A 57,671-nucleotide genomic window follows, 5' to 3' on the forward strand; every position below is an offset into this window, starting at 1 on the left:
ACGGTACGCCGCCAAGGGCTCAAGCCGCTCGCCCGCCTGGTGGGCTATGCCCATGCCGGGGTTGAGCCGGAGCTCATGGGCCTGGGGCCGATTCCGGCCAGCCGCAAGGTGCTGGAAAAGGCCGGGCTGACCGTCGCTGACCTGGATGTGATCGAGTCCAACGAAGCCTTCGCCGCCCAGGCTTGCGCCGTTGCCCGCGAACTGGGCTTGGACCCTGAGAAGGTCAACCCCAACGGCTCCGGTATCTCGCTCGGCCATCCAGTGGGTGCGACCGGCGCGATCATCGCGACCAAGGCCATTCATGAATTGCACCGCATCCAGGGCCGTTATGCCTTGGCGACCATGTGCATCGGCGGCGGCCAAGGTATCGCCGTACTGTTCGAACGCACTTGAGCCCAAAGGAGTTTTATACCGTGACAATCAACAACATCGCCGTGATCGGCGCCGGGACCATGGGCAACGGTATTGCTCAGGTCTGTGCCGTAGCCGGCTTCCAGGTCACCCTGATCGACATTTCCGACGCTGCCCTTGAGCGTGGCGTAGCCACCCTGCGCAAGAACCTCGAGCGTCAGGTCAACAAGCAAACGCTGGATGCTGCGCAGGCCGAGGCGGCGCTGCAACGAATCAGCACCAGCACCGACTACGCCCAGCTCAAGAGCGCGCAACTGGTCATCGAAGCGGCTACCGAGAACCTTGAGCTCAAGCAGCGCATTCTCGGCCAGGTCGCAGCCAGTGTCAGCGATACCTGCATCATCGCGACCAACACCTCGTCGCTGTCGATCACCCAGCTGGGCGCGACCATCAGCCTGCCAGAGCGCTTCATTGGGGTGCACTTCTTCAACCCGGTGCCCATGATGGCCCTGGTGGAGGTGATCCGTGGCCTGCAGACCAGCGACGCGACTCACGCAGCAGCGCTGGCCCTGACCGAAGCACTGGGCAAGACCGCCATCAGCGCCGGCAACCGTCCGGGCTTTGTGGTCAACCGGATTCTGGTTCCGATGATCAACGAAGCGATCATGGTGCTGCAGGAAGGCCTGGCCAGCCCGGAAGACATCGACACCGGCATGCGCCTGGGCTGCAACCAGCCGATCGGCCCGCTGGCCCTGGCTGACCTGATTGGCCTGGACACCTTGCTGGCGATCCTCGAAGCCTTCTACGACGGTTTCAACGACAGCAAATATCGCCCGGCCGCACTGCTCAAGGAAATGGTCGCCGCTGGCTACCTGGGCCGTAAGAGCGGTCGCGGTTTCTACACCTACTGAGGCTATCACCATGCCAATGACCTGTGCCGAACGCGGTGGCTACTATGAAGAGCGGCGCGACAAGGCGCTCGAACTCCTTGCAGTCAAGGGCTTCGGCCAGGTCAGCATGCGCGAACTGGCCAGCCACCTGGGCCTGACCGCAGGCTCGCTGTACCACCACTTCCCGAGCAAGCAGCACCTGCTGTTCGACCTGATCGAAGAGCTGTTCGAGGAGTTGCTGGCCACGCTGCAACCGCCACGGCGCAGCCGTGGCAGCAGCGAGGACTGGCTGACGAGCGTCATCGATGCGCACTGGCAGTTGCACCGCGAACGTCCGCTACAGTTTCGTCTGGCCGAGCGTGACCTGTGCTGCCTGACCGACGAGCAACAGGCCCGGATCAAGCACCTGCGCGATGACTACGAATGCCAGTTGCTGCGCCTGATCGCACCGACGGCGGCGCTGTCGAAGGCGGCACGGCAGGCGGCCGGCCATGCCATCGCGACACTGCTCAACAGTTTGCCGGGCTGGCTACAGTCGAGTGAATTGCCCGAAGCCCAGCGCCTGACGTTGATGCAGAACCTGCTGTTGGGCGCCATCGAGCGGACGCTGCACGATAGCGCTCAGGTGTGCGCTGCCTGAAGCACTCAGGCGAGCAACTGTTGAATGCGCTCGCCCAGCGTATCGAGGTCGAAGGGTTTGGTCAGGATCGGCGCCTTGCGCGCAATGGCACTGCCGGACTCCAGAATTTCTTCGGGGTAGCCACTGATGAAGATCACTTTCAGCTCGGGCCGCAACTTCACCGCGGGCTCGGCAATATCGACCCCCGAGATCCCGCCCGGCAGACGAAAATCCGTGACCATCAGGTCCAGGTGCGGTTTGCTGGCAAGCATTTCAAACGCCTGCGCACCATCTTCGGCCACCAGTACCCGGTAACCTTCCCTGGCCAGATAATCGTGCAGCACCCTGCGGATCGCCGGCTCATCCTCGACGATCAGCACGACATCTTGTGCATCTTCACTCATATCAACGCCTTGTTTTTCAATTCAATCGCTATCCGACCCCAGCGTCAGGCAGAGGTTGCCTGCAGCCGGTCAATTTCCTGCACGTGGCGTGCCACCTGCAAGCGTACCGCAAAGGGCAGCGCCTCGCCTGCACTACTCTACGGCGATAACCCTTGCCGCCACACGGTTCAGGACTTGCGGTAGATTCGTTCGGCTTTGACCAACGCCTCGAAACGCTCGCTATAACCCGAAAAGCTCAGGGTTTCCTTGCTGCCCAAGACCAGAAAACCACGGTGGCACAATGACTCGTGGAACAAACCCAGTGCCCGGTCCTGCAACGGCTTGTTGAAGTAGATCAACACATTCCGGCACGAGATCAAGTGGGTCTCGGAAAATACGCTGTCAGTCGCCAGGCTATGATCGGCGAAGGTCACCTTCTCACGCAGGCTACTGTCGAGTATCGCGCTGCCGTAGGCCGCCGTGTAGTAATCACTGAGCCTCTGCAGGCCTCCTGCCTTTTCATAGTTGCGCGCATACCGCTCCATCGCCTGCATCGAGTAGATACCCTGCCTGGCCCGCTCCAGTGAATACGGGTTGATGTCGGTTGCGTAGATGATCGAGCGTTCCAGCAGCCCCTCCTCACGCAACAAGATGGCCATGGAATACACCTCCTCACCCGTGCTGCAACCGGCGATCCAGAGTTTGATCGACGGCCAGGTACGCAACAACGGCACCACCTCCCGGCGCAATGCAAGGACGTGCTCGGGATCACGGAACATCTCGCTGACCGGAATGGTCAAGTATTGCAGTAACGCCATGAAGGCCGCGGGGTCCTGCAATACGCGCGCCTGCAAGGCCGCTACGGTCGCACAGCCGAGCTGACGCAACGCGTGCTGTATCCGACGCGTGATAGAGGCGCCAGAGTAGTTGCGAAAGTCATAGCTGTAGGTGAGGTAAATCGCCTCGATCAGCCCTTGAATCTCGATATCGGCACTGCACTCACTGGTCAAATGCGCTCCAGATGCGGCAACCACACGCGAATCAGCGAGAACAACCGCTCCAGTTCTATCGGCTTGGCCAGATAATCGTTGGCACCCGCCTGCAGGCAGCGTTGCTGATCATCCTTCATCGCCTTGGCCGTCACGGCGATGATCGGCAACTTGCGCCAGCGTGGGTCTTTGCGAATCAATCGGGTTGCCTCATAGCCATCCATTTCCGGCATCATCACGTCCATCAAGACCAGATCGATAGCCTCGTTCTGCTCAAGCCTGTCGATGGCCTCGCGGCCATTACGGCCGACCTCGATAATGGCCCCCTTCTGCTCCAATGCACTGGTCAAGGCGAAGATATTGCGAACGTCGTCGTCAACCAGAAGCACCGTGCGCCCCTCGAACACCCGGTCGCGGCTGCGCGCGGTCTTGAGCATGCGCTGGCGCTCGTGGGACAACTGCGATTCGACCTTGTGCAGAAACAGCGTTACTTCGTCGAGCAGGCGCTCTGGAGAACGTGCGCCCTTGATGATGATCGAGCGCGAGTACTTGAGCAGGTTGGCCTCTTCATCGCGGCTCAGGTTGCGCCCGGTATAGACGATCACCGGCGGGAAGGCCCGGATACTGTCCTCGGCCATGCGCTGAAGCAGCTCATTGCCCTGCATGTCAGGCAACTTGAGGTCGATGATCATGCAATCGTAGACCTGCTCGCGCAGCAATTCGAGGGCGTCCTGGGCCATGCCGACCGCCGTGATTTCGATATCCTCATCGCCGATCAGTCGGGCAATGCTGTCACGTTGCAGGTCGTCATCTTCGACCAGCAGGACGTGCTTGAGCTTCTGGGTCAGCGTGGCCTCCAGCCGGCCAAACACCGCCTTGAGCTGTTCTCGACTGGCCGGTTTCACCGCATAACCAATCGCCCCCATGTGCAGCGCCGCCTCGACGCGGTCCTCCACCGAGATCACATGAACCGGGATATGCCGGGTGAGCGCCTGTTCCTTGAGCCGTTGCAACACCGTCAACCCAGAGTGATCCGGCAGGCGCATGTCCAGCAATATGGCATCGGGCACATAACTGACGGCCAGGTCGAACCCTTCATCGGCCGCGTGCGCCACCAGGCAGCTGTAGCCCAGTTCATGGGCCAGATCGAAGAGGATGCGAGCGAAGTCCGGCTCGTCTTCAATCACCAGAATGCAACGTTTGCTGAACGGCGCTAGCTGGCGGTCATCAGCAAAACCTGGCGCGCGCGGCACTGCCTCTGGCGCCGCACAATCAGCCTGAACCGGCACAACGGATGAACGGATGATAACCGGCGAAACGGTTTGCTCGACAATCGGCTCGTAGCGCTCCGGAAGGATCAGGGCGAACTCACTGCCCTCCCCCAAACGGCTTTCGACGCTGATCTGGCCACCCAGCAACTGGGCCAGGTCGCGAGAAATCGAAAGCCCAAGGCCCGTGCCGCCATAGCGCCGGTTGGTGGTGCCATCGGCCTGGTGAAAGGCCTCAAAGATGGTCTGCTGCTGATGGGCCGCAATACCGATACCACTGTCGCGGACACGAAAAACAATCCCCTCGCCCGCCTGTCGAGCAATGCTCAGGTTGACCTCGCCATGTTCGGTGAACTTCACCGCATTGGACAGCAGGTTCTTGAGGATCTGCTCCAGGCGTTGGTGGTCGGTGTAAAGGGCTTTTGGGGCCGTGGCGTCGACGTTGATACTGAAGCCCAAGCCCTTGTGCTCAGCCAGCGGCTCGAACAGCTGGCGCAAGCGCTCGGTCAGGCCCTCGACCTGAGTGGTCTCCGGGCGCACCTCAAGCTTGCCGGCCTCGACCTTGGCAATGTCGAGGATGTCATTGATCAAATTGAGCAGATCATTACCGGCCGAATAGATCGACTCGGCAAACTTCACCTGTTCTTCGCTGAGGTTTCCCTGTTCGTTCTCAGCCAGCAACCGGGCCAGAATCAGCGAACTGTTCAATGGCGTGCGCAGCTCATGGGACATGTTGGCAAGAAACTCGGATTTGTACTGGCTTGAACGCTGCAGCGCTTCGGCGCGTTGCTCCAGTTCGGCCTGAGCCTCGTTCAGCTCAGCGTTCTTGCAGTCCAGCGTGTCGCGCTGCCGGGCAAGCGCTTCGGTGCGCTCCGCCAGTTGCTCATTGGTTTGCTCCAACTCTGCCTGCTGGGCCTCCAAATACGCCTGTGACTCCTTGAGCACACGTGACTGTTCTTCCAGTTCCTCGTTGGCGGATTTCAGTTCTTCCTGTTGAACCTGCAACTCCTCATTGAGCAACTGGGTTTCAGCCAGCACTTCCTGCAAACGCTGTCGATATCGGGCGCTCTCGATCGAAATGCCCAGGTTATTGGCCACCCGCTCCAGCAAGTCGACATCTCGCGGCTCCAGCGGACGCAGGAAGCCCAGTTCGACAACACCATTGATCTGCCCATCATTGCGGGTCGGGGCTACCAGAACGCTGTGTGGCGAACCTTCACCCAGCCCGGAGCTGACCCGCAGGTAGTCACCCGGCAAGTCGTCCAGACGCAACACGCGTTCCTGCAGCACCGCCTGGGCCACCATACCCTCATTGCTTCCGATCAGTTGCTCCTGCTGTTCTTGCTCTCGGGGCAGGCCATAGGACGCCACGCGACGCAAGTGGCCCTGTGCATCACGAACATACAGCGCCGCGACCACCGTCCCCAGATACTCGGCAAAAAACTGCAGGGCGTTGCGTCCCAGCAACGGCAGGCTCAACTGCCCCAGCAGTTGTTCGGCCAGGCGGGTCTGGCCCGTGCGTAGCCAGGCCTCTTGCTGCAGGCTCAATGCACTGCGTTGTTGAGCTTCGAGGTTACTGTTGTAACTGCTGGACAACCCCAACAGATCCCGCCGACCAAAATAGGCCAGCATGCCACTGAGCAACACAACAAAGCCCAGGTACAGCGAAATCGAGGCCACCGTCGTGCTCTGCACGCGATCACTGCGCGCTTGGCGCAGTTGCTGCTCGGTGGACACGAAAGCTTCATACTCCCTTCGGATCTGGTCGGTCAGGCGCTTTCCATGACCCGCCCGCATCGCCTCGACATAAGCACCTGCGCTGCGTCGCAAGTCGATCATATGCTCGGCAAAGCGATTCCACTCGGCTTGCAGGGACTTTATCCGAGCCACCCGTTCAACCTGTTGAGGGTTGTTCGACACCAGTGCCTGCAGCGAAGCCAGGTCGGCGTCTATCCTGGGCTTGGCCACGCTGTAGGGTTCGAGAAAATGCTCATCACCGGCAATCAGGAACCCACGCAGCCCGGTCTCCATGTCGATGGACAGCTTGATCGACTCATTGGCACTGTTGATCACCCGGTCGGTATGCTCCACCCACTGGATCACTGACAGCAAGTAGCTGATGACGGCAACAAACACCACCGCGCTGAGCAATCCAACGCCCAACGGCAAGCTGATATTACGACCCAGGAGCTTGCGAAAACTCCGTTGGTCGATTGCGGTTGGCTGAATCATCCTTAAAAAGCCCCCGTAACGGTGTATCAGGACAAGAGAGTCTGGCGTTCTCTCGAGTAATAGTTCCATTTTCGCAATCGTGCTGTAACGCAACGCACTCGCCAGGGCTGGAGTCTAACCGCTAGAACCCTTGAGCAGCATAGAAAGCGTGCCTTTCAGGCAGATTACCGACAATCGCTGCGTGCCCACGTCGGCAGGCTGCACTGTGGTTAAATACGCATTTTTCGCTGAAGGCCGATCGCTCATGCCCGCATCACCGCTCAAGGTTCTCGTTATTGGTTATGTCTGGCCGGAACCGCGCTCGTCAGCCGCTGGCGGGCACATGATGCAGATCCTCGAGAGTTTTCTTGAACGCGGCTGGCAAATCACCTTCAGCAGCCCGGCCACCGTTGGCGAGCACAAGGCGGACCTTGCCGCACTGGGCATTGCCGAACAGGCCATCGTGCTCAATTGCAGCAGTTTCGATCATTTTGTCGCGGAACTGGCACCCGATGTCGTGCTGTTCGACCGCTTCATGATGGAGGAGCAGTTTGGCTGGCGTGTCGAGAAACACTGCCCTGCGGCGCTGCGCGTGCTGGAAACCTCTGACCTGCAAAGCCTGCGCGATGCCCGTCAACAGCTGTTGCGCCGCCGCTTGATCGAGGGCCTGGACAGCAACGACTTCAGCGCGCTGTTTGCCACCCCGAGCGCAGCCCTTTACCGCCACATGGCCAACGCCGACCTGACCCAACGTGAAGTGGCCGCAATCTACCGCAGCGACCTGAGCCTGATGATCTCGGATGCAGAAATCGACCTGTTGACCGCGCATTTCGGTGTTCCACCCGCGCTGCTGCACTGGTGCCCGCTGATGCTTGACCAGCCGGCACCCCCTGCACGAGGTTTTGCCGAACGCGCGCACTTTCTCAGCATCGGCAACTTCCGCCACGCCCCGAACTGGGACGCCGTGCTCTGGATGAAGCACAGCCTGTGGCCGATGATCCGTCGACAACTGCCGCAGGCCCAACTGCATGTCTACGGCGCCTACACCCCGCCCAAGGCCACCGCATTGCACAACCCGGCGCAAGGCTTTCATGTACTGAACTGGGCCGAAGATGCCCTGGAGGTCATGAGCGCCGCACGCCTGTGCCTGGCGCCTCTGCGCTTCGGCGCCGGGATCAAAGGCAAACTGACCGACGCCATGCTCTGCGGCACCCCCAGCGTCACCACCCCGATAGGGGCCGAAGCCATGCACGGTGCCCTGCCCTGGCCTGGCGCTGTTGAAGTCACCGCCGAAGCGCTGGCCGAAGCGGCTGTGCAGCTGTACCAGGACGAAGCCCGCTGGAACGCGGCACAACAGGCATGCACGCCGCTCATCGCGACACGCTTCAACCGGCGCATCCACGCGACCGCGCTGGTCGAACGTATCGAACAAACCCTGGCCGACCTGCCACAACAACGCCTGAACAACTTCACCGGCGCCATGCTTCGTCATCACCAGCACAAAAGCACCCAGTACATGGCCCAGTGGATCGAAGCGAAAAACCGCTTACCGACACAGGCCTCATAACCGTCGCGCAGCGACAGGCCCCGAGGTGATCACTGAGCCCCTTCACAGCGATCGCCTTTTCGGAAAGGTCCTACAACAAGTCGTCGGTCCAATCTGCTAGCGTCCAAACCTCTGGCCTTGAGGCCCTTGGGGATGCTGCCGTGTTCTGCCTGCCAACGACTCAAATGCTGTTTCCAGTTGCGGTCCTGCTGTTACTGACCGGCTGTCAGGCCCAATCCCTGCCGTTGCCCAAAAGCGAAAAACTCTCCTCGGAAAAAGTCGCGCAGATCGCGACGACCATCGACCAGACCTACCCGAAGCTGTCCATCGACATACGCACCCAACTGCTCAACACCGTGGTGCAGTCGCTGGACAATATGGTGTTTGTCGAAGGCGGCGAGTTTCAGATGGGGGATTTCGGCTGGAAGTGTAACTACGACCCCAGCAATATGTGTGAATGGCCGTGTGGGGTTGAACCCGAGCGGTTGTGCAACATCAGCATGGATGGGGATGATGATTTTGTTCATCCGGTAAAGCTGAGCAGCTACTACCTTTCAAAATTTCAGACCACGATACGCGATTTCGATCTGTTTTTTATTGCCCAAGGCAAACCGCTGTATGACGCAGAAGATCGTAAGCGTGAGGACATACAGTTCCTGTACACACCCAATAATCCTGCACCGCCCAAAAGCTGGGATGAAGCCAAGGATTACTGCAATTGGCTGGGTACGCTGAGTGGTTACCCAGTCGATTTACCCAGCGAAGCACAGTGGGAATATGCTGCTCGCAACCGTGGTCAGTATGTTTTTTTTGCTACCGATAACGGTGGTTTGGACTATGGGCGAAATTTTCCTCACCCCGACGAAACGCGCACCTGTGCTGTAGACCGTTTTGTACCCAACCCCCTGGGTATTTATAACCTCTCTGGCAACGCCGTTGACTGGGTTAATGACTGGTATGGTGCGGATTACTACCATCACTCCCCCATAGACAACCCAACCGGCCCAGAAACGGGAACACTGCGTGTACACAGAGGCTCAACCTATGCCGAAGGGCCGCTAATTTCCGCGAGTACGGTTCGGCGCTGGGCTGATGAACCAGTCAAAAGTGGATACTTTCCAGGATTCGGTTTCCGCTGTTCAGTGCAGTCCGATCAGGCCCTCTAAAACCCTGTACCAAAGCAGCCCTATAGTTCCTGCCCCATGTATGCGCATTCGCTGACAATGGAGTTTGGGAAAGGTCCTACACCCCGCCAGCGACTGGATCTGCTAGCGTCCAAGCTTTTCTGACACTTGGCCCACAGGGATGCTGCCATGTTCTACCTGCCCGCTGTTCGCGTACTTCTGCCCGCCTGCGCACTGCTGTTACTGACCGGCTGCCAGGCTCAATCCCTGCCATTGCCCAAGAGCGAAAAGCTCTCCGCGGAAAAAGTCGCGCAGATCGCGACGACCATCGACCAGACCTACCCGAAGCTGTCCACCGATGTACGTACCCAACTGCTCAACACCGTGGTGCAGTCACTGGACAACATGGTGTTTGTTGAAGGCGGCGAGTTTCAGATGGGGGATTTTGGCTGGAAGTGTGACTATGACCCCAGCAATATGTGCGAGTGGCCGTGCGGGGTTGAGCCAGAGCGATTGTGCCCGATCAGCTTTCGTAACAATGATGATTTTGTTCATCCGATAAAGCTGAGCGGTTACTATTTTTCGAAATTCCAGACCATGCTAAAAGACTTTGATCTGTTTTTTATTGCCCAAGGCAAACCACTTTTTGATAAAGAGCTACGAAAGCGAGAGGACTTGCAGTTCCGGTACCAGCCTAAAAATCCCGCCTTCCCTCAAGCGTGGCAAGAGGCCAAAGATTACTGTGGATGGCTAGGCCGGTTGAGTGGCTACCCTGTAGATTTACCTACTGAAGCTCAATGGGAATATGCCGCTCGCAACCGTGGCCAGTATGTTTTTTTTGCTACCGATAATGGTGGTTTGGACTATGGGCGAAACTTTCCTCACCCCGATGAAACTCACACCTTTGCTGTAGACCGCTTCGTACCCAACCCCCTGGGCATTTACAACCTGTCTGGCAACGCCGTTGACTGGGTCAATGACTGGTATGGTGCGGATTACTACCGTCACTCCCCCGTAGAAAATCCAACCGGCCCAGAAACCGGAACGCTGCGCGTGCACAGAGGCTCAACCTATGCCGAAGGGCCGCTACTTTCTGCGAGTACGGTTCGGCGCTGGGCTGATGAGCCTGTAAAAAGCCGATACTTGCCCGGTTTTGGCTTCCGCTGCTCCATACAGTCCGATCAGCCACTCTAAAACTCTGCACCAAAGCAGCCCTACAGCGCCTACCTCATGTATGCGCATTCGCTGGTCATTGAGTTTGGGAAAGGTCCTACATCCAGCCACTGACTGGATCTGCTAGCGTCCTAGCTTCTCTGACGCTTGGCCCACAGGGATGCTGCCATGTTCTACCTGCCCGCTGTTCGCGTACTTCTGCCCGCCTGCGCACTGCTGTTACTGACCGGCTGCCAGGCCCAATCCCTGCCATTGCCCAAAAGCGAAAAGCTCTCCGCAGAAAAAGTCGCGCAGATCGCGACGACCATCGACCAGACCTACCCGAAGCTGTCCACCGAAATACGCACCCAACTGCTCAACACCGTGGTGCAGTCGCTGGACAATATGGTGTTTGTCGAAGGCGGCGAGTTTCAGATGGGGGATTTTGGGTGGAAGTGTGACTACGACCCGAGCAATATGTGTGAATGGCCGTGTGGGGTTGAGCCAGAGCGGTTGTGCCCGATAAGCTTTCGTAACAATGATGATTTTGTTCATCCGGTAAAGCTGACCAGTTACTACCTTTCAAAGTTTCAGACCACGATACGCGATTTTGATCTGTTTTTTATTGCCCAAGGCAAACCGCTGTATGACGCGGAAAACCGCAAGCGTGAGGATATACAGTTCCTGTACAAACCCGACTTGCCTGCACCCACTCAACGCTGGCAGGAGGCCAAAGACTATTGTGGTTGGCTCGCGACGCTCAGTGGATACCCGGTAGATTTACCCACCGAAGCTCAGTGGGAATACGCTGCACGTAGTCGTGGCCAGTACGTGTTTTTTCCTACTGACAATGGCGGCTTGGACTATGGGCGTAACTTCCCAGCACCACGCGAGCGCCATACGTTTGCCGTGGACAGTTATGCCCCCAACCCGCTCGGGCTCTATAACATGTCAGGAAACGCTACTGACTGGGTCAATGACTGGTTCGATGAGGACTATTACCGAAATTCGCCCCTGGAAGACCCTAAAGGACCTAATGTTGGAATCCAAAAAATCCTTAGAGGCAGCGATGTAGGCGAAAGCCCATTGCTGACCGCCAGCACTGTACGACGCTTCCCTTATGATCCTGTCAGAAGAGGCTACTTTCCAGGAACTGGTTTCCGCTGCTCCGTACAGTCCCATCAGCCTCTCTAAAACCATGCGCCTATAGTTACCTTCGCTATCCATGCATGCACATTCGCTGGTAATGCAGTTTGGGAAAGGTCCTACATCCAACCAGTAGCCGGATCTGCTAGCGTCCAAGCTTTTCTGACGCTTGGCCCACAGGGATGCTGCCATGTTCTACCTGCCCACTGTTCGCGTACTTCTGCCCGCCTGCGCACTGCTGCTACTGACCGGTTGCCAGGCCCAATCCCTGCCGTTGCCCAAAAGCGAAAAGCTCTCCGCGGAAAAAGTCGCGCAGATCGCGACGACCATCGACCAGACCTACCCGAAGCTGCCCACCGACATACGCACCCAACTGCTCAATACCGTGGTGCAGTCGCTGGACAATATGGTGTTTGTCGAAGGTGGCGAGTTTCAAATGGGGGATTTTGGCTGGAAGTGTGACTATGACCCCAGCAATATGTGCGAGTGGCCGTGTGGGGTTGAGCCAGAGCGGTTGTGCAATATCAGCATGGATGGGGATGATGATTTTGTTCATCCGGTAAAGCTAAGCAGCTACTACCTTTCAAAATTTCAGACCACGATTCGCGATTTCGATCTGTTTTTTATTGCCCAAGGCAAACCGCTGTATGACGCGAAAAATCGCAAGCGTGAGGATATACAGTTCCTGTACAAACCCGACTTGCCTGCACCCACTCAACGCTGGCAGGAGGCCAAAGACTATTGTAGCTGGCTTGCAACGCTCAGTGGATACCCGGTAGATCTACCAACCGAGGCTCAGTGGGAATATGCTGCACGCAGTCGTGGTCAGTACGTGCTCTTTCCTACTGACAATGGCGGTTTGGACTATGGGCGCAACTTCCCAGCACCACGCGAGCGCCATACGTTTGCCGTGGATAGTTATGCACCCAACCCGCTCGGGCTCTACAACATGTCAGGAAACGCTACTGACTGGGTCAATGACTGGTTCGATGAGGACTATTACCGAAACTCGCCCCTAGAAGATCCCAAAGGACCTGATTCAGGGACGCAAAAAATTCGCCGAGGCACTGACGTTGGTGATGACCCTTTAATTACGGGAAACACCGTACGAAGATTTCCTTATGATCCGGTCAGAAGAGGTTATTTTCCAGGCGCCAGTTTTCGTTGCGCCGTTAACTTCGGCAAAGTCTTATAAACCAAAGGGGCGATAACAATCACCCCTATTGATCAGCACCCTAGGCTAACCCTATAAACCTCCCACTGCGCTGTGCTGCCAGCAGAACTTCCGTTTTGTAGCGGTGCGGTCCGGGAGTCCAAGCCACTGTTTTTTCATCTTTCTGAGCACCCTGATTTACCGTCAAAGCATCGATGAAATTGTTGAATTCATCCTGCTGGTGCCAATCAAGTAATGCATTGATTCGCGCCAGACTTTCCATCGCGTTGACCTTTCGGGCTTGAGGATCGCAGTGTTCCAACACCTCAATAAACTGCCGCCAGCTTCTCAGCGCCGAAAGCAGCATGACCAATGCCTTCTCTTGTGTGTCCTCGAAGCTCTCAACATAACTTTCGGTCAGCAAGTGAACCATCGGCCCCATAGTTTCCGGCGGTAACAAGTTCAATGGAATAGGCTGCGCCTTCAACGACACTGCCCGATACTGCATCAGATGGTCTGCCAAAGCGTAAGCCTCTGCTTTGGTGCCTTGCCTTGTACGCCACCAAATGGACATTTCATCGCGCTCGCCCCCAAAGGCATCCATCGCTTTAGATATTGAAGCGGTTGCCGCCTTGAACAGTCCTGTGGTAAGGAAGTCAAAAGCATCTTCTGTAACATCCAACAGATACCGGTAATCCACTTCGGCCAATGCCTTGCAAAATAGTAGTACCAGCTTTCCGACCAGCTCTATATCGACCATCGAGGTAAAACCACCGCCGGCACCAGGTCCTAGAGCAATAGAGCCCTTGCATTTAAGTGCTAACCGTCCTTTCGAAATACTGATCCCAAACTCACCGCTGAGCCCAGCCCCCAGCGCAACATTCCCCTCCGCCTTGATCTGCGCCAAATCCACCCAGTTGCTGCTGGCATTCGCCTGCCCGGGCTCGATGTTGCCTGTGCCTTGCAGGTCGGGTTCGATCCACTGAAAGCTGCCGGTCAGGGCGCCACCGGTTTGGGCGCCGGCAAACGCAGTGGCTTTGACCCCGATATAGCCACTTTTACCGACGTCCAGGGTTGGCGTGCCGAGCAAGGCCGTTGCGCCCGCGGGCTGTTCGCGGGGTTTGTACTGTGTCTTTGTTGCCGCTTCCCCCTGTAATTGGGTGCCCACGAAGCAACTCAGTTCCAGCCGGCCACTCAGGCGGAACACGCCCAGGGGGTGACGCACGGTCTTACCCTCGCCGTTGCGGTAGGTGATGCTGGTCAGGTAGCCGCCTTGGCTTGGGAAGTAGCTGTTGAAGGACACCGCGGCGTCGGCCAGGGAAAATTCGGCCATGCCCTTGACCCCGACGTCGATCAACCCCTGCGCCGGGTTCCAGCTATTGATGCCGGCACTGGCGCTGGCGGCGAAACGCAAGGCCTGGGCGTCGGCCGAGACGGCGTAGCGGGCCGCATCGGCGGCGTTGGAGGTCCAGGAGACTTCCTGGTGCAGGGTGTTGAGCAGGTTGTCCTTGTCACTGCTCCACGAAGCCAGCTTGGCCTCCAGGCTACCCAGTGGCCCTGATTTACGGCTGGTGCTGATCGCCGACTGAATGTCCTTGATCAGCTCACCGGCCAGCTGCTTGTTGAAGGGTTTACCAGCCAGAATCCGTGTACTGACACGCCCGTTCCAGTCGACACGCTCATGAAACGCTGTGCGGATGTAATAGCGTCGGCTCGGGTCACTGAACAGGATCACTTCCACCACATGAATACCGGTGCGCTGCTGATGCCCTTGTTCTGTTCTGCGCTCACGGCCTTTACCGTGTTTGAGGTCGGGCATGGCCGCCGTGGAGCGGGTGCTGCTGGCTTCGGCTTCGCCCTTGCGCTGGGCAGCCAACTGCGTGCGCAGTTCGGTGATTTGCGCGTCGATATCCTGCACTTTCCGTTGCTGCAGTTGTTCCCAGTTGCTTTCGCTGCGGCTGCCCGAGAACAGGCTGGGCTCATAGCGTTGGTACCAGTCGCGGGCTTCCTGCAGGGTATGGAGTTGCCCGGACAGATCTTCCTCGGTCGTCGGCGTTGGTGTGCTCGGCTCAGCAGGTTCGACCGGCGCCTCACGGGTGAGCACGCCTGCGGCTTCGGCCTTGAGCGTCCAGTCCTCTTTGACGCAACGGGTGCAACTGCACGCGGCATAAGGCACTTCGATGCGGGCGCAGTGGCTGACAGGCTGGGCGGCTGCCAGCGTTTCGTGCAGTTCGTCCATCAGTTCGCGAACGAAGGCGACTTCCTGTTTCAGGGCCTTGGCCTGCGGGGCGGTCAACACGCACAGGTGCGGCGAGCCTGTCACATGGACCACATCGACCAGTTCTTCCTGGCATTCGGTTCGGCCTTTAATGGAAAGGCAGGTCTGGTCATTGGCAAAGCTGAGGGGCGGCAACGGTATCTGTGACGGTGTAGCGGGCAGGTTCAGTTGCCAGCCCACCTTGATCACATCGGGATCCTTGATGATCGGGTTGAGCGCCAGTACCTCTGGCACGCTAGACCCATTCTGCTGGGCGATGAGCACCAGCGTGTCTCCGGCTTTGACGGTGTAGGTGTTAACCAACATCTGTTTGTCGTCCTTGTACGTTATTCCAATTAGAGGCGTTCAAGCGCGCTGAGTTTGTCCGCACCGGCAAGGTCATTACGCACCAGATATTCAGCGTGTGGCGTGTTACGCCAGAAGTGGTCGCCCTTGACCAGCGCTATCCGTAACCAGCGCTCCATATCAAGCCTGTGCGAGTACCCCGCCTGCCGGGCACCCAGCAGTTGTCGAAGCACAAACTCGACCGGTTCACGCATGGGTAACGCCCGCTGATAGTCCTGGGCCAGGCGTTGCGCCAGCACCTCAAGTTGTCGCTGCTCCAGCCCTGCCTGATGCGCCTGGCTCAGGTACAGCCAACCCGGCGCACGCAGTTCGCCGTCCCACTCGGGGTAAGGGTTCGTGCAGTGACGCCAGCCAAGTTCGTTGCGCCAGGCCAGGTCAGTGCAGGGGCCGATGAAATGCGCCCGCTCACGGTCGTCGAAGCTGGTGAGCAACGGTTCGAGCCAGCGTGGATCGAAAAAACGCAGCATCCGCAGGGAAGTATTGGTGCGCATCGTCAGCAGGCTGCGCCAATGCTCCACGGCCTGCGCAAGGGTGGCGTCGTCTGCCAGGTACGCCACATAACCGGCATCGGCCCGCTCCAGCAGGCCACGGGCGTAGTCGGCAAGTTCGCCATGGGCCGGGCAGCGCAGCACATAGGGGCCCGCGGCTTGCAGCCCGGCGTAGGGCGTGCCCTCGAACAATGGCGCGCAACAAGCGGCGGTGTAGCCATAGGCATGCTGGAGGGTGGTCGGCAGGTTCATGTCGAAACAGGCGTCGAGGATGACGCACAGGGTTCCCGACGCAACAGGCGCCTCGAACGGCGAAGTAATGGATGTGATCATGCTGGCTTCCCTGATTGATGAACTGGGCACTCGCATAAACCACCGCAGTCACAGGTTGTTTCTGGCGACAGTGAGCCCGCCTGCACTTGCGGTAGGTAGGTCGGCAGGCTGAGAAGCGGCAGCCCAGGCAACACCGAGGCTGCAGCCGTGCCGGTCATGGGTGCACCGCCCAGTTGAATTTCCGTACTGCTGAATATCCCTCCGGCGCTGATGACGAGGTGGTGGCCTCCCGCCCTCAAGGTGAGGCTGGCCCCGGCCTCAAGCACTACCTTCAACCCGGAGCTCAGGTGTATCTGTTGCCCCGCCTCCACCACCAGCGTCTGCCCGATCCGGGTGTGGCTGCTGGCCCCCACGTCCAGGTACTCACTGGCCTTGAGCTGAACCTTGCGATCCGCCTTGACCGTGTGGTGCTCCTCCGCCTCCAGTACCGTGATGCTGTTGCCCGCGACCCGGGCCGTGTACTCACCGCCCACCTCCAGCCGGCTGTCACGCTCGACCTTCTGCTCCAGGTCTCGCTGGGCGCGCAGGTAGATCAGTTCGTGGCCTTTGCGGTCCTCCACATGCAGTTCGTTGTAGCCACCACCACCCGGTGTGCTGCGGCTGCGAAACACGCTGCGGGTCTTGTTCGCCGGTAAGGCATGGGGCACCGGGTTGAGGCTATTGGGTAGGCAACCGCTGACCAGCGGACGGTCCGGGTCGCCCTCCAAAAAGACCACCAATACCTCCATGCCCACCCGTGGAATGCTGACGCTGCCGTGGCCATTGCCGGCCCAGCCCGAGGCGACCCGCAGCCAGCAACTGCTCTGGTCGTTGTGCTGGCCCTCGCGGTCCCAGTGGAACTGCACCTTGACCCGGCCATAGGCGTCGCAATAGACCTCTTCGCCTTTCGGGCCGGTAACCCGGGCCGTCTGGCTGCCCAGCACACGGGGCTTGTGGTACGCCTGCTGCGGACGGTAGAACACGTCCCAGGGGGTGGCGGTAAAGTGGTTGCGATAGCCCTGCGAGAAGCCATCATCCGCCGCCGCGCAGTCGGCAGTCATGCTCTCCTCCAGCACTTGCGGTTGCTTGCCTTGATGCTGAATTTCAGTCAGCAGCCACAGGTCGTTCCAGGCTTGGCACGGGTGGCCGGACAGCTCCAGCAGATGGCCCGTCACCAGGCTCGGCTGGTCGCTTCGGCCCTGCGCTACCCGGTGCTCGGCCCGGTGGCGTTCCAGGGCACGCTGGCTGAGTCGCTTGCCCTCCTCGCCCTGCAGAAAACCACCGGGGTAGGTGTAATCCTCCGGGTTCGGCTCCAGGTAGGCCGTATCAGCCTGACGCTCGGCCTCGAGCACGAAGCTGGATTTCTCGAAGTCGTAGTCGCGCCAGAGCGTGCGCCGGGTGCGCGCTTCCACGCACACGTTGAAACGGCTGATTACCGGCTCGTCGGCCACCAGGCCACTGTCCTGTTGGTAGGGGGTGGGCTGGCCGAGTTTGGGGAAAAAGGTCTGGTGGTCACTGAACACCATCGTGTGCCCGGCGCGGCTGTGCCGGAAGGTATAACTGACGCCCTCCTCGAAACACAGGCGCTGCAGAAAGTGCAGGTCGGACTCGCCGTACTGCACGCAGTACTCCCGTGGGGTACTGGTCTTTTCCAGGTGCAGTTGGTAGGCATCGCTGAGGATGCCGTGTTCCTCAAGCACCTGAGCGATGATCTGCGCCAGCGTGCGCTGCTGGAAAATCCGGTGGTTGCGGCGCAGCCCGAGGTAGGCCAGTTGCGGCACCAGCCTCAGGTTGTAGCGGGTCAGGCGCTTGCCTGCATCGCCCTGCGAAACGCGGTAAACCTGCCCGTGAATGCCGGCGCCCTGCGCGTTGAACGCCAGGAAAGCCTGCTTGTGCAGCAAGGTTTCAAGCTCAAGGTCTGCGCGCTCGCTGACCAAGGCCACGTCAAAAGCAAAGAGTGTGCTGATGGCTTCCGTGCCGGTGAATGACAGCACCTGAAGGTCGTACTGAAGGTCATCGATCGTCAGGCTGAAGTGCGCGTGATTGGCGGCTGAGAACATCCCTTGTCCCTATCGCGACGGTGATGGGCGAGGCGCTCGTGCAAGCATGAGCACCCCACATACGAAGGGATTTGACGCTAGCAGGGGTGTTTTCAGAAGGATGTAGGATGCGTCTGAACTCTGCGACAGACGCGTCGCTAAACAGAATTGCGTGGCCTGTTTTAGTACAGCCGTCGCAGCAAATAGGTGTCCATGATCCAGCCTTTGCTGGCCCTGGCCTGCTCGCGCCGGGAAAGGATCTGTGCCTTGACCTCCAGCAACGGCCCCTGGATCAGGATTTCATCATCCGTTCCCAGATAAGCGCCCCAATAGATGTGCAACTGCGGATCGTCCAGCGTGGCAAAGACCGAGTGGGCGTCGAGCATCACCACCACGTTTTCAATTGGCGACACATCAGCCAAACGCCGACCGGGCAGTATCTGCAAGGGCTCGCCAATGCGGTTCAAGGGGATGCAATGACGCGCAGCCAGCGCCTGGACACTGCTGATGCCGGGAATGACCTCAAGGGAAAAGTGCCGCGCTTCGATCAGATCGAGAATGCGCAATGTACTGTCATACAGCCCAGGGTCGCCCCATAGCAGGAAAGCGCCGCATTCCCCCTGCTGCAGTTCATCTGCCAGCAGTCGCGCATACAAGCACGCGCGCAGGCGGTGCCAGCCCTGTACCGCCTCGACATAATCCGGTGCCCCGGCGTCACGCAGCGGGTCATCAACCACAACCACCCGGTAAGGCCGATGCACATGCTGCTCAAGCAGCTCCATGCGCGAACGCAGCAAGTCATCCTTGCCCGCCCCCTTGTCCAGCAGGAAAAAGACGTCGGCGCGGTTCAGTGCATCAATGGCTTCCAGCGTGATCTGTCGGGGATTGCCCGGGCCGATGCCGATCAGCAGCAGGTGTTTCATCACTGTCGCTCCCAGGAATACACGGCCATTGTCGAACGGCCGCGTATTCCTGGCAAAGCCGTTTACAGCAACGAGAAGTTGTAGCTGACAATCACCCGGGTTTCGTCCATGTCGCGGGCAAATTTTTCGTAGTTGCTGCGGTAGGTAGCGTTACGCAGGCGCACACTGACATCCTTGAACGTACCGCTCTGTACCTGGTACTTGAACTCGGTATCGCGCTCCCATTCCTTGCCTTCGGCCTGGCTGCCCGGCACCTTGATACTGTCGCCGTTGATGTAGCGGGTGAAAAAGGTCAGCCCCGGAACACCCAGTGCCTTGAAGTCATAGTCGTAGCGCAGTTGCCAGGAACGCTCCTGAGCGGCGGCAAAGTCGTTGACCTGAGAATAGTTGACCAGGTACGGATTACTGCCATCGAGGTACGGCATGGCGTTTTCGCCATACATACGCTGCCAGCCAGCGCTGAGCTTGTGCCCGCCGAGGCCGTAGCCCAGCATGCCGCTGAACGCACGGTGATCGATACTGCCAGCCTTGGCTGCGCCGATGTCGTCACTCTTGATAAGCCGCAGGTCTGCCGACAGGCTGCCCACGCTCAGGGGCTGGCTGGCGAGCACGCCCAGGAAGTGCTGACGGTAGATGTCGTCCAGGGTCGCAACCTGATACTGACCCGTGAGCCGCTCATTGAAACGGTAGTCGACCCCAGCCATGTCAAAGTGATCGGCCTTGGTATCGCAGGCGTAGCGCTTGTTCTTGCAATGTACGCGAATCTCTTGTGCATCGGTCGAATCCCGCGCGGTGTAGCGATCCAGGCGCGCCGCCATGAACTTGAGGTCCTTGACCTCTTCAGAGGTCAACTGGGTGCCGTGGAACATGGTTGGCAACAAACGGCCATCGTTGTACTTGAGCAACGGCACATCGGGCATCATCGCACCGTACTTGAGCACGGTGTTCGAGTAGCGCACTTTCCCCGCTACGCCCAACTTTGCATACTGGTCCGCAGAATGCCGGGGGTTGTGGCCACTGGAAGGCAACAGTCCACTGTTACTGTCGCCGGGGCTGGAGTCGAGCTTGAAACCGAACATGCCCAGTGCATCAACGCCAAACCCGACAGGCCCTTCGGTATAACCGGATTGCACATTCAGGATAAAGCCCTGAGCCCACTCTTCACGTTTTGAGCCCCCCTGTTGCGAGCTGGTGTGACCATCGCGAAAGTCGCGATTGAAATAGACATTACGTGCCTCGACTTTGGCACTGGTGTCGTCAAGAAAACCGGCGGCCTGGGCCGAAAAACCGGCAAACAGGGCCACTAGGCCCGCCAGATGGCGCCCTTGGACAAATGGAGAGGGGGGGAACATGAGTTACGACAATCCGAATAAAGGCAAAGAACCAACCGGCGCCCTTCCTGGCACCGGCCACATGCACCGACATACCACCTGCGGCGACCTTAAATTATCACCAAACCGCTCTAGAACGGGCCATTGGACCTTGGTCTAGACACCTCGGCCGCTCGACTAATCCTCAAATAGCGGAAAGCGCTGTAGTTCAATAGTTCTGCACACCGTCATTATAAAAGCCTAACCGCGGCGCGTTATTTATTGACTACACTGATTATTACTATGACGCCATGCCCCTGCGACCGCTGTGCTTTTCAATACGCTAATGATGGCCGTGCATACAACGCCATTGCAGATAAAGAGGAGTAATGATTGTGTCCCGACTTGCTGAGTTTCGTGCTGCCGAAAGAGCGCTCCAGGAACAGCTTGCTCAACTGGAGGCCTTGAAAAAGGATGCCGGCCTAAAACGTGAAATAGAGTTCGAGCAGAAACTTGTCGGCCTGATGAACAGCTATGGCAAGAGCCTGCGCGATGTGATCGAAATACTCGATCCCAAAGCAGCCGAAAAGACATCGCCCGCCACTGTCCGGCAACGTCGTCCACGCGTGGTAAAAGTCTACGAAAACCCCCACACCGGCGAGTTGATCGAAACCAAAGGGGGCAATCACCGTGGCCTGAAAGCCTGGAAACAACAGTACGGTGCGCAGACGGTCGAGAGCTGGGTACGCCACTGAAAAACGCCCTTTTACTTCACATATTTTTCACATCATCTCTTCCAGGATGAAAGCTGCTAAAGGACTAGCGCCCCATTTGCCCGCTCCGGCGGGCTACTTATTTGATTGCGCCCTGCCGACCCCCGTCTGCAGGGCGCAAACCGTTTGCGCAATCGCTTCACTTCCGTATCATGGCCGTCTGACCGTTTCGCTGGCACCACCGTGCCAGCCTTTTCTGCGGAGAGCCCATGAGCTTGCAACATCTCGACACACTTCCTGGCGTCACTGCACAACCGGACGCTGCGACCCAAAACTTCGTGTTCAACCACACCATGTTGCGGGTCAAGGATGTCGCCAAATCCCTGGACTTCTACACCCGTGTACTGGGCTTCAGCCTGGTGGAAAAGCGCGATTTCCCGGAAGCTGAATTCAGCCTGTACTTCCTCGCCCTGGTCGACAAGGCGCAGATCCCCAGCGATCCAGCAGCACGTAACGAGTGGATGAAGTCGATTCCTGGCATCCTTGAATTGACGCACAACCACGGCACCGAGAATGATCCTGCGTTCGCCTATCACAATGGCAACACCGATCCGCGCGGCTTTGGCCATATCTGCATTTCGGTACCGGACATCCGCGCGGCCTGCGAACGCTTTGAAGCACTGGGTGTCACCTTCCAGAAGCGCCTGAGCGATGGCCGCATGAAGCATCTGGCCTTCATCAAGGACCCGGACGATTACTGGGTCGAGATCATTCAGCCTACTGAATTCTAAGCGATGCCCCGGGCGCTTGCGTCACAGGGGCACAGACAGCCGAAAGCGCTTCCACCCTCCTGGGGTAGAAGCGCTTTCGGTAATGGTCAGGCTAGGCCTCAGGCTGGCGCCGAGGTACGAATCAGGTGATCAAAGGCTGCCAGTGATGCTTTGGCGCCCTCACCGACCGCAATGACAATCTGCTTGTACGGCACAGTGGTCACGTCACCGGCGGCAAAAACACCTGGCAGGTTGGTCTGACCGCGGGCATCGACCACAATCTCGCCACGCGCGGACAGTTCAACGGTGCCCTTGAGCCAATCGGTATTGGGCAGCAAGCCGATCTGTACAAAGATCCCTTCCAGCGCCAGATCATGCACCACTTCAGTCGTGCGGTCCTTATAGCGCAAGCCGCTGACCTTCTGCCCATCGCCCAGGACTTCAGTCGTCAAGGCGCTGGTGATGACCTTGACGTTGGGCAAGCTGTGCAGCTTGCGTTGCAGTACCGCATCGGCACGCAGTTGGCTGTCAAACTCGATCAGGGTGACCTGAGCAACGATACCCGCCAGGTCGATAGCCGCTTCCACACCGGAGTTGCCACCACCGATCACCGCCACGCGCTTGCCTTTGAACAGCGGGCCATCGCAGTGCGGGCAATAGGCGACACCGCGGCTGCGGTACTCCTTCTCCCCCGGGACGTTCATTTCACGCCAGCGCGCACCAGTAGCAAGAATGACGGTCTTGGCCTTGAGCGACGCACCACTGGCCAGGCGCACCTCGTGCAGGCCACCATCGGTTCCTGGAATCAGCGCGTCGGCACGCTGCAGGTTCATGATGTCGACGTCGTACTGCTTGACGTGCTCCTCCAGCGCCGTAGCCAGCTTCGGCCCTTCGGTTTCCTGCACCGAGATAAAGTTCTCGATTGCCATGGTATCCAGTACCTGACCGCCAAAACGCTCAGCAGCAACACCGGTACGAATACCCTTGCGCGCTGCGTAAATGGCCGCTGCAGCACCGGCCGGGCCACCACCGACCACCAGCACATCGAACGCATCCTTGGCATTGATCTTCTCGGCCTGACGCTCACCGGCGCTGGTGTCGAGTTTACCGAGGATCTCCTCCAGCCCCATACGACCCTGACCGAAGACCTCACCATTGAGGTACACACTTGGCACGGCCATGACCTTGCGTGACTCGACTTCATCCTGGAACAGCGCGCCGTCGATCGCGACGTGGCGCACGCTCGGATTGAGTACCGCCATCAGGTTAAGCGCCTGGACCACATCCGGGCAGTTCTGGCAGGACAGCGAGAAGTAGGTTTCAAAGTTGAACTCACCCTTGAGCGCACCAATCTGCTCGATCACTTCGGCGCCGGCCTTGGACGGATGACCGCCGACCTGCAGCAGCGCCAGCACCAACGAGGTGAATTCGTGCCCCAGGGGTATACCCGCGAAACGCAGGCTGATATCGGCGCCAGGGCGATTGAGCGAGAACGACGGGCGACGGGCGTCACTGCCATCCTCACGCAAGGTAATCAGGTTCGACAGGCTGGCGATTTCGCGCAGCAGGTCGTGCAATTCACGGGACTTCGCGCCGTCGTCGAGGGAAGCAACGATCTCGATCGGCTGAGTGACCCGCTCCAGGTAGGACTTCAACTGAGTTTTAAGCGTGGCGTCCAACATACGGGCGATTCCTTTTTTAAACAGTAGAAAAAACAACGCCCGGGCGAAAGCGCCCGGGCGTTTTGCGGGGCGGTGACAACGTCAGGTGCGGTAGACCGCCCTCGGCTGGTTCACGGTCTTAGATCTTGCCGACCAGGTCCAGCGATGGCGCCAGGGTGGCTTCGCCTTCTTTCCACTTGGCCGGGCAGACTTCACCTGGGTGGGCGGCAACATACTGAGCGGCCTTGACCTTGCGCAGCAGCTCACTGGCATCACGACCGACACCGCCGTCATTCAGCTCGACGATTTTGATCTGGCCTTGCGGGTTGATCACGAAAGTACCGCGGTCAGCCAGACCGGCTTCTTCGATCAGCACGTCGAAGTTGCGGGAGATGACGTGGGTTGGGTCACCGATCAGCGGGTACTGGATCTTGCCAATGGTGTCCGAGGTGTCGTGCCACGCTTTGTGGGTGAAGTGGGTGTCGGTGGACACGCCATAGATCTCTACGCCCAGCTTCTGGAATTCGGCGTAGTTGTCGGCCAGGTCGCCCAGCTCGGTTGGGCAGACGAAGGTGAAGTCGGCCGGGTAGAAAAATACTACAGACCATTTGCCCTTCAGGTCAGCTTCCGACACCTCGACGAACTTGCCGTTGTGGTAAGCGGTAGCGTTGAACGGTTTGACCTGGCTATTGATGATAGGCATGAGTGACGCTCCTTCAGGGGTTGAGAAATCTGATGGAGAGAATCCTAGTCACTTATCGAAAAAATCGCTCATTGGCAAAGCTGATGCCGCCGATTGGTTTTGGCTATAAGCCGAAGCGATTAATAGAAGATTTCTGTTTGTATCGCAGGCAAGCCTGCTCCAACAAAAGCTAAACAGCCTGTAGGAGCGGGTCTTGCCCGCGATGCAGACGCCGCGCACTCACTGCCACCCCACCGACGCCATCGCAGGCAAGCCAGCTCCAACAACAGCTAAACAGCCTGTAGGAGCGGGTCTTGCCCGCGATGCAGCCGCCGCGCACTTACTGCCACCCCACCGACGCCATCGCAGGCAAGCCAGCTCCAACAAAAGCTAAACAGCCTGTAGGAGCCGGGCTTGCCCGCGATGCAGACGCCGCGCACTTACTGCCACCCCACCGACGCCATCGCAGGCAAGCCTGCTACAAAGGCCGCTCCAACACAGGTGCCTGCAATGGGCGACGGTTAGCGAACCGGCGTGCGCATGGTCACAAACTCTTCGGCAGCCGTTGGATGCACACCGATGGTTTCGTCAAATTGCTGTTTGGTCGCACCCGCCTTCAGTGCAATGCCCAGCCCCTGGATGATCTCGCCAGCATCCGGGCCAACCATATGGCAGCCAAGGACGCGGTCCGTCTTGGCATCGACTACCAGCTTCATCAAGGTGCGTTCCTGGCACTCAGTGAGGGTCAGTTTCATTGGCCGGAAACGGCTTTCAAAAATACTCACCTCATAGCCCTGCTCGACCGCCTGCTCTTCGCTCAGGCCAACAGTGCCAATCGGCGGCTGGCTGAACACCGCTGTCGGTATGTTCTGGTAGTCAACCTTACGGTACTGCTCAGGCTTGAACAGGCGCCGCACCACGGCCATACCCTCGGCCAGCGCCACCGGGGTCAATTGCACACGTCCGATCACATCACCAATCGCCAGAATCGATGGTTCAGTGGTCTGAAACAGTTCGTCGACGCGAATGAAGCCGCGCGAATCAAGCTCGACACCGGTGTTTTCCAGGCCCAGGTTATCCAGCATCGGACGACGCCCGGTGGCGTAAAACACGCAATCGGCGATCAGTTCGCGGCCATCGTTGAGGGTGGCCTTGAGGCTTCCGTCCGCCTGTTTCTCGATACTGCGAATTTCAGTATTGAACTGCAGGTCCATGCCGCGCTTTTCCAGTTCCTCCTTCAGGTGCTCACGCACGGCACCGTCGAAGCCGCGCAGGAACAGGTCCCCTCGGTAGAGCAGCGAAGTTTTGGCACCGAGCCCTTGGAAAATACCGGCAAACTCTACCGCGATGTAACCGCCACCCACCACCAGCACGCGCTTGGGCAGGTCCTTCAGGTAGAAAGCTTCATTGGAACTGATAGCCAACTCTTTACCCGGGATGTCCGGAATCTGCGGCCAGCCACCGGTAGCGATCAGAATGTGCTCGGCGCTGTAACGCTGCCCGTCGACCTCCACTTCATGGGCCCCGGTCAGCCGCGCATGCCCCTCAAGCAAGGTCACGCCGCTGTTCAGCAGCAGGTTGCGATAGATACCATTGAGCCGCTCGATTTCACGGTTCTTGTTGGCGATCAATTGCCCCCAATCGAACTGTGCATCTTCCAGTGACCAGCCAAAACCACTGGCTTGCTCAAAGTCATCGGCGAAATGAGCGCCGTAGACCAGCAGTTTTTTCGGCACGCAGCCAACGTTTACGCAGGTCCCCCCCAGGTAACGGCTTTCGGCAACCGCCACCTTTGCACCGAAACCCGCGGCAAAGCGTGCCGCACGCACACCGCCGGAACCGGCACCAATCACGAACAGATCAAAATCGTAGGCCATCTCAGGTCTCCTTGGCAGGCCATCAGCATAACCCCGGCGACAGCCAGGAACAAAAAAGCCACCCGAAGGTGGCTTTTTCGACTTCAACGGTTACGCCAACAAATCAGTAGGCCTTGCCGGTCTTGTAGAAGTTTTCGAAGCAGAAGTTAGTGGCGTCGATGTAGCCTTCGGCACCACCGCAGTCAAAACGCTTGCCCTTGAATTTGTAGGCCATTACGCAGCCGTTCTGCGCCTGCTTCATCAGGGCGTCGGTGATCTGGATCTCGCCACCCTTGCCTGGCTCGGTCTGCTCGATCAGGTCGAAGATGTCCGGCGTCAGGATGTAGCGACCAATGATGGCCAGGTTCGACGGCGCATCTTCAGGCTTTGGCTTCTCGACCATGCTGTGGACGCGGTAAATGTCGTCACGGATCATCTCGCCGGCAATCACACCGTACTTGTTGGTTTCCGAAGGATCGACTTCCTGGATGGCCACGATCGAGCAGCGGAACTGCTTGTACAGCTTGACCATCTGGGTCAACACGCCATCGCCTTCCAGGTTGACGCACAGGTCGTCGGCCAGTACTACGGCAAACGGCTCGTCGCCGATCAGCGGACGACCGGTCAGGATCGCGTGGCCCAGGCCTTTCATTTCGGTCTGACGGGTGTAGGAGAACGAGCACTCGTCGAGCAGGCGGCGAATACCGACCAGGTACTTTTCCTTGTCGGTGCCCTTGATCTGGTTTTCCAGCTCGTAGCTGATGTCGAAATGGTCTTCCAGAGCACGCTTGCCACGACCGGTAACGATGGAGATCTCGTTCAGACCTGCCTCCAGCGCCTCTTCAACGCCGTACTGGATCAGTGGCTTGTTCACCACCGGCAGCATTTCCTTGGGCATGGCTTTGGTTGCTGGCAGGAAGCGAGTGCCGTAACCGGCTGCCGGGAACAAGCATTTTTTGATCATAAAAGTCCTTAACAAGGGCTGTGCGTACGAAATTCGGCGCAGTCTAATCAGGCGGCGGTCACCTTACAATGCCCCACCCACGGTTAGCCGATGCCAAATAGAGAAATACCAGTGTAGATAGTTCCCTGGCCAGGTAAATATTGCACCTGCCGATCACCCTCGACAGGCACAAAATGGCAGGGGCTGTGCTTACTCAGTGCCTTGACCAATCAAGACACCCTCGACCTTTTGCCCATACAGGTTCACGCCATCATTGGCGTGGAACTTCAGACGGGTCTTCTCGATGGAGCCTTCGATCAGCCGTGGATCCTGAGGGCGCTCGTGTTTGTTGATGTAAGCCGCCACGTCCCAGGCTTGCTGGTCCGAGAGGCTGCCGGGCTTGCCCAAGGGCATATTGTGCTTGATGAACGAGGTGGCCGTATTGATCCGGCTGCATGCCCGCCCCCCAGTTGTAGGAATCCTTGCCCCAAAGTGGCGGCATCACATAATCGCTGGCAACCTTCTGGCCTTCACCGTTGTTGCCATGACACACCGCGCACTGATCCTTGTACACCTGCTCGCCCCGACTGAAATCGTAACCCTGAGCAGGTTCCGGTACGTCGGGGTAACCACGCCCGGGTGTCTCGACGCCAATCGGCGCCTTGCTGGCCAACCAGTAGGCATAGACCGACAAGGCGGTCATTTCCGGGCTATCCGCTGCAGGCGGCTTGCCATTCATGCTGAACTGAAAACACCCCTGGATACGCTCGGCGAAGGTGTTGACCTTGTCGTTTTTCTTGCGATAGGCCGGGTACATGGGGTACGCCCCCCACAGCGGGGCCGAGTTGGCCAGGCGCCCCTGATCAAGGTGGCAGTTGCTGCAATTGAGACCATTGCCGACGTAGTTCGGCATCAGCCGCCGAGTATCGACGAACAGGGCGTAGCCATCACGGACCATCTTGCCAAACGCGTTGTCCGGCAGTTCACGTTCGGCAGGCGCAGCGAAGCCCTTTGCCGTGCTGGCAGGTGGCACGTTCAACTGGGACTGGTCCTCCATGACAACCTGTGCAGCGTGAACACTGCCCATGGACAATGCCAGCGAAGCCAAGATAAAGCGCGTCATTGTTTGCCCTCCTGGCTGCCAAGGTTGGCAAAGTACTCCGCTACCGCCTTGACCTCGTCGTCACTCAATGCCTTGGCTACGCCAACCATGAGCTGGTTGGAATCGTTGCTGCGAGTGCCGTCTCGCCACGCGTTGAGCTGTGCCGCCAGATAGGTGGCCGGCTGATGCACCAGTGGCGGAAAATGCTCGCCGACGCCCACGCCGCCAGGGCCATGGCATTGAACACAGCCAGGAATGCTGCGTGCCCAATCGCCGTACAGCGCCAGCTTCTCATCTGGGCTGCTCGCCATCTGCTGACGGCGGACAAGCGGGGTTTTCGGGGTGGGCATGGCTGCCAGGGCAGCGCTGACTGCCTGGATTTCCGAGGTGCTCAGGGCCTTGGCCAACGGCTCCATGATCGGGTTCTTGCGGCTGCCACTACGAAAGTCGGCCAGTTGCTTGCTCAGGTAGCCGGCAGGCAAGCCTGCCAACCGTGGGAACCCGGCCGCTGCCATGCCCATGCCATCAGCGCCGTGACAGCCCATGCATGCCATGGCGGCGGGGTTCTGGCCGCCTTGAGTGAAAACGTTTTGACCTTCCGTAGCCTGCGCGACCTGAAGCGAGAGCAGCAATGCGCCGCTCGCCAGGATTCGATCCAGTGGGATCATCACGAACTCCATTTTCTAGTTATTAGCTTAGGCACATAAAATATAAGCCTATGGATAGTAGGCCTATATACCGCACGCTACAAACATTGCGCTAACACTGGAAAAGGAGGGATACCGCACTGAATCGTTCTATCTGGAGGCCATCATCGAAACACCGGCCTCAGCCCGAGATACAGTGCGTGGCTGCGGTTTTCACATCCCCCAAACGCATTGGGAAGTTGTTCAAGCGTTCATACAACTTGATGCTGCTGCCACTGCCACGTTTTTCAATATCGAATACCGCTGCAGGCCCAGCGGAGAATTTTTGCGGCACGATCAAGCGAACCCCATCATGGCGCTCTTCCAGTTGCAAAGGTGCGCGACTGTCGGCCAGCGCTTGCTGGACGCAATGGGCATACGCCTGGGGCGACTTGCCTGAAATAACATCCAGGGTCTCGGGGGTTTGCTCAAGCTCTGCCACACTCGCACAACCAGTCAGCGTTACTGCCAACGCTGGGACAAGCCATCTCATCGATACCACTCCATCGAAAAAAGTTCTGACCACGCGCCGACAGATTTGCTCCCTTGATTGGCAGATTTCTCCTAGGTCTGGCGCGAAGGCCGACAGTGTAACCGACATCGTGGTATCGTTTTGATTTGCGAAAAGTTCCGTTGCGGAGAGCCACATGAAATTTGTACACCGGCGCGAACATCTCAATGAGGACGACATTGTCGTTATCGAGTGTTCCCAGCGCTGCAATATTCGCCTGATGAGCGATGCCAACTTCCGCAGCTTCAAGAATGGTGGTCGCCATACCTACCACGGTGGCGCTTTCGACCGGTTCCCGGCAAAAATCACGGTACCCAGTTCCGGCTTCTGGAACATCACCATCGATACCGCCGGCCCGCGCCTGAACAATGCCGCCTCACGCAAGACGACGTTCACCCATTCCATCAAGATCATCCGTCGATCTTCTTCAAAGCTGAGCTGAACATGAGCGACACACGCAAGTACGTCATCCATTACAAACTCGACGATCAACGCCGCTGGGACTTTGCCCAGCTGACTGATGATTCGCTCGAACAAGCTCGAGCTGTACTCAAGGCAATGCACGGCGAAGACGCCGAACGCATCACTGAAATTCGCGTCACCCGAGCGCTTTAACCGCAGGACTGCACATTACGCCACAAGGAGAACCGGGCAATGAGCCGCTGGCCAGACAACCGTATCCTCGATTTGCTGGGCATAGAACTGCCCATTATCCAGGCACCGATGGCCGGCGCTACGGGGTCTGCCATGGCCATTGCTGTCAGTAACGCTGGCGGCCTGGGTTCCCTGCCCTGCGCAACCCTGAGCATCGAGCAGATGCGCCAGGAGCTGCAGGCCTTTTCCCAGGCCAGCCAACGCCCGCTTAACGTCAATTTCTTCTGCCACCGTTCGCCAACACCCGACAGTGAACGCGATGCGCGCTGGAAACAGGCATTAAAACCGTATTACGACGCCTTGGGCGCCGATTTCGAAGCGCCTACACCGGTTTCAAACCGCGCCCCTTTTGATGCCGCAGCCTGCGAGCTGGTAGAAGCCTTCCGCCCGGCGGTTGTCAGCTTCCACTTTGGCCTGCCAGACGCCGAGCTGGTAAAGCGGGTCAAGGCAACGGGTGCCAAGGTGTTGTCGAGCGCAACGACCGTCGCTGAAGCCGTGTGGCTGGAGCAACAGGGTTGCGATGCGATCATTGCCATGGGCTACGAAGCCGGCGGGCACCGCGGCATGTTTCTCAGCAGCGACCTGAATACCCAGGTCGGCACCCTGGCGCTGGTCCCCCAGGTTGTTGATGCCGTGCAGGTCCCGGTTATTGCCGCTGGCGGGATTGGCGACGCACGCGGCATCGTTGCAGCGTTTGCACTGGGTGCTTCAGCCGTACAGATGGGAACCGCCTACTTGTTCTGCCCGGAAGCCAAGATCTCGGCTGCCCATCGCCAGGCCCTGCACACCCATGCGGAGAGCGATACGGCACTGACCAACCTGTTCACCGGGCGCCCGGCCCGCGGGATTACTACCCGCATCATGCGTGAGCTTGGCCCGATGAACCCCGCCGCACCCGCCTTTCCACTGGCAGGTGGTGCCTTGATGCCGCTGCGGGCAATCAGCGAACCTCAGGGTAATACCGATTTCAGCAACCTGTGGTCCGGCCAGGCGCTGAGGCTGGGCGTTGAACTGACAGCTGCACAACTCACCCAACAGTTGGCGGACAAGGCCCTGGCGCTCCTCGCACGCTGAAACAATCCTTCCGGTGTACCTGCGTATCGCTATATATTTACGTACATAGCGATACCCCTTCAGCACACGGAGCCGTGTTTAATGCGTATGAAAGCCCCCCGTTTCGCCCTGGCCCTCCTGGCCGCCGTGGTTACCAGCAGCAGCGCCTGGGCCGATGACGTGCAGGTTGCCGTGGCAGCCAACTTCACTGCGCCCATTCAGGCTATCGCCAAAGAATTCGAGAAAGACACTGGCCATAGGCTGGTCACAGCCTTCGGCGCCACCGGGCAGTTCTATGCACAAATCAAGAACGGCGCACCCTTCGAGGTGTTCCTCGCCGCAGACGACACCACACCGGCCAAACTTGAAGCCGAGGGCGATACCGTCAAGGGCTCGCGCTTTACCTATGCAATCGGCACGCTCGCGCTGTGGTCAGCCAAAGACGGCTATGTCGATACCAAAGGCAACGTGCTGAAACAGAACCAGTTCCAGCACTTGGCCATCGCCAACCCCAAGGCCGCACCTTATGGCCTTGCCGCCACTCAAGTACTGCAGAAGCTGAACCTGACCGATGCAACCCGGGCCAAGCTCGTGGAGGGCCAGAACATCACCCAGGCCTATCAGTTCGTCGCCACCGGCAATGCGGAACTGGGCTTTGTGGCGCTGTCGCAGATTTACCAGGAGGGCAAGATCACCCGCGGCTCAGCCTGGGTAGTGCCCGCAGCACTGCATGAACCGATCCGTCAGGACGCCGTGATTCTGGCCAAAGGCAAAGACAACCCAGCCGCTCAGGCGCTGGTTGACTACCTCAAGGGTCCAAAGGCTGCTGCCGTCATTGCCGCCTACGGTTACTCACGCTAATGCCACTGGACGCCAACGACATTGCCGCGATCTGGCTGACCTGCAAACTGGCCAGCCTGACCACGCTGATTCTGCTGATTGTTGGGCACCCCCATCGCCTGGTGGCTGACACGCACCCGCTCGTGGCTGCGCGGCCCGGTTGGGGCTATCGTCGCCCTGCCCTTGGTCCTTCCGCCCACCGTCATCGGTTTCTACCTGCTGCTGGCGATGGGCCCCAATGGTTTGATCGGCCAGGCCACCCAGGCACTGGGCCTGGGCACTGTGGTGTTCAGCTTCAGCGGCCTGGTAATCGGCTCCGTGATCTATTCCATGCCCTTCGTCGTACAACCCTTGCAGAACGCCTTCAGCGCCATCGGCGAGCGTCCACTGGAGGCTGCGGCAACATTGCGCGCCGGGCCTTGGGACACCTTTTTCAGCGTAGTACTGCCGCTGGCCAAACCCGGCTTCATCACCGCCAGCATTCTTGGATTCGCCCACACCGTTGGCGAGTTCGGCGTAGTGTTGATGATTGGCGGCAATATTCCCGACAAAACACGCGTGGTTTCGGTACAGATCTACGACCATGTGGAAGCCATGGAGTACCTGCAAGCACACTGGCTGGCGGGCGCCATGCTGGTGTTCTCATTTGTGGTGTTGTTGGCCCTGTATGCCAGCCGCCGTGAAAAACCGGGCTGGAGCTAAACATGCACCCCATGATTCATGCCCGCTTGAAAGTGGCCTGGAAGGCGTTTGAACTGAACGTCGACCTGCAGTTGCCCGGCCGCGGGATCAGCGCCCTGTTCGGTCACTCCGGCTCCGGCAAGACAACCTGCCTGCGTTGCCTGGCAGGCCTTGAGCGAGCGGAAGAAGCGTATATCGAGGTCAATGGCGTGGTCTGGCAAGACTCACGCCGGCAGTACTTCCTGCCCGCGCACAAGCGTTCCATTGGCTACGTGTTCCAGGAAGCCAGCCTGTTCAGCCATCTGTCAGTGCGCGGCAACCTGGAGTTCGGACAGCGCCGCACCCCGCCCCCTGAGCGCAAAGTGGCGCTTGAGCAGGCCTGCGAACTGCTTGGCATCGGCCACCTGCTTGAGCGTCAGCCTGATACGCTCTCTGGCGGCGAACGGCAACGCGCAGGCATCGCTCGCGCCTTGTTGACCAGCCCGCAGCTGCTGCTGATGGATGAGCCGCTCGCGGCACTCGATGCTCCGCGCAAGCGCGAGATCCTGCCGTACCTTGAGCGTCTGCACGACGAACTGGAGATTCCCCTGGTGTACGTCAGCCATGCGCTGGACGAAGTGACACAACTGGCTGATCACCTGGTGATCATCGAACAGGGCAGCGTACTGGCCAGCGGTGCCATAGCGCCAACACTGGCGCGCATCGACCTGCCGCTGGCGCAGGACGAAGATGCCGGGGTCATCATCGAAGGCAGCGTCGCACATTATGACCCGGCCTATCGATTGCTGGGGCTGCATCTGCCCGGCACAGCCTTGCAACTGCGCGTCACTCATGCGCCGCTGGCGCTTGGAACGTACCTGCGGGTCAAGGTCCGCGCGCGCGATGTGAGCCTCAGCCTGGTCGAAAACGACCATTCCAGCATCCTCAATCGCCTGCCCGTGCGTGTTGGTCAACACCGCATTGCCGACAATGACGCCCACGTACTGATCAGCCTTGATGCCAGTGGCACGCCATTGCTGGCGCGCATTACCCGCTTCTCATACGACCAACTGGGTATCCATGAAGGGCAGCAGCTTTGGGCGCAGATTAAATCAGTGGCTTTGCTTGGCTGATCACACGTGCCACGGGTTAAAATTCTAGGCTGTTGGGATACGGCATATTAAGATTTTGCTCATACCTAGCAGAGAAATTTCCCATATTCGTCGAACCCCCCTATGCTTGCGTCTGCGGGCAAAGGTGCGTTCCTACGTTTGCATCCGCCCAGTCGCCTCCTGCGACTAAAGACACGCAGCAGAATCTTTGCTCGGAGAATTTATTTTCAACGAATGCGTCTTTAATAAAGGAAAGAGGAAGCGCATATAGTGCGCGACCGGCCTGGGCGACAATGTTGCCAGGCAATTCAAGCTACCAAGGAGAAATACATGCTGATACTCACCCGAAAGGTCGGCGAAAGCATCGTTATCGATGATGACATCAAGGTCACCATTCTCGGCGTCAAGGGGATGCAAGTGAGGATCGGCATTGATGCACCCAAAGATGTACAAGTGCATCGAGAAGAGATTTTCAAGCGCATCCAGGCTGGCAACCCAGCACCAGAGAAAGGAGACGATCAGCACTAACAGCCCATGACTCGAGTCGCACGGATGCGCTTGGTCGCTGACGACCGGCCATGACCGCAGACCGCATGCCTTTCAGGAGGCCCCGGCGCGCCGATCAACGCCTGCAACTGCAACGTGCCGCCCCATGAGCGAAAAGCCAATAGCCGACTATTGAGGCGTCTCTTGCTCAGGATTTCGTCCTGGAACACGCAGGTTCAGCCACAACAGCGGGATGAGTGTGCCTGCCACAAATGCCGGTAACCGTTGACCATCGGGCAAACCGACTTCAGCACTGACCGTAAACACTATTCCCGCGCACCTGCCAGGTTCCGCAGTAGAAAAGCTGCAACCCACCGAACTGTGGCAAACCGTAGTTGCCATTGTCCGCGCACCGGCCCTCGGCCTTCCCTTCGCTGCGCAAACACCTGATCAGGCACTGGTAACTTGCTATAGTCCCCCCGCGGCCATAGCAAAGCCCACTGCCGATAAGGGACTAGAGGATAAGGTCTTGGTATCAGACATGCGGATGAAGGGAATTCATGACGACTTGGAGCACACGGCCGAGAAACTTGAGCAGGTTGCGACAACGTTAGCGGGCCATGCGCTCTACCTGCAACACTCGGTACATGCACAGGATGCCGCCGATATGCAGGGACGAATAGCAGGCTTACAGGCCTCTATTGATGACCTGCGCGACGTGGCGCAGAGCATTGAGCAGCAACAGCTTGAACAGGGCAAAGCCCCTGCCCGGTTGACTCAAATATAACGATGAGTTATAAAGACGCCTCGATTTTGCGCCACTGATTAGTTGCGCCGAGTTGCTTGATGTAGCTTGCTTTGAACTGCTTGATGTAGCGCAGTAAAGAAATCGAGCATGCGAGTGTGGTGGAATTGGTATACACAGCAGACTTAAAATCTGCCGGCGTGAGCCTTGCGGGTTCGAGTCCCGCCACTCGCACCATATTAGAGAAGGCGCCTTGATAGGCGCCTTTTTGCTGCCTGCGATTCATCCAGAACAGTAATCCAGCCCTTTAGGCGACCCGCTCCATACACCCTACAAATGCGGCATCCTGCCGAAACCAATAACAGAAAACACTGTCAGAGCCTTGCAACTAGAAAACCGCGCTGCGGATCAAGGAAACAACAGTGCTGACTCGCCTTTCACAATTCGCCCTGATCGCCACCCTCCTGGCGTCCTCCGGCTGTTATCACCATCATTACCATGACCGGGATGACGATGGCTGGCGCGATCAGGACCACCGCTACTCGCAAGACCGGGATCACCGCCGTCATCACCGACATGATGATCGCTACCGGGACGAGGACCGCTAAGGCCCTCGCTGACATGTTTGTTGAACGACCTGCCCATTTGAACACTGCCCCCTTTTCTGAGGCTCATATCATGCGTTTTACATTGCCTACCCTTGCTCTAGGTCTTCTCTTGTCTCAATGCGCGTTGGCTGCAGGCGATGGTACTGCCGCAGTCGGCGGCGGCCTGGGTGGCGCCTTGGGTAATGTCATCGGCCAGCAAATCGGCGGCAGCACAGGCGCAGCGATCGGTGCCGGTGTCGGCGGCGCGGCCGGCAGTGCTGTCGGCGCCAAGAAAGGCAACCGCACCGAAGCCGCCCTGGGTGGCGGGCTCGGTTCTGCGGGCGGCTCGATCATCGGTCACCAGATCGGCGGTTCCACCGGCTCCACTATCGGCGCAGGCCTCGGTGGCGCAGCGGGTGGCGCACTGGGTAACCATCTGGGCGACGGTGGCGACAACAACGATGGTGGCAAGCGACACAAGCACAAACGTCACCACAAGCACGATTGATCCCTCGTGACACAAACCCGGCCTGGCGCCGGGTTTTGCGTTTTCTCGACACCCTCTTCACAAACAGTTCACGTCGAGCGTCCTATTCTGGCAACGCTCCTACAGAATCTCCCTTGACCCGCCCAGTGCGGGTTTTTTTATGCCTGCCCGCCCAAAAGAATCCTGCCTGGATGTGCGCCTGCTGGAAAAATGCACTCGACCTGTTAATGGCATATTTTTATGCTTTAATTGATATTGCAAGGTCATCCATGCCACGAGGATTCCGTCATGAACATCAAGATTCTGGCAATGCTGTTGCTCGCGCTCTGCGTACAACCCGCCTGGAGTGCGTCATACGGTGAACCTGCCAACCACACTGCAAAACCTGTCGCCAGTGAGCCCGCTGCACTTAGCACACGCTTGGCATTACGGGACTTGTGGGTCGAACATATCTTCTGGATCAGAAACTACGCGATTGCCAACCAGGCCGGCGACAGCAAGCAAGCCACAGTCGCCAGTACAGAAGTCGTCGCAAATGCTACCCGTATTGCCAACAGCCTGGCACCGCTCTATGGCCAACCCGCCGCTGATCAGTTGCTCAAACTGCTGGCGGGGCACTGGGGGGCAGTGAAACACTACAGTGACGCAACGGTAAGTAAGAATGCCGCGGGCAAGGACACCGCCGTAAACGAGCTCACCAGCAATGCCAAAGCGATAGCTGCGTTCCTGGCCAAGGCCAACCCAAACCTGCCTGAAGCTTCGTTGGTGGCCATGCTCAGTGCTCATGGCGGGCATCATGTAGCCCAGATCGATCAATTGGCCATGAAGGACTACGCTGCCGAAGCCAAAACCTGGATGGCTATGCGCGAACATATCCTGACATTGGCCGATACCCTCACCGCCGCACTGGTCAAACAGTTCCCGGACAAGTTCTGAGCAAGCCGCGCGGGGTGTCTCTGGCGCCTCGCCCGAACTTATCGAGTGGAGATCCAACTAAATGCTTCAAGGATTGGGCCGCACCCAACAGGACCTGCTCAGCGCCCTGCTCTATCAGCCTTCCGGCATGAGCATCGATGAGCTGGCGCATGCCCTGACGATCACACGCACCGCTGTGCGTCAGCACTTGGCCGCACTGGAGCGCGACGGCCTGGTCGCACGCGGGCAAACGCGACCGACCGGCAGAAGACCCGAGCAGTTGCACCAACTGACTGACCGGGGCAAGGAGCTGTTTCCCCGCCAGTACCACCTGCTGGCCAGCCTGGTCATTGGTGAGGTTGCCACGCTCGTCGGCCATGACGGCCTGATCACCCTGATGCGCAATCTGGGTAGCAAGATGGCAGCCGACCTTGAACAACAGGCGATTAAAGAAGAAAAAATCGTCGAACACATGAACAACGCAGGCTATGAAGCCAACGTCTTTTTCCGTTCCGGTGGCGAAAAAGAAATTGTCGCGCACAACTGTGTCTTCCATCACCTGGCCGAAACCCACCCCGAGGTCTGCGAACTGGATCTGGCATTGATCGGCAGCCTGGGACACAGCACGGTTGAACACCTGACGTGCATGGTTCGGGGGGCAACAGTGTGCACATTTCATCTGAAGCCATTCACCGCCACCCTGAAGAACGACGCGACGAGCGGTTGATCCGATCAGGCGAACAAAGCGTTTGCGGGGCACATTACCCCCATCAATGGGTGACCCGCTGATGGGGGGCATGGCGTATTTTTGCCAAAAAACATGCTCTACCCTGAAGAGCACCTAACCCGAAACCAGCCCCCAGAGGCTTTACAGCCTGGTACCTAGCAGGTGTCGTCACGCCCCGCCTTTGTCATCGCCTGGCTCTGCGCCTCGATGAACACCGTGGTCATCGCCCGGTTCGTTTGCGCTGTGTACACCATGGTCGTCACCCGGCTCATTAGCGCTGTGTACCCCATGATCATCTCCAGGCTCGGAATGAGCCCCCGAACGCCCTGACGACGAGGAATGCCCCGAGGCACCCTCACCACTATGGTGGCCGCCATCGCCACTGTGACCGCTACCGTGGCCACTGCCGCTACCATGACCACCGCCACTACCATGACCACCGCCATGACCACCGCCACTACCGCCGCCGTGCCCTCCTCCGCCGCTGCCTCCACCGTGACCACCACCACCACCACCACCACCACCACCACCACCATGGCCGCCACCGCCACCGCCGCCATCCTTGGCATACACCGACGAAAACCCGGATACCGTGTCAGGGATGAGCACGGTTGACGCGGATAGAGCCGCACCCATCGCCAGAGCCAAAACAGACTTAGAGATAGACATATGAACCTCCACTTTGACGCGCTGATGTAAGGACAGCAGGAAGGTCTGGAGCAAGGTACGGGCCAACAATGGAAAACCGGAAATCCTTCTGGGAGGCATGCAACTGTATGACTGAAATCAGGCCAACCATGAGTAGGAAGTTTCAACGTGAAGATGAAAATTCAAACCTGACTGAGTATTCTGACCGGCGGCACTCCGCGGCCAGCAAGCGCCAGGTGACAGCACCTGACGATGTTTTGAGAGGTAGGAATGGGCACCAGGAAATCAACCAGTGAACTGAAGCGCGACCTGAAAGCGGTTGCATCAAACCTGGAACGAACCGCCGGGGAAATCAGCAAACTCGCCGAGCGGGTCAAAGACGTCGATGTTGTGGCGGTACTGCACTTGATGAATCGTCTGTACAAGGATTCTGACAGGCTGAAAGCCTACGCAGACGAGATCAAAGAAGGAAAAATCGTACGGGGCAAGTCAGATTAAACCCCAACAGGCGTATCCTGTCTTGAACCAGACACTGTTCTGGCCGGCAGATACCGATGGAGATGTTCATGCTTGGTGTAACGGACTACAGCGCTTTTGTCATTGCCTTCATTATCTTGCTGGCCATCCCCGGCCCAGGTAACTTCGCCTTGATCACGTCGACCGGCAAGGGCGGAATAAAAGGCGGGCTCGCGGCCACCTTCGGCGTCATCTTCGGTGACCAGGTGTTGTTGTGGCTGGCGGTCGCGGGCGTTGCGGCACTGTTGAACACCTACCCGGCAGCCTTCCATCTGGTGCAGTGGCTCGGTGCAGCCTACCTGGCCTGGCTGGGCGCACGGATGCTGCTGGCAAAACCGGGAACAGCCCCTCTCCGGCAGATGAAGCCCAACCGTTACCTGCGCCAAACCCTGATGATCACGCTGCTTAACCCCAAGGCCATCGTCTTCTACATGGCGTTTTTTCCGCTGTTCGTCGATCCGGTACGCCACCAGGGACTGGTGACGTTTGCCTTCATGGCCGTGACAATCGCGGTGCTCACGCTTCTGTATGGCCTGATAGCGGTGCTGCTGACTCACTTTCTGGCCGAGCGTTTGCGTGCAAATCCGAAGGTATCCAGTGCCCTGGAAAAACTGGCAGGCGCATGCCTGCTGGGATTTGGCATCAAACTGGCAGTACTTCGCTGAAGCGCAGCCTGTTTCAAATACCTCGAGTCACCGTCATAAAAAAAGCCGCCAGCGACCGGGCTGGCGGCTAAACATAGCGCAATGAAGATAGTGCCGTCGCCACCGAGGGACCTCTCCCAAGTGACTGCAAGAGTATCTCCTGAACCCGCGTACGGTGCTTGTTCATGCCTGCCAAAGGCGTTGTAGCTGCGTGCCACGCGCAAACCTCAGCAGCGCCCATCAAAAACGTAGATATTTTTAGTTTTTAGCGATACTTTTAACCGCTTGGCGACCTGAACCGCTGATCCGTCGTCGCCATGCCGAAGTTCTGCCAGCCACATCAGGCCCCCTGTCTCGCTCAAGCGCTGACAGACCACACATTATAAAAAGCCTCGCTGCGTGCATTTCACACCACCAGGGTCTTAGTCGGAGACTAAACGCCGTGCTGCAAAACCTGAAATTCAGCCACAAGATCCTGATCGCTGCCTCATTGGTGGTGATCGCCATTCTCTCGCTGTTCTCGGTTTACAACGATGTTCGCCAAGGCGCCTACATCGAGAACGAACTGCGGGGTGACCTGCAGAACAACGGAACACTCACCGCACAGAACATCCAGAGCTGGCTCTCCGGACGCGTCGCCCTGCTTGAGTCGATGCAGCAAAACATCGAGCGCGACCTGAGTGATGACTCAATCATGGCAGCCATGTCATTGAAAGCCATCCGTCAGGCATTCGAACTGGCCTACATCGGAACCCAGGCAGATGGCCGCTTCCTGGCCAACAAGCCGACGGACCTGGGCAAAGACTATGACCCACGGGTCCGCCCTTGGTACAAAGAGGCCGAGACTGCAGGCCAGGCCATACTGACCAACCCCTACATGGACCTGGTGAGCAATGAGCTGGTGATGTCGATCACCGCACCTGTGCGGCACGACGGGCGCCTGGCCGGTATCACCGGTGTAGACCTCAGCCTGAAGACCATGACGGACATGATCAATGCCCTCGACTTCAATGGCACCGGCTATGCCTTCCTGGTCAGCAGGGACGGTACGATTCTGGTCCACCAGGACCGCAAACTGGTCATGAAATCGCTGAAGGATCTGTACCCGAACCATACCCCGGGTATCGACCAGCGCTTCGCCGAAGCTGAAGAGAATGGCAAACCCCGCATCGTCAGCTTCACGCCCATCAAGGGCCTGCCCTCAGTCGACTGGTACATTGGCCTGTCAATCGACAAAGACATGGCTTACAGCCAACAACGAGAGTTTCGTGCCAGCGCACTGATCGCCAGCATTGTGGCGGTCGTGGTGATCATCGCCCTGCTGGGGATGCTGATCCAGGTGCTCATGAAACCCCTGAACAACCTTTCTCGCGCAATGGAAAACATCGCCCAAGGCGAAGGCGACCTGACCCGGCGAATCGATGTGCAATCGCGCGATGAGTTCGGCCAACTGGCCATCGCCTTCAACCGCTTCGTTGAGCGCATCCATGGGTCTATCCGCGAGGTGGCGTCTACCACGGCTCAGGTCAACAACGTCGTCAAGCAAGTGATCCGATCGTCAGAGTCGTCGATGAGCAGTTCTGACGAGCAAAGCCAACGCACCAACAGTGTCGCCGCGGCGATCAACGAACTGGGCGCCGCAGCCCAGGAGATTGCGCGCAACGCGGCAGATGCGTCACGCCAGGCGTCAGGCGCCAGCCTGCAAGCCGAGGACGGAGGCCAGGTCGTGGCCCGAACCCTCCAGGCCATGAGCGAGCTGTCCTCGAAGATCAGTGCGTCGTGCCTCAATATCGAGACCCTGAACAACCGTACCGTCGACATCGGTCGAATCCTCGAGGTGATCAAGGGCATTTCCGAACAGACCAATTTGCTGGCCCTGAACGCGGCCATCGAAGCGGCTCGGGCGGGTGAGGCAGGACGTGGCTTTGCCGTGGTGGCGGACGAAGTACGCAGCCTGGCACATCGTACCCAGGAGTCCGCACAGGAAATCCAGACGATGATTCAAGAGTTGCAGGTCGGCGCACGCGAAGCCGTGGCAACCATGACGGAAAGCCAGCAACACAGCGAGGAAAGCGTGACGATTGCCAATCAGGCGGGCGAACACCTGAATGGCGTAACCGGCCGCATCGTGGAAATCGACGGGATGAACCAGTCCGTCGCGGCGGCAACAGAGGAGCAGACCTCGGTCATCGAGTCACTCAACGTCGACATCATCGAGATCAACAGCCTCAACCAACAAGGCATCTCCAACCTCAATGCAACGTTGCAAGCCTGCAAGGCGCTAGACGAACAGGCAGAACGCCTGAAGAGCCTGGTGGACAGCTTCCGCATCTGATCTGATCGACAGGGGCGCCCGTGCGCCCCTGCATCACTGCCCGAGCGTGTCAGGAAGCCGGGACAAGCGATACCGCCTTCCCCAACCCTTCACGCTGCATGACCTCAAGAATGATCGGCACCGGCGACATCAGGTGGTTACGCATCATGGTAGTCGCGCGCTCCGTGTCCCGCGCCAGGATCGCTTCAACCAGCGCGGCATGCTCCTTGCGCTTGATCTCCAACGCTTCCTCCGAGAACACCGTCTGGGTCAACCACAGATGGCGGTAGCGCTCGGCCTGATCGAACAGGTAGGTGCGCACCTGCAACAAGTGCTTGGAACCGCAGCCTGCGGCGATGGCGCTATGAAAAGCCTTGTGCCGCATATCCCAGACATCGAGGACTTTTTCGCGGGTTTGTACATCCATCACTTTGGACAAGGTATGGGACTGGGCCACGACCTGCGCTTCCCACGCATCATCACCGCGCTCGATGGCGAGGCCCACGATCATGGCTTCAAGGTTCGCGCGAGCATCATAGATATCCTGAAGCTCTTGCAGCGACATGGACGCAACCCGATAGCCCTTCTGGCTGATAACCACCACCAGATGCTCTGCCACGAGCTGCGACAGCGCCTCGCGTAGCGGGCCGACGCCCAGGTCATAGCGCTCCTTGAGCCCGCTCATGAGCAGCTTTTCACCCGGCTTGAAAACGCCGCGAATGATGTCGTGCTTAAGCCGCTCGTACCCACTGAATGCAGAGTTATGCCTGGGGGCGAGGCTTTCCAAGGTACTGCTCCTGAACTCAAAAAAATCAATCATACCCAAACCGCTTGCAGCGGAAAAACATTAGACAAAAAGATTATCTGTCGCTCAAATTGAAAAATGTAGACATTTTTAATTTGTAGCGATATTTTACTCCTGCCTGATCCAGATCATTGCTGGAAGACGCCTTTTACTACCTCTGCCAGGAGCCTCCATGAACGCCTTCACTCACATTCAAGACCCCGTTATGCCGCTTCCGGTAGAGACCAAGGGCTTTACCGTCAGCCCGTCCAAGCAGTCTCCGCGCCTGCTGGAACTGACCTTCAGCAAGGAAGTCGTCGACGCCTTCGTCAGCGCCGTAGCCCAATGGCCGGTACAGGCGCTGGAGTACAAGTCGTTCCTGCGTTTCCGCGTCGGCCAGATCCTCGACGAACTGTGTGAAGGCACACTGCGTCCGGTACTGCTGAACACCATCCTGGACCGCGCTACCGGCGGCATGCTGGTCACCCCGCAGGGCCTGTGTGACGTGACCCAGGCCGACGACATGGTCAAGTTCTCCTCGGCCATCGCGCACCTGATCGGTCGCTCGAACTTCGATGCCATGAGCGGTCAGTTCTACGCCCGCTTCGTGGTAGTCAACACCGACAACTCCGACAGCTACCTGCGTCAGCCTCACCGTGTAATGGAACTGCACAACGACGGCACCTTCGTCAAAGAGCACACCGACTACGTGCTGATGATGAAGATCGACGAGCAGAACATGGTCGGTGGCAACACCCTGCTGCTGCACCTGGACGACTGGGAAGACATCGACCACTACTTCTCTCACCCACTGGCGCGCCGTGAGATGCGTTTCACCGCACCACCGAGCAAGAACGTGCGTGAAGATGTCTTCCACCCGGTGTTTGACAATGACGACCAGGGCCGTCCAACCATGCGCTACATCGACCAGTTCGTGCAGCCGCAGGACTTCGAGGAAGGCATCTGGCTGAACGCCATGTCCGAGTCGATCGAAGGTAGCCAGAAGAAGCTTTCGGTACCGGTACCGGTTGGCAGCTTCGTACTGATCAACAACATGTTCTGGCTGCACGGTCGTGATCGTTTCACCCCGCACCCGGAACTGCGTCGTGAACTGATGCGTCAGCGCGGCTACATCAGCTATCAGAAGACCCTGTACAAGCGCGGCCAATAATGCGCGCAACACGCTGAAGCGACGAGGCCACCACCGGGTGGCCTTCGTCGTCTCTCCAATAAACCTAATTCAGGTGGGTGCAGGCTAATGGCTATGTACGACTTCATTATCATCGGTGGCGGCATCGTGGGTATGTCCACGGCCATGCAACTGATCCAGGTTTACCCCGACGCAAAAATCCTTTTGCTGGAAAAAGAATCCGGCCCGGCCAAACACCAGACCGGCCATAACAGTGGCGTGATTCATGCCGGCGTCTATTACACCCCCGGCAGCCTGAAGGCGCGCTTCTGCCTGGAAGGCAACAAGGCCACCAAGGCGTTCTGCGACAAGCACGGCATCCGCTATGACGAGTGCGGCAAGCTGCTGGTGGCAACCAACGAGTTGGAAATGCAGCGCATGAGTGCGCTGTGGGACCGCACCGAAGCCAATGGCTTGAAACGCGAGTGGCTGAGCGCTGAAGAACTGCACGAACGCGAGCCGAACATTGTCGGCATGGGTGGCATCTTCGTGCCGTCCAGCGGCATCGTGAACTACGCACAAGTGACCGCCGCCATGGGGCGCGAGTTCGAAGCGGCCGGTGGCGAAATCCGCTACAACAGTGAAGTGAACGGCATCGACGAACGTGCGGATGAAGTGCTGGTGCGCACCGACGGCCACGAGTACCACGGACGCTTCCTGATCACCTGCTCGGGCCTGATGGCCGACCGCGTGGTGCGCATGCTGGGGGTCAAGCCGAACTTCATCATCTGCCCGTTCCGTGGCGAGTACTACCTGCTGCCCAAGCAGCACAACCAGATCGTCAACCACCTGATCTACCCGATCCCGGACCCGTCCATGCCGTTCCTCGGCGTACACCTGACCCGGATGATCGATGGCACCGTCACTGTCGGGCCGAACGCGGTGCTGGCGATGAAGCGCGAAGGCTATCGCAAGACCGACATTTCGATTCCCGACCTGTTCGAAACCCTGACGACCCCGGGCATCCTCAAGGTACTGATGAAGAACCTGCGCCCGGGCCTGATCGAGATGAAGAACTCGATGTTCAAGGGTGGCTACCTGAAAGAAGTGCAGAAGTACTGCCCAAGCATCGTCAAGAGCGACCTTACCGCCTACCCGGCCGGTGTGCGCGCGCAGGCCGTTTCGCTGGATGGCAAGTTGATCGACGACTTCCTGTTCGTGAACACCAAACGCAGCATCAGCGTGTGTAACGCGCCTTCTCCTGCCGCGACCTCGGCCATCCCTATCGGCGCCCACATCGTCGACAAGGTACGCGAACAGCTTTCCAGTCAGGGCGCCAGCTTCGTCAAGCCCGCCAATACCGCCCGGCCTGCCGTGGCAGCGGCATCCGCCGCGACCAAGTAACGAGGAACTCAACGTGCAACTCAACGATTTGAAACTGTTTCGCCAACACGCTTACATCGACGGCGCCTGGGTAGAAGCCGACAACGGCCAGACCATCACGGTCACTAACCCGGCCACAGGCGAAACGATCGGCACCGTGCCGAAGATGGGCGCGGCCGAAACCCGTCGTGCCATCGAAGCCGCGGACCGCGCGCTGCCGGCCTGGCGTGCACTGACCGCCAAGGAACGTGCGGTCAAGCTGCGTAAATGGTTTGAATTGATGATGGCCAACCAGGAAGACCTGGCCCGTCTGATGACCCTGGAACAGGGTAAGCCACTGACCGAGTCGAAAGGCGAGATCGCCTACGCTGCATCGTTCCTGGAATGGTTCGGTGAAGAAGCCAAGCGCATCTACGGCGACATGATTCCTGGGCATCAGGTCGACAAGCGCCTGATGGTGCTCAAGCAGCCTATTGGTGTAACGGCAGCGATCACCCCGTGGAACTTCCCTTCGGCAATGATCACCCGCAAAGCCGGCCCGGCACTGGCCGCCGGTTGCACCATGGTGCTCAAGCCTGCCTCCCAGACCCCCTACTCGGCACTGGCACTGGCTGAACTGGCCGAGCGCGCCGGCATTCCAAAAGGCGTGTTCAGCGTTGTCACTGGCAGCGCGGGTGAAGTCGGTGGCGAGCTGACCGGCAACCCGATCGTGCGCAAGGTGACCTTCACCGGCTCGACCGAAATCGGTCGCCAGCTGATGGTCGAATGCGCCAAGGACATCAAGAAAGTCTCCCTGGAGCTGGGTGGTAACGCGCCCTTCATCGTGTTTGACGATGCCGACCTGGACGCGGCTGTCGACGGTGCGCTGATTTCCAAATACCGCAACAACGGCCAGACCTGCGTCTGCGCCAACCGCCTGTACATTCAGGACGGTGTCTACGATGCCTTCGTCGAAAAACTCACCGCAGCCGTCGCCAAGCTCAACATCGGCAACGGTCTGGAAAATGGCATCACCACCGGCCCGCTGATCGACGCCAAGGCCCTGGCCAAAGTCCAGGAGCACATCGACGACGCCGTTAGCAAAGGCGCTCGCGTCGTTGCAGGCGGCAAGCCGCATGCACTGGGTGGCACCTTCTTCGAGCCGACGATTCTGGTCGACGTACCGCGTAACGCCGCGGTAGCCAAGGAAGAGACCTTCGGCCCACTGGCACCGCTGTTCCGCTTCAAGGACGAGGCCGAAGTCATTGCCATGGCCAACGACACCGAGTTCGGCCTGGCGTCCTACTTCTATGCCCGTGACCTGAGCCGGGTGTTCCGTGTCGGCGAAGCCCTGGAATACGGCATCGTCGGAATCAACACCGGCATCATCTCCAACGAAGTGGCCCCGTTCGGCGGCATCAAGGCTTCGGGGTTGGGCCGTGAAGGTTCCAAGTACGGCATCGAGGACTACCTGGAAATCAAGTACCTCTGCATCGGTATCTGAACCTTTCCTTTCTACATCGGACAAGACCGCAACCCGTTGCGGTTTATGAGGTAATAATGAGCGACACCAACCAATCGCTGCAGCAACGTCGTCTGGACGCCATCCCACGTGGCGTCGGGCAGATCCACCAGATCTTCGCCGAGCGCGCAGAAAACGCTACTGTCTGGGATGTCGAAGGCCGTGAGTACCTCGACTTCGCAGGCGGCATTGCCGTGCTGAACACCGGCCACCTGCACCCAAAAGTCATGGCTGCCGTGCAAGCACAACAAGCCAAACTGACCCACACCTGCTTCCACGTGTTCGCCTACAAGCCTTACGTCGAACTGTGCGAGAAACTCAACACGCTGGTACCAGGCAACTTCGCGAAGAAGACCCTGCTGGTCACCACCGGTGCTGAAGCCGTCGAAAACGCCATCAAGATCGCCCGTGCTGCCACCGGCCGTACCGGTGTCATCGCCTTCACCGGCGCCTACCATGGCCGTACCCACTACACCCTGTCGCTGACCGGCAAGGTAGTGCCCTACTCTGCTGGCATGGGCCTGATGCCAGGCGGCATCTTCCGCGCCCAGTACCCGAATGAACTGCACGGTATCTCTACCGACGAGGCCATCGCCAGCATCGAGCGCATCTTCAAGAACGATGCCCAGCCGAGCGATATCGCCGCGATCATTCTGGAGCCGGTACAGGGTGAAGGCGGTTTCAACGTCGCGCCAAAAGCTTTCATGCAGCGCCTGCGCGCCCTGTGCGACGAGCACGGGATCGTCCTGATCGCTGACGAAGTACAAACCGGCGCCGGTCGTACCGGTACCTTCTTCGCCATGGAACAGATGGGCGTCGCCGCCGATCTGACCACCTTCGCCAAATCCATCGCCGGTGGTTTCCCACTGGCGGGCGTGGCGGGCAAGGCCGAAATCATGGACGCCGTTGCCCCGGGTGGCCTGGGCGGCACCTATGCCGGCAGCCCTGTGTCCTGTGCTGCGGCCCTGGCCGTCATCGAAGCCTTCGAGCAAGAGCACTTGCTGGATCGTGCCAAGGCCGTGGGCGAAATCCTCGGCACCGGCCTGCGCAAGATCGCTGAGCAGCATTCCAGCATTCTTGAAGTGCGGACCCTCGGCGCCATGGTTGCCGTGGAGCTGTGCGAAGGTGGCGACGTACACAAGCCGGCCGCTGAACTGACCGGCAAGATTGTTGCCCTCGCTCGCGAGAAAGGTCTGATCCTGCTGTCGTGCGGTACTTACTACAACGTCCTGCGCATCCTCGTACCTCTGACCGTCAGCGACGAGGACCTTGCTCGCGGTCTGACGATCATCGGTGAGTGCTTCAACGAACTGGCGTAAGACCTCCACTTGTCGTTGCCCACGTGAACACGAAACAGCAGGGTGGCCGCACTACGCGTGCAGCGGCCGCCCTGCGTTCACGCGGGCAACGACATCGCGTTAAAAAGGTAAGACCATGAACAACAAACATAAAAACAACTTGAGTCACGGGCTTAAATCCCGTCATGTCACCATGCTCTCGATTGCCGGGGTGATTGGCGCCGGGCTGTTCGTCGGCTCCGGACGTGCGATTGCCGAAGCCGGCCCAGGGGCTGTTCTGGCCTATGTCTTTGCCGGCATTCTGGTCATGCTGGTGATGCGCATGCTCGCCGAAATGGCCGTTGCGTCGCCGGATACCGGTTCGTTTTCCACCTATGCAGACCGCGCCATCGGCAAATGGGCGGGGTTCAGCATCGGCTGGTTGTACTGGTGGTTCTGGGTACTGATCATTCCGATCGAAGCCAACATCGCCGCCACCATCATCAACACCTGGGTGCCCGAGTGGGATATCTGGGTACTGTCCCTGATCATCACCCTGGTGCTGACCGCGACCAACCTGGCCAGCGTGAAGAACTATGGCGAATTCGAGTTCTGGCTCGCATTGGTCAAGGTACTCGCCATCGTCGGTTTCATCGCACTGGGCGCCTGCGCCATTTTCGGGCTGCTGCCCGATGCCCCGGTCAGCGGCGTTTCGCGCCTGTGGGACAATGGCGGCTTCATGCCTAACGGCTTCGGCGCAGTCATCAGTGCCATGCTGATCACCATGTTCTCGTTCCTTGGCGCCGAGGTGGTGACCATTGCGGCCGCCGAATCCGACGCGGCCGAGAAGCAGATCTCCCGGGCCACCAATTCGGTGATCTGGCGGATTACGCTGTTCTACATCCTGTCGATTTTCATCGTCGTAGCCCTGGTACCCTGGAACGATCCGCGCCTGGCCTCCCAAGGCTCCTACGTAACCGTACTGGAAATCCTGGGTGTTCCGCACGCCAAGCTGCTGATCGACGTGGTCGTACTGACCTCGGTGACCAGTTGCCTGAACTCCTCGCTGTACACCGCCTCGCGCATGCTCTTCTCCCTCAGCAAACGTGGTGAAGCACCGGCCTGCGCCCGTTACACCAACAGCATCGGCACACCGATCTATGCCGTGTTGCTGTCTACCGGCGCGGCGTTCCTGACGGTCATCGCCAACTACCTGGTGCCCTCCAAGGTATTCGGCTTCCTGATGGCAAGCTCCGGCACCATTGCCCTGCTGGTCTATCTGGTCATCGCCATCTCGCAACTGCGTATGCGCAAGAAGCTGATCGCCGAAGGCAAGACGCTCAACTACCGCATGTGGCTTTTCCCGTGGCTGACCTGGGGCGTGATCCTGTTCATCAGCGCCGTGCTCATCGTGATGCTGTTCCGTCCCGATCATCAGCTTGAAGTCATCTCCACTGGCGTATTGAGCCTGTTGGTGGTCTGTTCGGGCTTGTTGGTCAGCCGTCGCCATGCCAAAGCCAAGGCCTTGGCTACCGCACAAAGTGGCATCCCTGTCGCGCTGGGGCGCTGACAGGTCCATTTACCTATTTGATGAGTGTTGACGAATGAGCAAGCAAACACTGTCGTTGGCTGAAAAAGATGTCCAGCATCAACTGCACCCCTACACCGATGCCCGCATGCACGAAGAGCTTGGCCCGCTGATCATTGAGCGCGGCGAAGGCATCTATGTGTATGACGACCAGGGTAAGCAATACATTGAGGCCATGTCCGGCCTGTGGAGCGCTGCCCTGGGGTTCAATAACGAACGCCTGATCAAGGCCGCCGAGCAGCAATTGCGCACGCTGCCGTTCTACCACCTGTTCAGCCACAAGGCCCATGCCCCCAGCATCGAGCTGGCGGACAAGCTGATCGAAATGGCGCCGGTCCCGATGAGCAAGGTGTTCTTCACCAACTCGGGCTCCGAAGCCAACGATACCGTGGTCAAGCTGATCTGGTACCGCAACAACGCCATTGGCAAGCCGGCCAAGAAGAAATTCATCAGCCGCCTCAACGGCTACCACGGCATCACCATCGTCAGCGCCAGCCTGACCGGCTTACCGGCCAACCAGCGCGGCTTTGACGTGCCGTTGCCGGGCTTCTTCCACGTCGGCGCACCACATCATTACCGCCATGCGCTGCCAGGCGAAACCGAAGAACAGTTTGCCGACCGTCTCGCCGCCGAGCTGGAAAGCCTGATCCTGCGTGAAGGTCCGGAAACCGTCGCCGCCTTCTATGGCGAGCCCTTGATGGGGGCCGGTGGCGTCATTGTGCCGCCACGCACCTACTGGGAAAAAATCCAGGCGGTCTGCCGCAAATATGACGTACTGGTCGTCGCCGACGAAGTGATCTGCGGGTTCGGCCGTACCGGCAACCTGTTCGGCAGCCAGACCTTCGGTATCAAACCAGACGTGATGGTGTTGTCCAAACAGCTGTCTTCGTCCTACCAGCCGATCTCGGCGATCCTGATCAACGATGCGCTGTACCAGGGCATTGCTGACCAAAGCCATTCGCTGGGCACCCTTGGCCATGGTTTCACCGCCAGTGGCCATCCGGTTGCGGCGGCGGTTGCGCTGGAAAACGTGAAGATCATCGAAGAACAGAACCTGGTCGAGCATGCTGCGGCCATGGGCGCGATTCTTCATGAGGGTCTGAACCAATTCGCCGACCACCCACGGGTGGGCGAAATCCGTGGCCGTGGCCTGATTGCGGCGGTCGAACTGGTTGCCGACCGCGAGCTCAAGACCCCGTTCGAGGTCACCGGCAAACTGGGACGCTTCCTGGCCGGTCGCGCCCAGGCGCACGGCATGATTACCCGTAACATGGGTGATGCGATTGCCTTCTGCCCGCCATTGATTTCCAGCGAAGCGGAGATCCGCCTGATCGTCGAGCGCTTTGCCCGTTCGCTTGACGAGACGGAGCACTGGTTCAACGCCAGCCGCTAAGTCACCGTCATACGCCAGGAAGGCATGTGAACGACAAACCCCCGCTTTTTAGCGGGGGTTTGTTTTTCCAGGCTGAATCCCACAGCGATCCCCACAGAACACTGCATTTCCTGTAGGAGCGGGACTTGCCCGCGATGACTTCAGCGCGGTGTCAGCACGTCCGCGGCGCCTGCATCGCGGGCAAGCCCGGCTCCTACAGGCTGCGTGGGCTCTGTTGGAGCTGGCTTGCCTGCGATGGCTTCAGCGCGGTGTCAGCACGTCCGCGGCGTCTGCATCGCGGGCGAGCCCGGCTCCTACAGGTTACGCGGGCTCTGTTGGAGCTGGCTGGCCTGCGATGGCGTCGGTGGGGTGTCAGTGAGTGCGCGGTGCCTGCATCGCGGGCAAGCCCGGCTCCTACAGCTGGCGCGGGGCCTGTTGGAGCTGGCTTGCCTGCGATGACCTCGGCGCGGTGTCAGTGAGTGCGCGGCGTCTGCATCGCGGGCAAGCCCGGCTCCTACAGGTTACGCGGGCTCTGTTGGAGCTGGCTGGCCTGCGATGGCGTCGGTGGGGTGTCAGCGAGTTCGCGGCGTTTGTATCGCGGGCAAGCCCGGCTCCTACAGCTGGCGCGGGCTCTGTTGGAGCTGGCTTGCCTGCGATGGCCTCGGTGGGGTGACCGTGAGTTCGCGGCGTCTGCATCGCGGGCGAGCCCGGCTCCTACAGGTTACGCGGGCTCTGTTGGAGCTGGCTGGCCTGCGATGGCGTCGGTGGGGTGTCAGTGAGTGCGCGGTGCCTGCATCGCGGGCGAGCCCGGCTCCTACAGGTTACGCGGGCTCTATTGGAGCTGGCTTGCCTGCGATGGCGTCGGTGGGGTATCCGTGAGTTCGCGGCGCCCGCATCGCGGGCAAGCCCGGCTCCTACAGGTTACGCGGGCTCTGTTGGAGCTGGCTTGCCTGCGATGGCGTCGGTGGGGTGTCAGTGAGTGCGCGGTGCCTGCATCGCGGGCAAGCCCGGCTCCTACAGGTTACGCGGGCTCTGTTGGAGCTGGCTTGCCTGCGATGGCGTCGGTGGGGTGTCAGTGAGTGCGCGGTGCCTGCATCGCGGGCAAGCCCGGCTCCTACAGGTTACGCGGGCTCTATTGGAGCTGGCTTGCCTGCGATGGCGTCGGTGGGGTATCCGTGAGTTCGCGGCGCCTGCATCGCGGGCAAGCCCGGCTCCTACAGCTGGCGCGGGCTCTGTTGGAGCTGGCTTGCCTGCGATGGCGTCGGTGGGGTGTCAGTGAGTGCGCGGCGTCTGCATCGCGGGCAAGCCCGGCTCCTACAGCTTGCGCGGGCTCTGTTGGAGCTGGCTTGCCTGCGATGGCGTCGGTGGGGTGTTAGTGGGTTCGCGCCGTTTGCATCGCGGGCAAGCCCGGCTCCTACAGGCTGCGCGGGCTTTGTTGGAGCTGGCTTGCCTGCGATAGCGTCGGTGGGGTGTCAGCACGTCCGCGGCGTCTGCATCGCGGGCAAGACCGGCTCCTACAGGTTACGCGAGCTCTGTTGGAGCTGGCTTGCCTGCGATGGCGTCGGTGGGGTGTCAGTGAGTGCGCGGCGTCTGCATCGCGGGCAAGCCCGGCTCCTACAGCTGGCGCGGGGCCTGTTGGAGCTGGCTTGCCTGCGATGACCTCGGCGCGGTGTCAGTGAGTGCGCGGCGTTTGCATCGTTGGCAAGCCAATGCTCCACAGGGTCTCAATGCGCTGACCTGCAAAAGACAGTGCAGCCAAGCACAATTATTGAGCGGATGAGCCTTTTTATAATCGCGACTCTTCATACAACAATAAAGAGAAGAGCCATGGCCACACCCATCCCCAAACAGGTCGACAGTACCGACTGCACCGCCTTCGCCGTTCCGGACACGCATCGCCTCAGTAAACTATCGCTAACGATGGCCTGGTGGGGCATCTGCAGCGCGATGTTCTGGCTAGTGGTCTCGGCCACGCTGGCCATGACCTTCGGCACTCAACAGGCCATTATCGGCCTGGTGCTGTCGGTCATCGCCTATGCCGCTATCAACACCGTCATCTCCCGCTATGCAATGAAAACCGGGCTTTCGGTAGCGCTTTTCTCCCGGGTGCTGTTCGGGCGAACCGGTGCAACCCTTGCCACACTGATCTTCTTCGCCACGGCCACCTACTACAGCGTCTTTGAAGGTTCGGTCATTGCCATCGCCATTCATGACTACGTGTCGTCAATGTCGTTGAATCAGGCCTACCTGTTGGTTGTGCTGTACAGCGTGCCGTTGATCTTCGGCAGCGTGCAAAACTGGATGGACAAGCTCAACGGGGTGCTGTTGCCTTTTTACCTGGTGGGCCTGGTTGCGTTGGTGATCATGACCATCGCCGAATACGGCTACAGCTCGGCGTGGTTGCACATGGGGCCGGCAAGCGGCCCGGTGGAAAACGGCTGGTGGCAGTGTTTCAGCTACTTCATGGGCGTGTGGATCCTGATGATGTACACCTGGGACTATGCCCGGTTCGGCCGTAAACAGGACGTGTCCTTCCACAGCCGATTCAACTTCGGCCTGCCGTTCTACACCTTTACCTTTCTCATCAACGGCCTGGTGGGAATCTTCATTGCCGGGACGATTCCCACGCCAGGAGGGCTGACAGAAGTTTCGGTCGTGAAGGCGATCGTCGAGCTGATGGGGGTGTGGGGCCTGATTTTCGTCTGGGTAAGCCAAACACGCATCAACTCGGCAAACTTCTTCCTGGCGGCGACCAACATGCAAGCCTTCTTTGGCCGCCTGGGCTTGGCCAGGGTGCCTTACATCGCGTGGGCAGTCGCGGTGGGCGCATTGGTTTACGCACTGATGCGCTTGAACGTGTTCGACTACATCCTGCAGGCGTTGGCTTACCAGAGCATCTTTGTCGTGGCCTGGGTGGCGATTGCACTGGCGCATATTTTCTCGCCCAAGTACCACCAACTGTTCGACGGCAAGATCGAGTATGAACTGGAACGTGTCAGCGCGATAAACCCTTGCGGTCTTGGCGCCTGGTTCTTCGCCGCCGGGCTAGGGATTCTCCTGCTCAACTCGGGCAGCGCCACGCTCGCCACTTTTTCTGCCCCGGTGACGTTCATCAGTGCCTTTGCTGCCTATTGGCTGTTGCTCAACAGTGCCAAACGCAGCTGGTTCGTTCGACCGCACTGTTCCTGACAACCACTTCACACCACCCCTTTTCAGCACCTGAAAGCGCTTTACCTCCCCGAGCCGCGGGATGACTGCGGTTCGGCTTTTTTACGCGCCTGAAACAACAATAAGACCCAAGGACATACACATGCGTTCAGTGAACTATCGCACGGTGACGGCTGCAGTTTTTGCACAACTACTGACCCTGTACGGCGCTCCCGCGTTTGCCGTGGCCATCAACGAAAACCTGGATATTGGCGGCGCCATCCGTGCGCGTGTTGACTACGACCCGGATCAAGACCTGGAAAAAATCAGCTTCGATACGTTTTTCCTGACCGCCACCTACACCTCCAGCAGTTGGATAGGCGCCGCGAAATACCGCTTCTACGGAGATGCCTACCCCTTTTCCTACACAGACAGCATCGGCGACATCTCTTTTCCCGAGTACGCCTGGCTAGGCTACAAATTCAACGATTCGCAACAGGTACAGGTCGGCCTGAACCACATTCCGTTTGGCTTGCAGCCCTACTTCGGCAGCCCCTTCTTTGAATCGCTGGGCAATGTGATCGGGTTGGAGGACATTCAGGACCTGGGCATCAAGTACATCCAGAACACCCCGGACTGGAACCTGCAGGCCGGTTATTACCTGCGCCCGATTGATCAGGGCCAGGGCACCAGCCGCGGTGGACGTACCTATTCGACCAGCGTCGCCAAGGCCGACACCTATGTGGAGGACGGCAGCAGCAACCAGGAGCGCAATATTGTCGTCGGACGCCTGGCCCGTAACCTGAAGCTCGGCAACTGGCAGTCGGAGGTCGGTGCATCGGCGCTTACTTCGGAACTGGAGAACCGCGACACCCATGACAGCGGTCGACGTAACGCCGTGGCCGTGCATTACATGGGCAAGAACGGCCCTTGGGGCGTTCAACTGCAGGCCACACGCCAGGACATGACGCCGAGAAATCCCGGTAACGACAAGTACGTCACGTTCGGCAGCTATGACGCGACATTCAACGTTGCGGCCAAGGGTGACCTGTATGTGACCGACCTCAGCTATGACATCGCCGGGAAATACGGTTGGTTGTCAGGCATCAAGCTGTACGGCAACTACAGCCTCTTCGACAAGCGCGACAGCGCATTCCATGACTCCCAGCGTTTCATTCTCGGCACGTCGTTCTCACTCAAGGACCTCTGGATAGCCGTGGAGTGGCTGCACGGCAAGAACGACCCGTACATCGGTGGCAGCAGCTTCACCCAGAGCCTGGGCGCGGGTGGCAGCAATCAATGGGAGAACCAGCTTTACACCAACATCGGGTACTACTTCTGACCCCGCCCGGCAGTACCAGTGCCCTCAGTATCAAAAAACAGTGCACGCGGCGACAAGCCTGCCGCCTCGAGGTACGCGTAGCTTTGTGTCGTGGGTCAGGCATCCGTCCTGCCCCACCCAGATAACAACAAGATTCTTGGTGACCCATGAGTACAGTAGATCCGATCACCCTGGCCGTCGTGCGAGGCGCACTCGAAACCGCGCAGCGGGAAATGACCCTGACGCTGGAAAAAACCGGCCGTTCGAGTGTTTTCAACCTGGCACACGACTATTCCAACGCCCTCTTCGACCACCTGCCGGAAATGATCCTGCAAGGCCAGGACATCCCCATACACCTGGGGTCGCTGATCCCCGCGATGAAGTGCGTTGCCGGCTTCTTTGGCGATGACATCCTTGAAGGCGACGTGATCTATCACAACGACCCTGCCTACAATGGCAGTCATATTCTCGACTGCTGCATGTACAAGCCGGTCTTTTACAAAGGGGAACTGGTGTTCTGGACGGTCTGCAAAGGCCACCTGACCGACATCGGTGGCCCGGTACCGGCCGGTTACAACCCGGACGCCAAGGAAATCTACGCCGAAGGCCTGCGTATTCCGCCAGTGAAGCTGTGGTCCAGAGGCCAGCGCCGCGAAGACGTCATCAACCTGTTGCTGACCAACATGCGCGCCCGGGCTTACCAGGAAGGTGATCTGAATGCTCAATACGGTGCTTGCAGTGTCGGCGAGCGGCACTTGATCGAGCTGCTTGACCGCTATGGCGTGGAGCAGGTTCGCGCCTGCATCGCCGAGTTGAAAGACATGGCTGACCGCCATATGCGTGCCTTGCTGCGAGACGTTCCTGACGGTATCTACAGCGGTACGGCGGTGCTTGAAGACTCAGGCCATGGCCTGGGCCAACTGTCGATCACCGCTCAGGTGGAGATTCGCGGTGACGAAGCCCACGTGTTGATCGAAAGCCCGCCACAGGTGCCCTACTTCATCAACTCCTATGCCGGCAACTCGGTCTCCGGGGTGTACCTGGGGCTGATGATGTTTGCCCAGGTGCCACCGCCTTACAACGAAGGGCTCTACCGCTGCGTCAGCGTCGACCTCGGGCCACCAGGCACCCTGTGCAACGCGCAGGAACCGGCACCGCACGTCAACAGCACCACCACGCCCATGGAAACCCTCGCCGACGCCGTGCGCCAGGCGCTTGAGCAAGCCGCACCGGAGCGGGTCACCGCCTCCTGGGGCCACGCCAGCGGCATCAACATTGCCGGTCACGATCCGCGTAACGGCAACGGCGAATACGTGACCATGGTGCTGGCCTCGATCATTTCCGGCGCAGGTGCGAACAAGGAAATGGATGGCTGGCCGGCCTGCGGCCCGCTGTGCTGCTTCGGTGCGCTGATGTCCGGTGATATCGAGCTGCTGGAGTATTCCTACCCGGTGTTGATCCACCGCTACAGCCTGATGACCGACAGCGGTGGCGCCGGGGAATTCAGAGGCGGCTCGGGCACACGCATCGAGATCGAGCCACTGAACCATGCCATGACCGTGGTGGGGTTTGGTGAAGGTCGGCAACTGCCAACGGCGGGCGCTGCGGGTGCGACCAACGTCCTGCTCGAACCCAAGCTTGGCCGCCTGATCCACCGCCAAGTCGACGGTGAGGAAGCCCACTTTACCTACAACGCACTGCTGACTGCCCAACCGGGCGAGCGGGTCATCAACGTCAATCCAGGGGGTGGTGGCTACGGCAACCCGATGCGCCGGCCTGTCGCCACGGTATTGAACGACGTGCTGAACGGCCTGGTGTCGCCTGAAGGCGCCCGCCTGGAATACGGCGTGGTGCTCGACAGCAACGGCAACCTCGACGAAGCCGCGACACACGCCATCCGCGCCGCACACTGATTGATGCCCCTTGAGCAATGCAGAGACTTTTACCATGACTAAGCAGCAATATCGCCTGGGCATCGACGCCGGCGGCACCTTCACCGACTTCATCCTCGCTGACCGCAGTGGCAACGTTCAGTTGTTCAAAGCGCCTTCGACGCCACAGGACGGCACCCTCGCCATCCGCAATGGCCTGGCGCAAATCGCTGACGCCATCGGCCGCACACCGGCGCAGATCATTGCCGACTGCGACCTGTGCATCAACGGCACCACAGTGGCCCTCAATGCCCTGATCGAGAAAACCGGCGTCAAGGTCGGCCTGCTGTGCACCGAGGGCCATGAAGACAGCCTGGAAATCCGCCTGGGCCACAAGGAAGATGGCCACCGCTACGATGCCAGCTACCCGCCGGCGCACATGCTGGTACCGCGTCATCT

The 57,671-nt window shown here is 59.1% G+C and carries 50 protein-coding genes, 1 tRNA gene and 3 pseudogenes (2 of these 54 running past the window's edge); 37 read left to right on the forward strand and 17 right to left on the reverse strand.

The window, feature by feature from the left end; genetic code table 11:
• The 3 genes in view from AB7M23_RS19335 to AB7M23_RS19345 are tightly spaced (at most 20 nt apart) and all read left to right on the forward strand, a layout consistent with a single transcriptional unit that may run on beyond the window.
• A protein-coding gene (locus tag AB7M23_RS19335) for an acetyl-CoA C-acyltransferase family protein (RefSeq protein ID WP_454241737.1) crosses the window boundary here: on the forward strand, nucleotides 1–393 show its end. Its footprint begins 792 nt before the window's first position; only the last 393 of its 1,185 coding nucleotides appear in the window; its start codon lies beyond the left edge, outside the window; its stop codon occupies nucleotides 391–393.
• A gap of 20 nt (nucleotides 394–413) precedes the next feature.
• A complete protein-coding gene (locus tag AB7M23_RS19340) occupies nucleotides 414–1,262 on the forward strand; it encodes a 3-hydroxybutyryl-CoA dehydrogenase (protein WP_065757685.1) in 849 nt (282 codons plus the stop codon).
• 10 nt (nucleotides 1,263–1,272) lie between these two features.
• Nucleotides 1,273–1,881, forward strand: coding sequence for a TetR/AcrR family transcriptional regulator (locus AB7M23_RS19345; RefSeq protein WP_065757686.1), 609 nt, complete (start codon nucleotides 1,273–1,275; stop codon nucleotides 1,879–1,881).
• 5 nt (nucleotides 1,882–1,886) lie between these two features.
• Here the strand turns inward: AB7M23_RS19345 and AB7M23_RS19350 are convergent, their stop codons facing one another.
• From AB7M23_RS19350 to AB7M23_RS19360, 3 genes are all read right to left on the reverse strand, one after another.
• Nucleotides 1,887–2,264 carry a response regulator gene (locus AB7M23_RS19350; RefSeq protein WP_099775095.1) on the reverse strand — a complete coding sequence of 126 codons (378 nt, stop codon included), beginning with the start codon at nucleotides 2,262–2,264 and terminating at the stop codon, nucleotides 1,887–1,889.
• 167 nt (nucleotides 2,265–2,431) lie between these two features.
• Nucleotides 2,432–3,253 carry a CheR family methyltransferase gene (locus AB7M23_RS19355; RefSeq protein ID WP_454241738.1) on the reverse strand — a complete coding sequence of 274 codons (822 nt, stop codon included), beginning with the start codon at nucleotides 3,251–3,253 and terminating at the stop codon, nucleotides 2,432–2,434.
• Nucleotides 3,250–6,732 (reverse strand): response regulator, encoded by a 3,483-nt coding sequence (locus AB7M23_RS19360; protein ID WP_454241739.1) that lies wholly within the window; start codon nucleotides 6,730–6,732, stop codon nucleotides 3,250–3,252. Before AB7M23_RS19360 ends, AB7M23_RS19355 begins: the two co-directional genes overlap by 4 nt.
• Before the next feature lie 244 nt (nucleotides 6,733–6,976).
• On the opposite strand from AB7M23_RS19360, the gene AB7M23_RS19365 reads away from it, so the two are divergent.
• From AB7M23_RS19365 to AB7M23_RS19385, 5 genes are all read left to right on the forward strand, one after another.
• Entirely contained in the window at nucleotides 6,977–8,278 is a 1,302-nt protein-coding gene (locus AB7M23_RS19365) for a glycosyltransferase (protein ID WP_454241740.1), read from the forward strand.
• Between the two features lie 140 nt (nucleotides 8,279–8,418).
• Entirely contained in the window at nucleotides 8,419–9,423 is a 1,005-nt protein-coding gene (locus AB7M23_RS19370; RefSeq protein ID WP_454241741.1) for a formylglycine-generating enzyme family protein, read from the forward strand.
• A gap of 147 nt (nucleotides 9,424–9,570) precedes the next feature.
• Nucleotides 9,571–10,575, forward strand: a complete 1,005-nt coding sequence (locus tag AB7M23_RS19375; protein WP_454241742.1) for a formylglycine-generating enzyme family protein — start codon at nucleotides 9,571–9,573, stop codon at nucleotides 10,573–10,575.
• A gap of 147 nt (nucleotides 10,576–10,722) precedes the next feature.
• Nucleotides 10,723–11,727 (forward strand): formylglycine-generating enzyme family protein, encoded by a 1,005-nt coding sequence (locus tag AB7M23_RS19380; RefSeq protein ID WP_454241743.1) that lies wholly within the window; start codon nucleotides 10,723–10,725, stop codon nucleotides 11,725–11,727.
• Between the two features lie 142 nt (nucleotides 11,728–11,869).
• Nucleotides 11,870–12,874: a formylglycine-generating enzyme family protein gene (locus AB7M23_RS19385; RefSeq protein WP_454241744.1), complete on the forward strand. Its 1,005-nt coding sequence runs from the start codon at nucleotides 11,870–11,872 to the stop codon at nucleotides 12,872–12,874.
• Between the two features lie 40 nt (nucleotides 12,875–12,914).
• Here the strand turns inward: AB7M23_RS19385 and AB7M23_RS19390 are convergent, their stop codons facing one another.
• From AB7M23_RS19390 to AB7M23_RS19410, 5 genes are all read right to left on the reverse strand, one after another.
• Nucleotides 12,915–15,416, reverse strand: coding sequence for a LysM peptidoglycan-binding domain-containing protein (locus tag AB7M23_RS19390; RefSeq protein ID WP_454241745.1), 2,502 nt, complete (start codon nucleotides 15,414–15,416; stop codon nucleotides 12,915–12,917).
• 29 nt (nucleotides 15,417–15,445) lie between these two features.
• Nucleotides 15,446–16,276, reverse strand: coding sequence for a DUF4123 domain-containing protein (locus AB7M23_RS19395; protein ID WP_454241746.1), 831 nt, complete (start codon nucleotides 16,274–16,276; stop codon nucleotides 15,446–15,448).
• Entirely contained in the window at nucleotides 16,273–18,315 is a 2,043-nt protein-coding gene (locus AB7M23_RS19400; protein ID WP_454241747.1) for a type VI secretion system Vgr family protein, read from the reverse strand. Before AB7M23_RS19400 ends, AB7M23_RS19395 begins: the two co-directional genes overlap by 4 nt.
• Nucleotides 18,316–18,476: 161 nt before the next feature.
• Nucleotides 18,477–19,217: a precorrin-6A synthase (deacetylating) gene (gene cobF, locus AB7M23_RS19405; RefSeq protein ID WP_454241748.1), complete on the reverse strand. Its 741-nt coding sequence runs from the start codon at nucleotides 19,215–19,217 to the stop codon at nucleotides 18,477–18,479.
• 62 nt (nucleotides 19,218–19,279) lie between these two features.
• Nucleotides 19,280–20,569, reverse strand: a complete 1,290-nt coding sequence (locus AB7M23_RS19410; RefSeq protein ID WP_454241749.1) for an OprD family porin — start codon at nucleotides 20,567–20,569, stop codon at nucleotides 19,280–19,282.
• 353 nt (nucleotides 20,570–20,922) lie between these two features.
• On the opposite strand from AB7M23_RS19410, the gene AB7M23_RS19415 reads away from it, so the two are divergent.
• Nucleotides 20,923–21,282, forward strand: a complete 360-nt coding sequence (locus AB7M23_RS19415; protein WP_099776696.1) for a histone-like nucleoid-structuring protein, MvaT/MvaU family — start codon at nucleotides 20,923–20,925, stop codon at nucleotides 21,280–21,282.
• 227 nt (nucleotides 21,283–21,509) lie between these two features.
• Nucleotides 21,510–22,031 (forward strand): lactoylglutathione lyase, encoded by a 522-nt coding sequence (gloA, locus tag AB7M23_RS19420; protein ID WP_454241750.1) that lies wholly within the window; start codon nucleotides 21,510–21,512, stop codon nucleotides 22,029–22,031.
• Between the two features lie 98 nt (nucleotides 22,032–22,129).
• Here gloA and ahpF read toward each other — a convergent pair whose 3' ends face one another.
• The 7 genes and pseudogenes from ahpF to AB7M23_RS19455 all read right to left on the reverse strand — a co-directional run bounded on the left by ahpF (nucleotide 22,130) and on the right by AB7M23_RS19455 (nucleotide 29,433).
• A complete protein-coding gene (gene ahpF / locus AB7M23_RS19425; protein WP_102051497.1) occupies nucleotides 22,130–23,692 on the reverse strand; it encodes an alkyl hydroperoxide reductase subunit F in 1,563 nt (520 codons plus the stop codon).
• A gap of 118 nt (nucleotides 23,693–23,810) precedes the next feature.
• Nucleotides 23,811–24,374, reverse strand: a complete 564-nt coding sequence (ahpC, locus tag AB7M23_RS19430) for an alkyl hydroperoxide reductase subunit C (RefSeq protein ID WP_099775108.1) — start codon at nucleotides 24,372–24,374, stop codon at nucleotides 23,811–23,813.
• Between the two features lie 500 nt (nucleotides 24,375–24,874).
• Entirely contained in the window at nucleotides 24,875–26,230 is a 1,356-nt protein-coding gene (gene gorA / locus AB7M23_RS19435) for a glutathione-disulfide reductase (protein ID WP_454241751.1), read from the reverse strand.
• A 103-nt stretch (nucleotides 26,231–26,333) separates the two neighbouring features.
• Nucleotides 26,334–27,173, reverse strand: a complete 840-nt coding sequence (galU, locus tag AB7M23_RS19440; RefSeq protein WP_065761837.1) for a UTP--glucose-1-phosphate uridylyltransferase GalU — start codon at nucleotides 27,171–27,173, stop codon at nucleotides 26,334–26,336.
• A 189-nt stretch (nucleotides 27,174–27,362) separates the two neighbouring features.
• Nucleotides 27,363–28,275: pseudogene (locus tag AB7M23_RS19445) on the reverse strand (c-type cytochrome).
• On the reverse strand, nucleotides 28,272–28,922 hold the full coding sequence (locus tag AB7M23_RS19450; RefSeq protein ID WP_454241752.1) for a c-type cytochrome: 651 nt from the start codon (nucleotides 28,920–28,922) through the stop codon (nucleotides 28,272–28,274). The pseudogene AB7M23_RS19445 and the gene AB7M23_RS19450 overlap by 4 nt, the downstream one beginning before the upstream one ends.
• A 160-nt stretch (nucleotides 28,923–29,082) precedes the next feature.
• Entirely contained in the window at nucleotides 29,083–29,433 is a 351-nt protein-coding gene (locus tag AB7M23_RS19455) for a hypothetical protein (protein WP_454241753.1), read from the reverse strand.
• A 154-nt stretch (nucleotides 29,434–29,587) separates the two neighbouring features.
• Here AB7M23_RS19455 and AB7M23_RS19460 point away from each other — a divergent pair, with 154 nt between their 5' ends.
• From AB7M23_RS19460 to AB7M23_RS19520, 13 genes and pseudogenes are all read left to right on the forward strand, one after another.
• Nucleotides 29,588–29,893, forward strand: a complete 306-nt coding sequence (locus AB7M23_RS19460; RefSeq protein WP_065761796.1) for a DUF1883 domain-containing protein — start codon at nucleotides 29,588–29,590, stop codon at nucleotides 29,891–29,893.
• A gap of 2 nt (nucleotides 29,894–29,895) precedes the next feature.
• Complete coding sequence (locus AB7M23_RS19465) at nucleotides 29,896–30,066, forward strand: hypothetical protein (RefSeq protein ID WP_454241754.1); 171 nt, start codon at nucleotides 29,896–29,898, stop codon at nucleotides 30,064–30,066.
• 39 nt (nucleotides 30,067–30,105) lie between these two features.
• Nucleotides 30,106–31,179, forward strand: a complete 1,074-nt coding sequence (locus AB7M23_RS19470) for an NAD(P)H-dependent flavin oxidoreductase (protein WP_454241755.1) — start codon at nucleotides 30,106–30,108, stop codon at nucleotides 31,177–31,179.
• A gap of 81 nt (nucleotides 31,180–31,260) precedes the next feature.
• Entirely contained in the window at nucleotides 31,261–32,019 is a 759-nt protein-coding gene (gene modA / locus AB7M23_RS19475; RefSeq protein WP_454241756.1) for a molybdate ABC transporter substrate-binding protein, read from the forward strand.
• Nucleotides 32,019–32,700: pseudogene (modB, locus tag AB7M23_RS19480) on the forward strand (molybdate ABC transporter permease subunit). The gene modA and the pseudogene modB overlap by 1 nt, the downstream one beginning before the upstream one ends.
• Nucleotides 32,701–32,702: 2 nt before the next feature.
• Nucleotides 32,703–33,791, forward strand: a complete 1,089-nt coding sequence (modC, locus tag AB7M23_RS19485) for a molybdenum ABC transporter ATP-binding protein (protein WP_454241757.1) — start codon at nucleotides 32,703–32,705, stop codon at nucleotides 33,789–33,791.
• A 309-nt stretch (nucleotides 33,792–34,100) separates the two neighbouring features.
• A complete protein-coding gene (csrA, locus tag AB7M23_RS19490) occupies nucleotides 34,101–34,298 on the forward strand; it encodes a carbon storage regulator CsrA (RefSeq protein WP_065761791.1) in 198 nt (65 codons plus the stop codon).
• Between the two features lie 487 nt (nucleotides 34,299–34,785).
• Nucleotides 34,786–35,043: a hypothetical protein gene (locus tag AB7M23_RS19495; protein ID WP_454241758.1), complete on the forward strand. Its 258-nt coding sequence runs from the start codon at nucleotides 34,786–34,788 to the stop codon at nucleotides 35,041–35,043.
• A gap of 110 nt (nucleotides 35,044–35,153) precedes the next feature.
• Nucleotides 35,154–35,238 (forward strand) — tRNA-Leu (locus tag AB7M23_RS19500).
• A 185-nt stretch (nucleotides 35,239–35,423) separates the two neighbouring features.
• Nucleotides 35,424–35,609 (forward strand): hypothetical protein, encoded by a 186-nt coding sequence (locus AB7M23_RS19505; RefSeq protein WP_454241759.1) that lies wholly within the window; start codon nucleotides 35,424–35,426, stop codon nucleotides 35,607–35,609.
• Nucleotides 35,610–35,679: 70 nt separating this feature from the next.
• Complete coding sequence (locus AB7M23_RS19510) at nucleotides 35,680–36,096, forward strand: glycine zipper domain-containing protein (protein WP_454241760.1); 417 nt, start codon at nucleotides 35,680–35,682, stop codon at nucleotides 36,094–36,096.
• A gap of 267 nt (nucleotides 36,097–36,363) precedes the next feature.
• Nucleotides 36,364–37,011 (forward strand): hypothetical protein, encoded by a 648-nt coding sequence (locus tag AB7M23_RS19515; RefSeq protein ID WP_454241761.1) that lies wholly within the window; start codon nucleotides 36,364–36,366, stop codon nucleotides 37,009–37,011.
• 61 nt (nucleotides 37,012–37,072) lie between these two features.
• A complete protein-coding gene (locus AB7M23_RS19520; RefSeq protein WP_454241762.1) occupies nucleotides 37,073–37,717 on the forward strand; it encodes a helix-turn-helix transcriptional regulator in 645 nt (214 codons plus the stop codon).
• A gap of 168 nt (nucleotides 37,718–37,885) precedes the next feature.
• Here AB7M23_RS19520 and AB7M23_RS19525 read toward each other — a convergent pair whose 3' ends face one another.
• Nucleotides 37,886–38,386: a hypothetical protein gene (locus tag AB7M23_RS19525; RefSeq protein WP_454241763.1), complete on the reverse strand. Its 501-nt coding sequence runs from the start codon at nucleotides 38,384–38,386 to the stop codon at nucleotides 37,886–37,888.
• Nucleotides 38,387–38,635: 249 nt separating this feature from the next.
• Between AB7M23_RS19525 and AB7M23_RS19530 the strand changes: the two genes are divergently transcribed.
• The 4 genes and pseudogenes from AB7M23_RS19530 (at nucleotide 38,636) to AB7M23_RS19545 (ending at nucleotide 41,860) form a co-directional block, all read left to right on the forward strand.
• On the forward strand, nucleotides 38,636–38,863 hold the full coding sequence (locus tag AB7M23_RS19530) for a hypothetical protein (protein ID WP_102051489.1): 228 nt from the start codon (nucleotides 38,636–38,638) through the stop codon (nucleotides 38,861–38,863).
• Between the two features lie 68 nt (nucleotides 38,864–38,931).
• On the forward strand, nucleotides 38,932–39,546 hold the full coding sequence (locus AB7M23_RS19535; RefSeq protein WP_454241764.1) for a LysE family transporter: 615 nt from the start codon (nucleotides 38,932–38,934) through the stop codon (nucleotides 39,544–39,546).
• Between the two features lie 475 nt (nucleotides 39,547–40,021).
• Nucleotides 40,022–41,002, forward strand: a pseudogene (locus tag AB7M23_RS19540) (cache domain-containing protein); the annotation flags it as partial.
• Between the two features lie 93 nt (nucleotides 41,003–41,095).
• Nucleotides 41,096–41,860, forward strand: coding sequence for a methyl-accepting chemotaxis protein (locus tag AB7M23_RS19545; RefSeq protein ID WP_371917173.1), 765 nt, complete (start codon nucleotides 41,096–41,098; stop codon nucleotides 41,858–41,860).
• 49 nt (nucleotides 41,861–41,909) lie between these two features.
• Here AB7M23_RS19545 and csiR read toward each other — a convergent pair whose 3' ends face one another.
• Complete coding sequence (gene csiR, locus AB7M23_RS19550; protein ID WP_245704411.1) at nucleotides 41,910–42,626, reverse strand: DNA-binding transcriptional regulator CsiR; 717 nt, start codon at nucleotides 42,624–42,626, stop codon at nucleotides 41,910–41,912.
• A gap of 190 nt (nucleotides 42,627–42,816) precedes the next feature.
• Between csiR and glaH the strand changes: the two genes are divergently transcribed.
• From glaH to capA, 10 genes are all read left to right on the forward strand, one after another.
• Entirely contained in the window at nucleotides 42,817–43,794 is a 978-nt protein-coding gene (gene glaH / locus AB7M23_RS19555) for a glutarate dioxygenase GlaH (protein ID WP_102051488.1), read from the forward strand.
• 93 nt (nucleotides 43,795–43,887) lie between these two features.
• A complete protein-coding gene (gene lhgO / locus AB7M23_RS19560; RefSeq protein ID WP_454241765.1) occupies nucleotides 43,888–45,156 on the forward strand; it encodes an L-2-hydroxyglutarate oxidase in 1,269 nt (422 codons plus the stop codon).
• Between the two features lie 13 nt (nucleotides 45,157–45,169).
• Nucleotides 45,170–46,618 carry an NADP-dependent succinate-semialdehyde dehydrogenase gene (gabD, locus tag AB7M23_RS19565; RefSeq protein WP_099775119.1) on the forward strand — a complete coding sequence of 483 codons (1,449 nt, stop codon included), beginning with the start codon at nucleotides 45,170–45,172 and terminating at the stop codon, nucleotides 46,616–46,618.
• Between the two features lie 56 nt (nucleotides 46,619–46,674).
• Nucleotides 46,675–47,955 carry a 4-aminobutyrate--2-oxoglutarate transaminase gene (gabT, locus tag AB7M23_RS19570; RefSeq protein WP_065761892.1) on the forward strand — a complete coding sequence of 427 codons (1,281 nt, stop codon included), beginning with the start codon at nucleotides 46,675–46,677 and terminating at the stop codon, nucleotides 47,953–47,955.
• Between the two features lie 115 nt (nucleotides 47,956–48,070).
• Nucleotides 48,071–49,483 (forward strand): GABA permease, encoded by a 1,413-nt coding sequence (gene gabP / locus AB7M23_RS19575; protein ID WP_102051487.1) that lies wholly within the window; start codon nucleotides 48,071–48,073, stop codon nucleotides 49,481–49,483.
• Between the two features lie 34 nt (nucleotides 49,484–49,517).
• Nucleotides 49,518–50,894, forward strand: coding sequence for an aspartate aminotransferase family protein (locus AB7M23_RS19580; protein WP_330523926.1), 1,377 nt, complete (start codon nucleotides 49,518–49,520; stop codon nucleotides 50,892–50,894).
• A 1,806-nt stretch (nucleotides 50,895–52,700) separates the two neighbouring features.
• The gene (locus tag AB7M23_RS19585; RefSeq protein WP_454241766.1) at nucleotides 52,701–54,062 is read left to right on the forward strand and encodes a purine-cytosine permease family protein; all 1,362 of its coding nucleotides are present in this window, start codon (nucleotides 52,701–52,703) and stop codon (nucleotides 54,060–54,062) included.
• 121 nt (nucleotides 54,063–54,183) lie between these two features.
• On the forward strand, nucleotides 54,184–55,362 hold the full coding sequence (locus AB7M23_RS19590; RefSeq protein ID WP_454241767.1) for a hypothetical protein: 1,179 nt from the start codon (nucleotides 54,184–54,186) through the stop codon (nucleotides 55,360–55,362).
• 146 nt (nucleotides 55,363–55,508) lie between these two features.
• Nucleotides 55,509–57,254: a caprolactamase subunit beta gene (gene capB, locus AB7M23_RS19595; RefSeq protein ID WP_454241768.1), complete on the forward strand. Its 1,746-nt coding sequence runs from the start codon at nucleotides 55,509–55,511 to the stop codon at nucleotides 57,252–57,254.
• A gap of 34 nt (nucleotides 57,255–57,288) precedes the next feature.
• Nucleotides 57,289–57,671, forward strand: the 5' end (the start) of a protein-coding gene (gene capA, locus AB7M23_RS19600) for a caprolactamase subunit alpha (RefSeq protein ID WP_454241769.1). It continues 1,708 nt past the right edge of the window; only the first 383 of its 2,091 coding nucleotides appear in the window; it begins with the start codon at nucleotides 57,289–57,291; its stop codon lies off the right edge, out of view.

The sequence above is a fragment of the Pseudomonas sp. HLS-6 TE3448 genome, from assembly GCF_053629555.1.

Coding starts and splice junctions, on each gene's coding strand:
- AB7M23_RS19360 (WP_454241739.1), bottom strand. CDS start 6,732: ATGATTCAGCCAACCGCAATCGACCAACGGAGTTTTCGCAAGCTCCTG.
- modA (WP_454241756.1), top strand. CDS start 31,261: ATGCGTATGAAAGCCCCCCGTTTCGCCCTGGCCCTCCTGGCCGCCGTG.
- csrA (WP_065761791.1), top strand. CDS start 34,101: ATGCTGATACTCACCCGAAAGGTCGGCGAAAGCATCGTTATCGATGAT.
- AB7M23_RS19455 (WP_454241753.1), bottom strand. CDS start 29,433: ATGAGATGGCTTGTCCCAGCGTTGGCAGTAACGCTGACTGGTTGTGCG.
- gabT (WP_065761892.1), top strand. CDS start 46,675: ATGAGCGACACCAACCAATCGCTGCAGCAACGTCGTCTGGACGCCATC.
- AB7M23_RS19470 (WP_454241755.1), top strand. CDS start 30,106: ATGAGCCGCTGGCCAGACAACCGTATCCTCGATTTGCTGGGCATAGAA.
- AB7M23_RS19345 (WP_065757686.1), top strand. CDS start 1,273: ATGCCAATGACCTGTGCCGAACGCGGTGGCTACTATGAAGAGCGGCGC.
- capB (WP_454241768.1), top strand. CDS start 55,509: ATGAGTACAGTAGATCCGATCACCCTGGCCGTCGTGCGAGGCGCACTC.
- modC (WP_454241757.1), top strand. CDS start 32,703: ATGCACCCCATGATTCATGCCCGCTTGAAAGTGGCCTGGAAGGCGTTT.
- AB7M23_RS19395 (WP_454241746.1), bottom strand. CDS start 16,276: ATGATCACATCCATTACTTCGCCGTTCGAGGCGCCTGTTGCGTCGGGA.
- AB7M23_RS19375 (WP_454241742.1), top strand. CDS start 9,571: ATGTTCTACCTGCCCGCTGTTCGCGTACTTCTGCCCGCCTGCGCACTG.
- AB7M23_RS19510 (WP_454241760.1), top strand. CDS start 35,680: ATGCGTTTTACATTGCCTACCCTTGCTCTAGGTCTTCTCTTGTCTCAA.
- gabP (WP_102051487.1), top strand. CDS start 48,071: ATGAACAACAAACATAAAAACAACTTGAGTCACGGGCTTAAATCCCGT.
- gorA (WP_454241751.1), bottom strand. CDS start 26,230: ATGGCCTACGATTTTGATCTGTTCGTGATTGGTGCCGGTTCCGGCGGT.
- AB7M23_RS19385 (WP_454241744.1), top strand. CDS start 11,870: ATGTTCTACCTGCCCACTGTTCGCGTACTTCTGCCCGCCTGCGCACTG.
- lhgO (WP_454241765.1), top strand. CDS start 43,888: ATGTACGACTTCATTATCATCGGTGGCGGCATCGTGGGTATGTCCACG.
- AB7M23_RS19585 (WP_454241766.1), top strand. CDS start 52,701: ATGGCCACACCCATCCCCAAACAGGTCGACAGTACCGACTGCACCGCC.
- ahpF (WP_102051497.1), bottom strand. CDS start 23,692: ATGTTGGACGCCACGCTTAAAACTCAGTTGAAGTCCTACCTGGAGCGG.
- AB7M23_RS19460 (WP_065761796.1), top strand. CDS start 29,588: ATGAAATTTGTACACCGGCGCGAACATCTCAATGAGGACGACATTGTC.
- ahpC (WP_099775108.1), bottom strand. CDS start 24,374: ATGCCTATCATCAATAGCCAGGTCAAACCGTTCAACGCTACCGCTTAC.
- AB7M23_RS19365 (WP_454241740.1), top strand. CDS start 6,977: ATGCCCGCATCACCGCTCAAGGTTCTCGTTATTGGTTATGTCTGGCCG.
- AB7M23_RS19545 (WP_371917173.1), top strand. CDS start 41,096: ATGAGCAGTTCTGACGAGCAAAGCCAACGCACCAACAGTGTCGCCGCG.
- AB7M23_RS19390 (WP_454241745.1), bottom strand. CDS start 15,416: ATGTTGGTTAACACCTACACCGTCAAAGCCGGAGACACGCTGGTGCTC.
- AB7M23_RS19465 (WP_454241754.1), top strand. CDS start 29,896: ATGAGCGACACACGCAAGTACGTCATCCATTACAAACTCGACGATCAA.
- gloA (WP_454241750.1), top strand. CDS start 21,510: ATGAGCTTGCAACATCTCGACACACTTCCTGGCGTCACTGCACAACCG.
- AB7M23_RS19400 (WP_454241747.1), bottom strand. CDS start 18,315: ATGTTCTCAGCCGCCAATCACGCGCACTTCAGCCTGACGATCGATGAC.
- AB7M23_RS19590 (WP_454241767.1), top strand. CDS start 54,184: ATGCGTTCAGTGAACTATCGCACGGTGACGGCTGCAGTTTTTGCACAA.
- AB7M23_RS19410 (WP_454241749.1), bottom strand. CDS start 20,569: ATGTTCCCCCCCTCTCCATTTGTCCAAGGGCGCCATCTGGCGGGCCTA.
- cobF (WP_454241748.1), bottom strand. CDS start 19,217: ATGAAACACCTGCTGCTGATCGGCATCGGCCCGGGCAATCCCCGACAG.
- AB7M23_RS19450 (WP_454241752.1), bottom strand. CDS start 28,922: ATGATCCCACTGGATCGAATCCTGGCGAGCGGCGCATTGCTGCTCTCG.
- AB7M23_RS19520 (WP_454241762.1), top strand. CDS start 37,073: ATGCTTCAAGGATTGGGCCGCACCCAACAGGACCTGCTCAGCGCCCTG.
- AB7M23_RS19525 (WP_454241763.1), bottom strand. CDS start 38,386: ATGTCTATCTCTAAGTCTGTTTTGGCTCTGGCGATGGGTGCGGCTCTA.
- AB7M23_RS19530 (WP_102051489.1), top strand. CDS start 38,636: ATGGGCACCAGGAAATCAACCAGTGAACTGAAGCGCGACCTGAAAGCG.
- AB7M23_RS19350 (WP_099775095.1), bottom strand. CDS start 2,264: ATGAGTGAAGATGCACAAGATGTCGTGCTGATCGTCGAGGATGAGCCG.
- AB7M23_RS19380 (WP_454241743.1), top strand. CDS start 10,723: ATGTTCTACCTGCCCGCTGTTCGCGTACTTCTGCCCGCCTGCGCACTG.
- AB7M23_RS19580 (WP_330523926.1), top strand. CDS start 49,518: ATGAGCAAGCAAACACTGTCGTTGGCTGAAAAAGATGTCCAGCATCAA.
- AB7M23_RS19535 (WP_454241764.1), top strand. CDS start 38,932: ATGCTTGGTGTAACGGACTACAGCGCTTTTGTCATTGCCTTCATTATC.
- glaH (WP_102051488.1), top strand. CDS start 42,817: ATGAACGCCTTCACTCACATTCAAGACCCCGTTATGCCGCTTCCGGTA.
- AB7M23_RS19515 (WP_454241761.1), top strand. CDS start 36,364: ATGAACATCAAGATTCTGGCAATGCTGTTGCTCGCGCTCTGCGTACAA.
- galU (WP_065761837.1), bottom strand. CDS start 27,173: ATGATCAAAAAATGCTTGTTCCCGGCAGCCGGTTACGGCACTCGCTTC.